Origin of the sequence: Daejeonella sp. (assembly GCF_030695525.1) — a bacterium.
Taxonomy (GTDB): Bacteria; Bacteroidota; Bacteroidia; order Sphingobacteriales; family Sphingobacteriaceae; genus Daejeonella.
In genome coordinates, this window is record NZ_JAUYSS010000049.1 from 1 (window position 1) to 57,671 (window position 57,671).

Here is a 57,671-nt window from a genome sequence, read left to right on the forward strand (position 1 = left end):
ACATTCACTGTCTAACTTGTTTTACGCTCGTAATTAGCCAAACTTTAGGCCCCGCTTTTAAGCGGGGTATACAAGGGGGATAATCCGGGCTTCAGCCCAAAATAATCCGTTTATACCGGAACACCCCCATCTGGCTTCAGCCCGATTAAATGTTGTCGGCGCTGAAGCACCGGTTTACGTTATTTTCTAACCTGCAATATGTAGGGCTGAAGCCCGAATTGAATCACGCCGATTACAACCCGCCTAAAGGCGGGCCCTATTGAGTGATAATTCTAAACCTGAGATTAAAATAAACAATCATTAATAAAATACCCTCTTTCCTAAATATGGCAAGAGTTTCAATTCTACTGCCCTGCTAAACCTTAATAAAAAATTTCCCCGGACACTACTGATTTGCTAATTATCTAATTTCCTAATTCATAACAACTCTCAACCCGAAAGCAATCGGGTGTCAACTATTTATTAACTCTCATTTTAAACACCATTTCCGTATTCCCCTTAATAACATCCTCCTCAGTAAACCTGCAATACAAAATATCCTTAGCGCTGGTCCGTTCACGATCGAATACCACATGGATCCTTCCATCAGGTGTTTGATCTGCATCAGGATAGGAAACATTATCTCTGGCATCAAGCAAAAGTTTATGTGGCCAGGTTTTACCACCATCAGTAGAAATGAATGCTGTCATATTATTCCGGGTAGTGCTGCTGTTTGAAATCAGCAATAAATTTCCGGAGGCAAGTTTGCCGAGATAAAAACGACTTGAAGTTGTTGGTCCGGAAGCAGTAAATGGCTCAACCGGGTTCCAGTTTAATCCATAATCAGAACTTGTTGTAAAATAAATCCCTTTGGTAGTTCTTACCATAGCCATAAGATTACCTTTATCCGAAATTTCAACAATTTGTGGTTCATCATGGATACGGAGATCCTCTTCAATATTGATTCTTGAATAATTGCTCAATGATGCCAGATCACTTGATTTGGAATAATCCAAACCACGGATAAATGCACCATTTTCAGGAAAAACCTTTCCTATACTATCGCCGGGCAAAGGTTTGTCAACATACACAGGAAACAGGGCAAGGTCTTGGGAAGCAAGATAAAGCGGCTTGTTGCTCATAACCCCATCACTGATCCTTTTTGGCTGGCTGTGGGTAATTTTTGAACCATCCCAGGCAATCTCAAGGGCATTTACACCACCGAATCCATCCCATAAAAGGCTATCCTTTACACTGCCATAAAATAAATGAACCTGTCCATTTTTATCCCTCCAGAAAGCAGGATCAAAAAACCGAAACTCCGGCGAATTTGGATAAATAGCCAGTTGGTCATTCATCCAGGTCACTCCTTCATCCTGACTTACAGATAAGGTCACAAAATTTCCCGGGCCCGGAGCAGCTCCACCTGAATACCAGGCTACAAAAATCTGCTTTCCATCAGCAGAAGTGCCTATAGCAGGAACCTGCTCAAAATTTCGCTCATTTAACCTTGGGTCTGTATCAGTGATAAACAAGGTTGCTGAATCAGAGGTAAGGGCAGCTGAATCATTAGTAGTTTTACTTGAATTACAGCCCTGAAATAGTGTTCCAAGACTTGCTGCCATCAGTAAAGATGAAAATAGTATTGTTTTTGTTCTCAATTTATTTGGAATTAGCGTGTAAATTATCTTTTATCTTTTTTACAATTTTCTTGAAACAGGTATGATTCCATCCGGGCTAAATATAATTAATATTGATAATTACCAATTATGTATTGCTCCATCCGGGCTTTTCAAAACCGGATGAGGGAATTTAGTCTTTTCGATTATTTCCATTACAAAATCTGCTTTCTTTGGATCGAATTTCACCCCAAGCCCCGGTGCAGGATTTAAATATAATTTGCCATTTGAAAAATTAAGGTAATCCTCATTAAAATAGGCCGGTTTTTCAGGTTCCCCACCTGCTAATTCCATCATCGCCCTGGCAGGACTGCTTGATCCTAAAACATGAACCAAAGCTGCGGTAGATAAAGGCCCTGTAAAATGAGGGATCATTCCCACATAATGCGTTTCACATAGAGATGCTATCTTTTTAAACTCAACAATACCCCCGGTATTTGGCAGAGTAACCCTTGAATAATTAATTAATTGCTGCTCGATCATTTCATTGATATCCCAACGATCCCCAAACTGCTCGCCAACTGCCAATGGAACCTTGGTTAGTTGCCTGAAGTTCCGGTATGCTCCGGCATTCTCAGATCTGATCGCATCTTCAACAAAATATGGACTTAGTTCTTCCAATGCATCACAAATCTTAATTGCTTCAGGAGTATCAAATCGGGTATGCAGGTCAATTGCCCAATTCCCCTGACCACCTACTGCCTGATCTATTCTTTTACAAAAATCGATAGTTTTGGCAGCATTCTGAAAGAAGTCAAAAGGCTGATCTCCATTTCCACCGGTTGGACCTATTCTGTAAGATCTTAAACCAGCTTTCAGACAATCTGTTGCACGTTCTTCCTCTGTTTTGGCTTTTGAGGCCCTGAATCCGGTAGCATAACATTCCACATAATCACGTGTTGCACCTCCCAGTAATTCATACACCGGAACATTCAATGCTTTTCCTTTGATGTCCCATAAAGCCATTTCAAGTGCGCCGACTGCATGCAGTTTTTCCCTCCCCGGAGGGTAAAACATACCACGGTACAGGTTTTGCCAGATATGCTCAATCCGGAAAGGATCTTCGCCAATCATCATCTGTGCACATTGTTCAATCATATCCTTTGAACCGCCTTCACCGATCCCAATTATTCCGCTGTCTGTCTCAATTTCTACAATTCCCCGGGCCTGATTAAATAATGGCTTATTATATCCAGGGGCACTGTAGTATCTGATTTTTTTTATTTTCATTCCTGATGATGCCAGCACATCCATAACAGGAAATCCCAGCATCATCGTTGCTGAACCAATCATAGCAGATTTAAGAAATAGTCTTCTTTCCATAAAACTTAATTAATACGTTCTACATCAACAAACTGAACCCCAGTTGTAATGGGATCAAATTTGAGAAATGCTTCAAATCTACCCGGGCCTGCCGGCAATTCAATATTATCGAAAATTACTGAGGTATTTCCTTCTAAAACTGGCACATTCTTTTCAACACCTTTATATTTTATGTAAGCCATACCAGATTTTGGGGCTTTCTGAAAACGAAGCATTATTCGATATTGCGAAGCAGTACTATAAACCTCCCAGTAACCAAATTTATTCAGTTGATTGCCAAATGCTCCCGGGCCTCCCCAATCGAATCGGGATAATTGTACATTTTTCTGAAAAGATGTTCCTAAATAAATACGTTGCGGCCAATCTTGACCCCTGTCTTTAATGGCCTTATCAAACCAGTTTTCATATTTTATGAGCAGGCTTTTAACTATATCAGGATGTTGTTTGGCAATATTATTAATCTCACTTGAATCTTTTTCTAGGTCATATAATTCCAGATTAGCAATCAATTTCTTTGAGTCAGCATCTGTAGGACGCCTAATAGTACCATATGGATCATCTGTAGGTGAGATTAGTTTATATCGTTGTCCACGAACAGTAAAATGAAAGTATTTGAATGGTTCAGATCCAGCATGGCCCTGTATAAAAATTTCACGTTCAGGGAGATTTTTTACTTCCCCGTTTAATAATGGCATCAGCGATATTCCATCAAGTTTCAGGTTGTTTGGAACAGGCACATTACAAGCTTCCAGTAGTGTTGGCATCACATCAATATGAGCGGCCAGATTGGTGTATTTTACTCCCTGAGCTATCTTTTCCGACCATTTAATAAAGAATGGGGATCGGATACCATTCTCATACACGCTGGTTTTAGTCCCCCGAAGATTCATACTATAACGGTCGGGATAGAGGTCATTCTTAGTTCTTTTTGTCCTCGGTCCATTGTCTGACATGAAAATAACGATCGTATTATCTTCAATTCCAAGCTCTTTTAGTTTAGCCAGTAAGCGGCCGATGTTAGCATCGACATTGGCAATCATACCATAAGTACGTGCATTCAATTCATGAAGGCCCATTTTGCGAAATGGATCGGCCCATTTATCACTAACGGTTAGTGGAAAATGAGGGAGATTGGTAGCATAGAAAGCAAAGAAAGGTTTGTCCTTGTTCTTATCTATAAAACTGAGGGTCGCATCGGCAAAAATATCATCGCAATAGCCATCAAATACCTTCCTGACATTATTGTGCTCCAGAATTGGGTTAAAATAGGAGTTTCCGGGAGGATCAGATGCCTGCCCTATTCCTCCTCCTTTGTGAATCAGGGTTTCCTGAAACCCCTTATCAGATGGTCTCATAGGATAGCTATCCCCCAGATGCCATTTTCCAAAAATTCCGGTACTATATCCTGCCTCAGATAACAGTTTGGCTATGGTAATTTCAGATGCCTTCATCAGGTGAGATGTCTCGGTTACGCCCACTACTCCGGTTCTATAATTATCTCGTCCGGTGAGCATGCTGGCACGGGTTGGAGAACAATTGAAATTGACAATGAATTGTTTGAATTCAGCGCCTTGTTTAGCAATGGCATCCATGTTCGGGGTTTTGAGAACATCATTATTGTGGATACCAAGGTCCCCAACACCCTGATCATCGGTCATAATCAATAAAATATTGGGTCTTTTCTGTGCATAATTATTCTGAACTGCAAAGCTTAAGGTCAGAACTATAAAAAGGAAGTTGAGCTTTAGAAAAGACATAAAATAATTATTGTATATGTTGTTTTGAAGAAATCGCATTCAGATCATAAACAACCCTCCCCCCTTTTATGGTCAGCTGGCACTCGAATCTACGCTTTCCTTCCTGCCTGTTACCAACAATATCCTTAAAGCCAAAATCTCCCTCACGCATACTGATTACAGTAATGTCGGCAATAGCACCCTGAGATAAGTTTCCCAAATCAGGCCTCTTTATTGTAAGAGCCGGAGTCCAGGTTGCTGCCTTAATAATTGAAGGAATATCCATTCCCATCGTTAAAAAAACAGAAAATACATTCATTTGATCTTTCATAGCTCCATTGATACTGGAGGCATGCAGGTCCGTGCCAAGAGTATTGGGGAAAAACCCTTGTTTCATTGCCGGAATAGCTGTTCTGTAGTCAAAACTACCGCTGCCAAAGCCAATATCAAAAATCAATCCGTTCTTCTGAGCTTTACGCACAAACGGTTTGATTAATTTCGTCTCTGTATCAATAATGGGCTCTCTTACTCCGGGAACATAACAAAAAGAGTGAGTATAGATATCACCGGGACGGAGATAATTGAAAAAGAGTTCTTCCAGGGACTGATTACCACTGCCGAAATCTACCATAACTGGCATGTTGGCAATTCTTCCTGCCTTTGTCAGCCTCTCTACCGGAGTCCAGTCGGCTTTACCAAAATGGGCAAGCTTAAAACCAACCACATGTTCCTTGTTTTCAAGGGCAGCGGCGGCTGTCTTTTCAGGATCCATATCATCAATGTTCTGTTCATATTCGCCTCCACGCATTCCTTCACCAACAATATTAAGCATTGAAAGTACCCGGGTATTTGAAAGGTCGATTATATTCCGTTTAAAAGTCTGAAAGGATTTCCATCCTGCACCACCGGCATCAACTACCGTAGTAACCCCGGTTCTGAATGTATAACTGTCTGGAATGACTGCAATTGAACCATTACTTAGATAATCACTTTTTGAATGACCATAAAAAACATGCGTATGGATATCAATAATACCCGGACTAACATACATTCCCTTTGCATTTACAACCTGAAGGGCTAAGGCGGTATCAATATTTTTTGCTATAAGTGCAATTCTGGTTTCTGCAGCAGGCTGACCATTGATTGAAGGAGAAGTAATTTCTATTGCAATATCCATCACTTCGTTGATATTATTTTTAGGATCAATGACATGACCACCCTTTATCACAATCCCATAAATTCTTTTTTTAGGTGCTAAACTTTGAGAAAAAACCTCAAATCCGGAAACAGCTAATACCAAAAAACAAACAAAAACCAATCTTGACATAATGAACATAGAGAGTAAAATAAATAATTTTTGCCTTATTTCTTTGCAACAGGAGATGCAATTGCATTCAGATCATACACGATCCTTCCTCCCTTAATAGTCATTTCACATTCGAACTTCCGGCTTCCGGTCTGCTTATTCCCGGCTACATCCCTGAATCCAAAATCACCTTTACGCATGCTGAGAACAGCAATATCAGCAATCCCTCCTTCTGAAAGATTTCCAAGTTCCTCACGCTGTATTGCCTGAGCCGGAGCCCAGCTTGCAGCCTTTATAATTGAAGGAATATCCATACCCAGGAACAAGAAGATAGACATTACATTCAACTGATCCTTCATCGCGCGTATAATACTTTCAGAATGAAGATCTGTACCCATAGTATTCGGGTAAAAGCCTGATTTTATTGCCGGAAAAGCCTGTTTAAAATTAAAACTGCCACTACCAAAACCAACATCAAAAATAATTCCCTTGTTCTGTGCAGTCTTCACAAATGGTCTGAGTTGTCGTGTTTCAAAATCCACAATAGGATCCTTGCTTCTTGGAGCTTCGATGAAAGTATGGGTATAAATATCACCTGGACGGAGATACTTAAGTAAAAGATCTTCGAGAGAGAGGTTTCCACTTCCAAAATCGATCATAACCGGCATATTGGCAATTTTTCCTGCCTGCACGATTCGTTCAACTGGTGCCCAGTCAGGCTTTCCGAAATGTGCCAGTTTAAAACCGACTACATACTCCTTATTTTTAAGTGCGGAAGCAGCTGTCTTTTCTGCATCCATGTCTTCAAGATTCTGCTCATAAGCCCCACCTCTCATACCTTCACCCACAATGTTTAGCAAAGACAATACCCTGGTATCAGACTGGTCGATGATGTTTTTCTTAAACATATCAAATGATTTCCATCCTGCCCCTCCGGCATCTACTACAGTTGTTACACCCGCTTTAAAAGTATGTCCGTCGGGGATAACAGAAATAGAGCCATTACTCAGATAATTTGTTCTGGAAGGGCCATAAAACACGTGGGTATGAATATCAATTAGCCCGGGACTTACGTACATTCCCTTTGCATCCACAATTTGAAAAGCCAGTGTGGTATCAATATTCCTTGCTACCCTCGCAATTCTGGCCTCCTGTGCCGGCTGACCATCCCTTGCAGGACGGGCAGGGTGGATAGCAATATCCATCAGGCCATCAATATTATTCTTTGGGTCGATTACATGACCTCCTTTAATCAGAATACTGTATATCCTATTTGAGGAGGGCTGATTTTGTGCATTAATTCCTCCAACATAAAAAATTAAGGCAAAAGTCAATGCGAGAAGATTTTTTTTCATAGTGGAACGATGTATAACCTGATGTCGATTTTTTTTGTTTTCGAAGACAAGGATTGGAATAGTTTCTGATCTGGCATTATTGATTTTTTGATTAGTAAACAATCCGTTGTGCCCTCTTTAATGCAAGCCCCGCTTTTCGCTCATACTTCACAGGCCTTAATCACAGGCCGGTATCCGCTTCAATCGGGTTTATTCACATCAGACAGTGTAATTAATATTGGTCTGTTCGCAATAAGAAAATGCATTAATGTGAAAAAACACTATTTTTTGACATTCGAAGCAATAGCGTTAAGATCATACATAATCCGGCCACCTTTTATTGTCATTTCACACTCCAGTTTTTGTGTGCCTTCCTGCCTGTTCATCGCGATGTCTCTGAACCCAAACTTACCCTGACGCATGCTCAGGATCGCAATATCAGCAACAGCTCCTTCAGAAAGATGACCTAATTCAGTACGTTTAATTGCCTGCGCAGGTTTCCAGGTGCTGCGTTCGATAACAGAGGGAAGATCCATCCCCATAGCAAGATGTATTGACAGAACATTTAACTGATCTTTCATTGAACCATTCATACTACCTGTATGAAGGTCGGTACCCATCAAATCAGGCAAAAATCCAGCCTTAATTGCAGGAATAGCCTGATTGAAATTAAAACTTCCTCCGCCAAAACCAACGTCAAAAATAATTCCTCTTTTCTGAGCCGGGATCACAAATGGCCTTAGTTGTCGGGTCTGAAGATCCACAATCGGATCTCTTCTTTCCAATTCAGTGAATACATGTGTATATATATCACCTGGTCTCAGGTACTTAAAGAACAGATCTTCAATCGGAAGTTTTCCACCACCAAAATCAATAATAACCGGCATATTAGCTATATTACCTGCAGCAACAATCCGTTCTACCGGAGTCCAGTCTGGATTGGTGAAATGGGCAAGTTTAAATCCGACAACATGTTCTTTGTTATCCATTGCAGCTTTTGCAGCGCGCTGAACATCCATATCACTAACATCCTGCTCGTAATCACCACCCCTCATTCCTTCTCCTACGATATTCATGAAAGCTAAAATTCTGGTTTGAGATTTATCAATGATATTCTTTTTGAAAATATCAAATGATTTATAACCGGGTCCTCCGCAATCAACCATTGTGGTAACTCCGGATCGAAAGCTAAAACCATCGGCAGTAACACCTACATCACCATTCATTAAATAACTATTTGGCTGGGTCCCCCAGAAAACGTGGGCGTGAACATCAATCAGGCCCGGAGTAACGTACATCCCTTTGGCATTTACTACCTGTTCTGCCTGAGCGGCATCGATGTTCTGTGCCACTTTAGCAATCTTGCCATCTTTAATGGCAACATCCAAAAGGGCATTAATATTATTCTTTGCATCGATCACCCTACCGCCCTTTATCAGGGTATTATAAATTTTTCCCTGAGCATTTGTAACTGTTGCCAGGAATAACAGAACTACAACTAATATTGAGAACTTCTTCATTGCTCTATTTCTAAAATCTTTAAATGAAAATCAATAAACTGATTACTTATCTGATGTTTATTTGATTTGTGCGGATGTGCTCGCTATTGCATTCAGATCATAAACAATCCTTCCGTTGCGAATAGTCATTTCACATTCAAATCTTTGCTTACCTTCATTTCTGTTACCTGCGATGTCTTTGAAAGCGAAATTTCCGGTCCGCACAGTCAGGATAGCAACATCCGCTTCGGTTCCAACTGAAAGATTGCCTAATTCAGGCCGCTTAATAGCCTGTGCAGGTGCCCAGGTACTACGTGAAATCACACCCTGAATGTCCATTCCCATAGAAAGGAAAATAGAGAGAACATTTAGTTGATCTTTCATTGCACCGTTCATACTCCCGATATGAAGGTCTGTACCCATTGTATTGGGTAAAAATCCGGCCTTAATTGATGGAATCGCCTGATTGAAGTTAAAACTTCCACCTCCAAAACCAACGTCAAAAATAATTCCCCTTTTTTGTGCAGGAATTAAAAATGGCCTCAATTGCCTGGTTTTGAGATCAACAACCGGATCCCTTCTGCTCAGTTCAGTATAAACATGGGTATAGATATCACCCGGGCGAAGATACTGGGTAAACAATTTTTCGATGGATAAGGGGGCATGGGTATCATCTCCACCAAAATCGATAATTACAGGCATATTGGCCAGTTTGCCGGCTTCTACAACACGCTCTACCGGAACCCAACTGGCAGCCGCAAAGTGTGCAAGTTTAAACCCAACTATAATATCCTTATTAGCTAATGCCTTATCTGCAGCTCTCTTAGCATCCATATCACTTATATCCTGCTCATAAGGATCGCCTCTCATACCATCCCCAACGATATTTAAAAACGCTAATACTCGGGTTTTTGATCTGTCTATGATGTTTTTCTTAAATCTGTCAAATGATTGCCAGCCTGCGCCGCCACAATCAACGACAGTGGTTACACCTGAACGAAATGAATAAGGATCCGGTGCAAGGGCAGCAAATCCTCCACTATATCCCCGATCATCTGTACCTGCAAAAACATGGGCATGCAGGTCAATCAAGCCTGGTGTAACATACATCCCTTTTGCATCCACAATCTGGGTGGCAAGTGCGGGATCAATATTTTTGGCAACAGCGGCTATTTTACCGCTCTGGATAGCCACATCCATCAATTCGTTTATATTATTTTTGGCATCAATCACATGGCCTCCTTTGATCAGGATGCTGTATGTTTTTGTCTGAGCCTGAGTAAATAAACCAAGCAATATAAGGCTGGTCAGGAGCAGAAAGGGTGTTTTTTTCATAATCAGTATTGTGTTTATAATAAAAATCGGTAGTATGTTTGGGCCAAAGATAAGATATGAGATATGAGCAAGGGAAACCGGGATGTCAGCAATAAAGTTTGAGTATCGCTGACCATCTCACATCTCATATCTCACATCTCACATCTCACATCCCATTAACTTATAGCTGCCTTCGCCAGCTCTTGCTGAATCCGTTTGGCAACTATTTTATCCTCTCCATTCTTCAGCATAAATACTGTGATGTTGATGGAATCCTGACTGGTCATTACTTCAACTGAAGGGCTACCATCCTGAAGATTTTTCAGTAATTGCCTTGGAGTAATTTTTACTTTGTTCTGATCCCAGGAAATTTTAATAGCTGGTGTGTGGTTAGCTACCGGAGGAACGAAAACATTCGCGCTCACTCCATCTACCTTGGTTGCAGCGTTTACAATTACCGCAACCCGATTTTCCCACATTTTCCATTCAGCTGCATGGTCAGTATTGATATACTTATCCAAAGCAACATACATTCCAAGAATTTCTTCCTTGTTCACTTTCATACCACGCCCGATATTACCACCACTTGGTGGTGCATTAAGACGTGCTGCAGCTATCAGATCCTTTTTACCCATCAAAATTCCGGCACTCTGGGGACCGCAGATTGCTTTACCTCCAGAAACACAAACCAGATCAAAGCCAAGGTCATTGTACTTCCAAAGATTTTCAACAGGCGGTACATCGGCCGCCATATCAATCATGGTTGGAATGTTATGCTTTTTACCGATGGCAACGAATTCTTCATGTTGAATTTTACCCATAGGTCCGCTGGAATTCAGGAACCACATCATAGCTGTCTTTCCAGTAATGGCTCTTTCCATTTCATCGGCAGTTTCAACCTCAACTACCCTGATGCCTGTATTGGTCAATGCATGAACATAACCCACGTTATGTGTTTTTTGAACGATTACTTCCGAACGATCGAATGTTGAAAGATCAGGTAGTAAGGATACTTTCTTTCTATCCATTCTGGTTAAAATACCGGCAGTACCCAAAACTAGGGCCGACCAGCATCCTGCAGTAACCATTGCCGATTCGGCATGACACATTGCAGCAATTTTCTCCCCTACTTTATCCTGCACCTCGTTTATCATTACGAAGTGTTTGGAAGCTGATTCAATGGTATCCACAACTTCACGATGCATCAATGATGCAGTCATGGTAGTGTAAGTACCGGCAGCATTAATAAAGGTTCGTAAACCCAATTCCTTAATCACATCACGCTTTGCAGCAGCTGCAGCAGGAGCAGCTAATGACTCCAATGGAACACCTGTACCTACTGCTGCTCCTGCTATTGGGGCTACAGAAAGATACTTAATAAGATCTCTACGTTTCATAGTATTATTGTTATTATTTATTTTGATTTATTCTTAAACAATAAAAGGAGATCTACCGATCTCCTTTTATTGATCTTATAGCTAATATACAAAATGAGTTAGTGTTTTCATATTGCAATCAGCATTATAACGTATTAATTACTTTGGCCGGTAGCGGGACCAACATCCCACCACATTCTGCCCTGTAAAAGGTCAATCTGCTCCTCAGAGAAGTTTTGTCTTTTGATTGCTTCAAAGTAATTATCCGGGTTTACATTACGCTCTTCAAGTGGTAAAGAAAATCTTCTCCACATTTTACCGGCTGTTACGTTTCCAGGATAAGGAACTTTATTACCACCCACAGTCCAGTTTGCATAATTGAAAACGGGATATTTGGTGCGGCGCCAGTTTGAGTATACTTCATAATCATTGCCCAATAAGGAAACCCATTTTTGTGTTGAGATTGCTTCAATTTGTTGCGCCAATGTTCCTGCAGCAGGATATGGATTTGCGGCTAAATAAGCATCTACCTGTGCAGTAGTGATAACTCCTGAATGCGGGGCAACTGTTGGCCATAATGCCCATTGTGCCATCGCAGCTCGAACAGCATTGTTATATGCTGCCTGAGCAGTTGATCCAACACTCCACCCTCGGGCAGCAGCTTCAGCAATAATTAAATAGGCCTCCGCAGGTCCCATAGTAATAATAGGAGAACCTCTGTCGATATATAGCAGGGATGGTTCAGAATAGGTATCAAAATCAGTTGGTCTGGTATTGATACTTCCATTAACCATTCCACGTTGAGTAGCTGGGGTATTATTGGGAGTATAAGATCCTCCTGAAGGCACCCAAACTACAGAGATAACTGGTAAACGTGGATCTGAGGTATTTTTCAGATGATCGATAAATTTACCTGACCATTTACTTCCTTCTACGTTATCACCACCCGGACTTGTAAAATCACCTACAATGTAAGTGTTTACACGTGGGTTCATCTGACCAGTTACGTTTGCATATTTAATGTAAGCAATATCGGCAAATGCAGTCATCATTCCACCTGCCACTGCTTTCTCAACCCATAATTTTGCAGTTGCGGGTTCAATATCAGACATACGCATACCCAAACGAGCCATTAATGTATAACCAAACTTTTTCCATTTGGCTACATCCCCTTTAAAGTAGGGATCAGCATTTCCAAATACATTTGGTTTTGATGCGTCCATTGAAGTTAAAGCTGTTTCAAGCTCTGTCAACATTGCAGTATAGATACTTTTTTGGGTATCATATTTAGGCTTGAGGTTATCAAGACCCTTCATTGCTTCTGAATATGGCATATCACCCATCAAATCAGTTTGCTGGTGGAAAGCCAAAATTCTGAGTATCTCAACAGCAGCACGCTTATTTACATTTTCAGCACCGGGAATCTCCTTGGTTAATTGCAACAGACGGTTCCAGCTAACAGGGATCGTATTGTTAACACTATTATTAGTAGGGCCTACACCTCTGTAAATATTAAAATTACCTGCAGTACCATTAAAATTATAAAATTTATCACCAGTTGCGGGTACTTCTTTATAGGAAGAAAAGTATTGTAGACCCTGCCCTAATGCACGGTAATTCTCACCAGGTACACTGCCCAGAACCGCAGCAGTAAAAGAATATTCTGGAATTACATATTCAATGGCATCCGGGTTCCTGTTCAGGTCAGTCAGCTTCTCGGTATTACACGATTGCATCGTTGAAACCACAAGAACAGCTCCGGCCGCATATATCAATTTTAAAAATGTCTTTTTCATGTTCTTAGATTTTAGTATTAGAATCTTAAATTCAGGTTAAAGCCAATATTTCTGGTTCTTGGCATAGCCACACCCTGACTTCCCTGAGCGTTACCTACAGTTTCCTGAACCTCAGGATCGATACCGGCTTCCTTGGTTCTCTTATCCTGATACAGGATCGCCAGATTCAAACCGGTAATACCGATAGAAGCAGACTGAACCCGCATGAACTTAAGTGCACTTACAGGAAGATTGTATTTGAATACTGCACGACGTAATTTGACAAAGTCAGTTTTGTAAACCCACATACCTGCATAAGCATTACCATAGTTATTGTAATAAGTATCCAAATCCACAACAGACCATACTCTGGTGAAAGGAGCTCCAGCCTGATCAACACCAGTGACTGTTAAACCTCCTTCACGACCCGGAAGTGTCTGTGGAGTATGTCCGAAACGGGTTGCATACTGAATCAGGTTACTATAACCTACTGCACCAAATTTAGAATCAATATCCACAGTTAAGCTGAAGCGTTTGTATCGGAAGTTATTTCCAAGTCCCATCAGATATGGCGGGTTACCAACACCTATATCAGCAAGCACTCTGTCCTCATAACCGGTTGCCCTGTTATAAACTAAAGTTCCATTGGCATCCCTTCTCATAACCCAGGCACGAACTGTTGAATACGGTAAACCAACAGCATTGATCATGGTTGGACCACCGATACCTGAACCTAAGGTTAATACATCGATCCCTTCTGCTAATTCAACGATTTTACTCATGTTATAACCAAAGTTATAATTCACATCCCATGAGAAGTTATCCTTCTTAACAGGAGTGCCTGTTAAACTAATTTCCCAACCTTTGTTAGTCACCAGGCCAAGATTTCTTCTACCTGCTGCAAATCCTGTAGCTCCTGAAATAGGTGGAGAAAGAATATCATTTCGGGTTCTTCTTGAATAATAATTCACGTCTAATCCAATACGGCTGTTTAACATTTGAACTTCAAAACCACCTTCAATAGTTGCAACAGTTACCGGACGAATATTTGGATTATTTAATGTATTAGGATTACTTAATGTCGGAATTCCGTAAGCATTCACAGTACTTACAGCATAAGTCTGATTGATACTACCTGCATTAACAGTAGCACTACCCACTTCAGCCCATGAAGAACGTAATTTCGCATAATCCATGAATTTTGGCATTTTCACAACCTCTGAAAGGATAAAACTGGCACCTACAGAAGGATAGAAGATTGAGTTAAATCCGGGATTTAATACCGAGAACCAATCCTGACGACCTGTTACAGTTAAGTAGAAGAGGTTATTGTAATCAATATTTGCTTCTCCAAATACTGAATTTGTACCAACAGAACCTTGGTTGGCATTTACGAGATCTCTGTTAACCAAATTGGTGATACTGTAAAAATCAGGAATAACCCATTGGTTACCATTAGCTAAATTACCTTTATTGAAATCCCTTTCACTCTGAACACCACCCAAAATGTTTAATCCTATTTTATCTTTCAGGAATCTTTCATTGTAGTTTACGATGCCCTGGAAGTTAGTTTTATCATCCTGAGATGTTGAAGATTGAAAATAGCCAAGCGGAGTAAATGCATTTGTTTTAGGCACGTAGAACTGATCTGTATAATAATTGAAATCACGTGCAACAGTACCTTTTACAAATAAGTTAGGTAAAATATTAGCCTGAACACTTGCACGTCCAATTAAACGCTGACGTGTATCCTCATTACCCAATTGGTAAGCAGCATAATAAGGATTAACTGCAGCAGGTACCGGGTTCCACTCTAATTCCCTTCCGGTTGCAGCATTGATACCCGGTCTGTTTGGATCGCCACGCATGTTGCGCACATCCACTGTATTTGCAGCAAGGTATACTGGCCAGGCAGCGTTAATCTCTGCATATCCTACACCCGGTCTATTGAAACCTTCAACCAAATTGTATTGAACACTTGATTCGATGGTCAAGAAATCATTCTTACCCATTTTACCTGTAACATTCAGGTTAGCAGTCTTTCTTTTATAATCAGAATTAGGCTGCTGATCCTTTGCACGCAGATCACTCACAGACAACCTCATTCTCAATTTTTCACTACCTGCATTGAACGCTACTGTATTAGTAATATTCTGGCTTGTCTCATAAAAATTTTTGATATTATCCTTTACATAAAATGGTGAGTATGGACGCATAACTCCATCAAACTGCATTACCATCGAACCATCCATTTTTGCACCATAGGATAAACGACCTGAACTTAATGCTGCAGCAGCAGTTGCAGGCTTTACACCATCATTTCCTTGTCCATATTCATATTGGAAGTTTGGAAAAACCGATGGAGAACCAAAGTTTGCATCAGAAGTAACTTCAATACCAACACCTTTTTGAGCTGAACCTTTCTTGGTTGTAATCAAAATTACCCCATTCGCAGCCTGACTTCCGTAAAGAGCAGCAGCGGCACCACCTTTCAACACTGAGATTGTTGCGATATCATCAGGGTTCATACTTGATATACCATCGCCACGGTCAACGTTAAGTCCGCTTGTGCTTGTGCCAGGTCCACGATTTGAATTATTGATTGGCATCCCATCCACAACATAGAGAGGCTGTTGGTTACCATTCAAAGAAGTATTACCACGAATTACTACACGACTGGAACCACCTGCTCCTGAATTAGCCTGAGTTGCATCCACACCGGCAATTTTACCGGTAAGTGAATTTGCGATGTTATTCTGACGTGATTCAGTAAAGTCATCACCACGCACTTCCTGTACCGCATAGCCCAAACCTCTTTTAGCTTTGGTAACACCAAATGCAGTAACAACTACCTCACTTAATGCCTGACGGTCTTCAACCATGGTAACATTCACATTGGTTCTACCGTTTACTGCAACTTCCTGAGTAACATAACCAATATAGGTAAATACCAAAGTAGCATTATCAGGAGCGTTTAAAACAAAATTACCGTTAACATCAGTTGACACACCAGTGTCAGAGCCTTTCACACGAACACTTACACCAATTAAAGCTTCGCCGGTAGCATCAATTACCTTACCGCGAATATCTGCACGCTTCTGTTCGATTTTAAAAGCAGAAACCGTTGCGGATGAAGAGGCATTAAACGATTTAGAATCACGATTATCCGGAAATAAAGAAAATTTAGAGGTCTGCTCCAAAAAGCGTTCATCCCTTCTTTTCAGGATAATTGTATTTTCTGTAATGGTATAGGTTAAGGGTTGGTTTTTGAAAACCTGATCCAGCACTTCTTCTAAAGAAGAATTTTTTGCATTCACAGTAACAGGTACTGTATTTCTCAGCAATCTGGTATTATAAAGAAAATCATAACCGGTTTGCTTTCTGATTTCAGTAAAGACTTTATCCAGGTTAGAATTTTTTTCATTTAACGTAACATTTTGCGAGAAGCCTTTCGCATTTACCTGCAAAAAAGCAACTAAAACTAAAATGGTGGTTAGCTTCATAATTCGTAACGTTTGATTCGAGACTATCTTTATTAGTCTCCTGCCGGAAGAATTACCGGCATTGTAAATACAGGAAATATTGCATTCACTTAGTAAAACATTTTTCATATTTTTACTTTTTAAGTTTTAGGGTTAATAATTAATTTTCGTCCTCACGGAATTTAATACAAGAAATTAATCTGAAACTAATTCCGTCCCGGGGCGCAATCCGGGGCGGTTTTTCATTTTAATCCCTTTTGTAAAATTAGCTTGTATCTGTTTTCATCATACTATTTGGATTTAGGTTTATGGCATTGATTTAACTTTTAATTTCTTTCCTTTTACAGTGAATTTCACACCCCCGCTTTCTTCCATTATTTTAAGAACCGCAGAAATTTTCACGTCATTTGAAATGAAGCCGGTAAATTCATCATTCGGCATTTTACCTTCATAGACCAGTTCAACATCATACCAGCGTTCAATTTCACGCATAATCTCCATGATTGGAGTATTTTTGAATTTGAAATAGCCATTTTTCCATGCCACAGCCTTTTCTGTATCGGCACTCTTTATCCGAATAGCTGATTGGGTGGATTTAGTCAGGGACTGCTCCCCGGGTTTAAGCAGCCTGGTATTCGCGACAACATTTGGATTAGAATTTAGAATAACCTTAACACTTCCTTCCAATAGAGTTGTCTTAACATAATCCTCATCATCGTAAGAATTTATGTTAAAATGTGTACCCAAAACTTCAACCATTTGATTTCCGCTTTGTACACGAAAAGGAATATTTTTATTGGGTGAAATCTCAAAATAAGCTTCACCTTTGAGCTGAACCTTACGTTCATTTCCAGCAAAGGTGGTAGGATAGCTTAGTGTTGATGCCGAATTTAACCAAACCCTGCTCCCATCAGGCAAACGAACCTGAAACTTTCCACCTTTTGGGGTTTGAATGGTATTGATGACAGAACGCGTTGACATGAATTTAGTCCGGTCAATAGTGTTATTTTCATAAACAATCTGTCCGTTTTCTGTTTTAGTAATGGCAATATTCCCCTGACTTGCAAGCAAACCATTGGCCGCATCATCCAAACTGATTTTTGAACCGTCTGCAAGAGTTAAAATTGCTTTATTATAACCAGGAGCAATATCATTCCTGACATCTATCTCGGCAAAAGATTCAGGTTCTGCTATCTCTCTGTTTGAGTAAAAATAGAGTCCGGTGGTGATAGCCAGCAAAATCATCGCTGCTATTGAAATGGATTTCAGATAATAAAATCTGTAAGAATACTGATCCTCTTCAACAGGATGTATTGATTCCTGTATTTTCTCAAAGATATTATCTCCAACATGATCAATTTCCTGATCAATTTCAGATTGATTCTGAAAACTCCCATAAAAATTAAGAAGGCGCTGTTCTTCCTCCAAAGAGGCCTCTCCGGCGATATACTTATCCAATAATTTTTGAAAATCTTTCTTATTCAAAACAGGGAGCTTTCTATTGTGAGTAAAAAACAGGCTCTATCCCCTAGATGGATAGAAAAAAAAATAGAGTGGAGAATGGAGAGTTGAAAGTTGATAATCAAGGGAATAATGATTCCAGAGAATAAAAATTTCAGTTAATGTTTAAAAAAAGCAGTAAATAGAATTGCTAAAGAGGGATAAATTAAAATAAGCCCAGAGATATTCTCAGTTGACGGAGTGCTTTATTCAGGTGATTTTCAACAGTTTTAGTCGAAATATCAAGTTGGGAAGCGATTTCTTTATGGGATAATTGTTCTTCCCGGCTTAATTTATAAACCACCTTACATTTTGCAGAAAGCTTATCAACAATTGAATTTATTTGGGAGAGAAGTTCACGATGCTCGATATTACCATATTCTGAAGGAGATTCCATACGCTCAAATATATTCTCGAATAAATCTTCACGCACTGAGCTGAAACGAATCTGTCGGTAAACCTCATAACGGGTTGAAGCGAAAAGATAAGATTTCAGGGATACTTTAATTTCAATTATTTCCCGTTTATTCCAAAGATTAATAAATATGTCCTGAATGATGTCCTCACATACTTGCTGTTCACGCAAGACTTTGAATGCTGAAGAAAATAATTGATTCCAGTATTTTTTGTAAATAAGCTGAAGTGCTATATCATCTCCTGACCGTAGCCGATCCATCAATTCTACATCCTCAGTTTTTAAATGTTCACTCATACGGATGATAAAACTATTAATTAAAAAGTTAAAATCAAAATTTGCAGGAGAGCCTAAGCCAAATTCTGCGAAGAAATATTTTTTTAAAATAGAAATTGTTAAAAAACACATCCTTCTGTAACAAAAAAAATATTAATTAACAGACTAGGGGATATATTCATAAATTGACACTTAATATTATTAGTAAAACCTGGGCCAGAAATATTAAAATCTTGCTAATGGTTTAATATTAAAAAACAATCAATCATAAAAATCAATCTAAAACGAGCAAAATGAATAAAAAACATCTTTTTATTTTCGCCCTGATCTTCTCTGTATTCTTCAGCGTTCAGGCACAATCACCAAAGCCATATAGCATTGTTATCAAAGGTGGACATGTTATTGATCCAAAAAATAACATCAATACTGCGATGGATGTAGCCATTAAGGATGGGAAAGTTGCCCTTGTTGCGAAAAACATCAACGCTTCGGATGGAGTGCAGGTTGTAAATGCTAAAGGAATGTATGTAACGCCGGGATTAATCGACATTCATGTTCATTTTTTCTGGGGACATGATGGGGAGGCCTATATGAATGCTCCTGCAAGTTTACCTGCTGATGGGTTTACATTCCCAGCGGGCGTCACTACTGTGGTAGATGCCGGTAGTCCGGGATGGAAAACTTTTGAATTATATAAAAAGCAAACAATCGAAAAGTCTCAAACCCGTGTACTCGCGTTTTTAAACATTGTTGGCCAGGGTATGGCAGGTGGTAAATATGAAAATGACATCAATGAGATGGATCCTCAAAAAGCAGCTGAAATGGCAAAAAAATATCCTCAGGATATTGTTGGATTTAAACTTGCCCACTTCAATGGTCGTACCTGGGTTCCAACAGACCGTTTAATGGAAGCTGGTCGTCTTGCAAACCTTCCGGTAATTGTTGACTTTGGCGGTGCAACTCCATTCCTGCCATTAGATTCATTATTTAATGTAAAATTCCGCCCCGGCGATATATATACTCATGCTTTTGGCGGAAACGGCAGTACAAGTCCGAATGGTCGCGAATCAATTGTTGATGTCACAACCAATAAAGTAAAACCATATGTAATCAAGGCACAGAACAGAGGTGTTATATTTGACGTTGGTTTTGGCGGTTCAAGCTTTCTTTTCAATCAGGGAACTCCGGCCATTAAAAGTGGCTTTTATCCTAACTCAATAAGCACTGACCTTCACACCGGAAGTATGAACAATGCGATGAAGAATATGCCAAACATTATGTCATTATTTATGGCAATGGGTATGGATCTTCAAAGCGTAATCAAAGCAAGTACCTGGAATCCTGCCCAACAAATAAAAAGACCTGAACTAGGAAATCTTTCTGTTGGAGCTGATGCTGATGTAGCCATCTTCACATTAAGGGAAGGCAACTTCGGTTATTATGCCCGGGATGGTAAAATTGCAGGAAAAAACAGGCTAGAAACTGAAATGACCATCAGAGAAGGTAGAATTGTGTATAATTTAAATGCAATTGCAGAGCCAAATATACTTCCTAATGTTCCAAGGAACAGACCTGCAAGACCAGCAGCAAATTGATAGATTCATTAACACTTAACCAATATTTATGGGCACCATTCGATGCACATTAAGAAAAACAGGGCTGCTAACCCTGTTTTTTTCTTGTTCACTTTTCAGTATTGCACAACAAACCAACCCAAGAACTGTAGCGCCGGTAAAGACTCCAATATCCTTACGGGCCGATATAACTGTAGAAAAGGTAATGGATATTGGGCGACTGGGAGTTAGGTTAATCCTGAACCAAAAAACCGGTGAATTCTGGTACTCCACATTTGATGGCAATGTATTCAGAATATCGGATTTTGATACACCCAGGGCAAAAGAACATCAGGAATTCAGTGCTGAAGATCATGGAATCACAAGATTACAGGGTGCTGCATTTTTGGGGAATACCTTATTCTTATGTGGTAATATCAGTGTAAATGAAGGCAAAGGAACCAAAGGGAGAATGGTAAAATATGAACTCTCAGGAGCAAAACCTCAATTAAAAGAAGTATTCAATACTGTTGAATATGGGACTAATGCGACCACATTTGATCACGGCTGGAACGCATTGGTTATCAGTCCGGATAAAAAATTCATTTATGTAAACTCCGGAGCCAGAACTGATCATGGCGAAGTTCAGGACAATAAAGGTGCCTACCCAAATGCGCGTGACAATGCCCTTACAGCCAATGTATTCCGCTTTCCTGTAAATGCTGAAAATTTGCTTCTAAGTACTGATGCAGCAAAGTTAAAAGCTGACGGTTATCTATATGCAGAAGGTATCAGAAATGCCTATGATATGACCTTCGATCGGAAGGGAAATCTTTTTGGGGTTGTAAATTCGGGCGATTATGATCAATCGGAAGAAATGTTCTGGATCAGGCAGGGCCACCACTATGGGTTCCCCTGGCAAATGGCCGGAGTTGAGAATCCGCAGCAATTTTCTCCATGGGAGCCGGATCCAGCAAAGGATCCTTTCATTGGACCCGGCTCACATGCCTGGATTGTAAAATATTTCAGAGATGACCCTGATTTTCCAAAAATCCCGGAAGGCGTTAAATTTTCGCCCGGAGTTCAGAATCTGGGACCTGATGCTAATGAATACAGGGATATAGCTTCCGGTAAAATTGTTGATGGTGATATAACCGGAAGAACTGTTAGCACATTTAATGCCCATAGTGTGCCTCTGGGCTTGGTTTTCGACGTAAAAAATGCACTTTCACCAGAATTTAAAGGGGATGGGTTTGTTTTCAGGTATGGCGGAGGCTCTGACCGTCCGGGAACTAATTTGTTAAGAAAATCCGGGAAGGACCTGATGCATCTGGATATGTCTTATAATTCCGCTGCCGATAATTTTTACATGAAGACAACTACTTTGGTTAACAATTTCAATGCACCGGTAGATGCAGTAATGCTTGACAATAAAATTTATGTCATGGAGCATGGAACGGCAAATTCTGATGGCGGTAGAATATGGAAAATCACTCTTCCAAAAAAATAATTTAAAGTAATTTATTCATATCCCCGGTATCGATTTCAAATCATCAATTCCGGGGATTTTCTATTCAATTTTTTTCTAAATTGTAAGCCGATAATCATAAAACTAAAAACTAAAAAATGGAACAAATCTGGTCTCAAAATTATGATCCGCTAAATAATGCCCTTTTATCCACAGTTCTGGCTGCACTTCCGATAATTGTACTTCTGGGATCCATTGCTGTATTCCATATCCGGATTCATCTGGCTGCTGTTTTTGGTTTAGTTGTAGCTATTGGAGTTGCACTATTTGTATATCAGATGCCTGTTCAAACCGTTGCTGCAACTACCCTTTATGGAAGTGCCTATGGTTTGTTTCCCATCGGCTGGATCGTTCTTAATCTTATATTTCTATATCAGTTAACTGTCAACAAAGGTTTGTTCACCTTAATAAGGATGCATTTGTCAACAATTGCACCAGATCCGAGAATACAGGTTATTCTGATAGCCTTTGCATTCGGTGCTTTTTTTGAAGGTGCAGCAGGTTTCGGAACTCCGGTAGCCATTACAGCAGCCATTCTGATACAGCTTGGTTTCAGGCCCCTTGCGGCCTGCGGACTGTCTTTGATAGCCAACACAGCCCCTGTGGCATTTGGCGCACTGGGAACTCCAATTATAGCTTTGGCCGCAGTAACAGATATTGATATTCTGAAGCTATCTGCAATGGTTGGGAGACAACTGCCATTATTCTCATTCATAGTTCCTTTCTGGGTTATTTGGGCAATGGCAGGTTTCAGAGGCATGATGGGTGTATGGCCTGCTGCATTTACTGCCGGCTTATCTTTTGCTGTGACACAATTTCTGGTATCAAATTACCATGGACCATGGTTAGTCGATATATTTGCATCTATTGCTTCCATCGTTTCAATTATTGTTCTGCTAAAGTTCTGGCAGCCAAAAACAATATGGGAGTTACCAAAGGCTGATGATGTGATTCCAATAGCTGCAGACCCGGTTTCAGTTTCCACAAAAGACATGGTACGTGCCTGGACACCATGGGTAATTCTTACGATATTCATCTTTGCCTGGGGTGTTCCGACAGTTAAAAATTCATTAAACTCGATATCAGCGCCGGAGTATCAGGTTTCATATTTGCATAAACTGGTGAAACGGTCCCCTCCTATTGCACCGGTTCCAAGCATTGATAAACCGGCAAAAACTGAAGAGGCTGTTTTCAAACTTAACTGGATATCGGCAACAGGATCAGGCATCTTGGTTGCAAGCATAATTGCAGGCTTTGCAATAGGCTATTCTATTCGTGAAATGCTGAAGATATATTTTCAGACCTTGTGGAGGGTCAGGTTCTCGTTGATAACTATTGCAGCGATGCTCGGATTGGGCTATGTAACCAAATATTCGGGGGCAGATGCCACGCTCGGGCTTGCCCTTGCAAAAACAGGGGTACTTTATCCATTTTTCGGAACCATGCTGGGATGGCTTGGAGTGGCGCTAACGGGCTCTGATACTGCCTCCAATGTATTATTCGGGAGTCTTCAAACCATAACGGCAAAACAAACCGATGTCAGTCCGATTTTGATGGCAGCCGCAAACAGTTCAGGGGGTGTTATGGGAAAAATGGTTGATGCACAAAGTATTGTTGTAGCCAGTACCGCAACAAACTGGTACGGACATGAGGGACAGATTCTTCGATATGTTTTCTTCCATAGTATTGCTTTGGCTGCACTGGTGGGGTTATTTGTCTTCCTTCAGGCATATGTGATACCGTTCTCGGATATGGTGGTGAAGTAAAAAAGTCAGACAGGGTTTTGAACCCTGTCTGACTTGGATCAGGCTTTAGATAATTCTTGTTTTATTCGTGCAGCTACTATTTTTTCTTCACCCGGTACCATGATGAAGGTAACCAGCGAGATGTTATTTTTCCCGGAATTTAATTCAATACCCGGTTCTCCCTGACTAAGTCTTTCCTGCACCTGCTTACCGGTAAGTGGAAGGACAGCCGGATCCCATGAGATCTCAAGATTGGGAGTTGAGTTAGCAATTTCGGGTATAAAAACACGGGTTTTAACACTCTTAATGTTTTTAACGGCATTTTCGATATGGGCAATCTGTTTCAACCAATACTTCCATTCTTCATCACCAGTTCGGATAAACTTTTCGATCGCAACGTACAATCCAAGGATTTCTTCCTTATTTACTTTATGACCTCTACCAATGGTACTTCCTCTGGGTGAAGCGCTCAAACGGGCTGCGGCAATCAGATCTTTTTTGCCCATCAGTACTCCTGAGCTCTGTGGACCACGAATTGCCTTACCACCTGAAAGACATACCAAATCAAAGCCCATATCGTTGAATTTCCAAAAATTTTCAATTGGAGGGACATCGGCTGCTATATCAATAAGCGTTGGAATATTGCGCCTTTTTGCAACTTCCAGCCATTCCTGATGTTTGATCTGCCCGGAATTTGTATTGCAATTCATAAAGGCCATCATAGCTGTTTTATCGTTTATTGCACGCTCAAGTTCCTCGCGGGTCTCAACCCAAACCATAGTTACTCCACAATTTTTCATCGCCTGGTAATAACCAATATTATGGCCTTTCTGTAAAATAACCTCTGTTTTCATACCACTGCCTTCCAAATGAGGAATCATTGCAGCTTTCTTGGCATCCATCCCGGATAGTACACCGGCAGTCCCAAGCATAATAGCAGAAAATGCCCCGGAAGTTACTGTTGCAGCTTCAGCATGGCACAATTCAGCTATTTTGGCCCCTACTTTATCCTGCAGTTCATCCAGCATGCAATATCTTCTTGATGAATTTTTTATTGCATCAAGCACCTCATCCTGCATCAACGATCCGGTCATAAACGTTAAGGTAGCTCTGGCATTAATGAATGTCCGCACACCTAATTCCTTGAATAAATCCCTTTTTGCAGCTGTAGCAACTGCTGTGCTGGCTCCAGAAGGCAAAATTGAACCACTTGCACTTTGTCCTGATAAAATCCCTCCGGCTAATGGAAGAACTGTTAAACCTTTTAGAAGGTCTCTGCGTTTCATATTATAAGTATTTATATTAAAAAAAATGTCTGATCGGCCCCGGGGCGGATCAGACATCGATTATTTTTCAGAACCGTGACCGAGATAGGTTCTAAGTTTTTCACTCTCGAACAAATCGGCTGCTTCTTTTTCTGGTTGTAGCAATGAGACAACAATACCCACCACAAAGGCCAGGGTCATTGATACGATGGTAGGATTTTTCAAAGGGAAAATAGCCTCTGAATTGCCCATGATATCTACCATTACTGTAGGGCTGAGAACAATCAGAATCAATGCGAGGGATGCGCCGGTTATCATGCACCATACAGCACCTTTAGTGGTAAATCCTTTCCATATGATTGACATCAGCAATGCAGGAAAATTAGCACTTGCTGCTATTGAAAATGCAAGTCCAACCATGAATGCAACATTCTGACCTTTAAACATCAGGCCTAAAGCTACTGCAAGTACACCTAAAAATATGGTTGCTCTCTTTGCTACTTTCATTTCACCTTTTTCATCAGAAACACCACGCTTAACCACGTGTACATAAAGGTCGTGTGAAATGGTTGAAGCACCAGAAAGAGTAAGGCCTGCTACCACAGCAAGTATCGTTGCAAATGCCACCGAAGCAATGAAACCAAGGAATGCACTTCCGCCTGTATTCTCAGCAAGCAGGAGTGCTGCCATATTTCCTCCCTTATCCAGACTTAAGATTGCATCTTTACCAACCAATGCAAGGGCAGCAAATCCGATAAAAAAGGTTAAAACATAAAAGTATCCGATGAAGCCGGTCGCAACGAAAACTGATTTTCTGGCTGCCTTATCATCAGGAACGGTATAGAAGCGCATTAATATATGCGGAAGACCAGCAGTTCCAAGCATCAGTGCAAGACCGAGTGAAAGCGCATCAAATGGGTTAGTAATAAAGCCTCCCGGGGCAAGCATATTTTCACCATACTGGGATTTTACAGATTGGAATAATTCACCCGGACTAAAATTAAATTTAGCCATTGCGAGCAAAACGAGTATTGTAGCGCCTGAAAGTAGTAGAACAGCTTTGATAATTTGCACCCAGGTAGTTGCAAGCATTCCACCAAAAAGTACATAGGAAGTCATCACTATACCAACTACTATAACTGCTATTTCATAATCAAGGCCGAACAGGGTTTTGATCAAACTTCCGGCTCCAACCATCTGAGCAATAAGATAAAACGAAATGGTCATTAATGATCCTGCTGCCGCAGCGATACGGATAGGCCTTTGTTTTAATCGAAAAGCCACCACATCAGCAAAAGTGTACTTCCCTAGATTCCGGAGTGGTTCAGCAACTAAAAACATGATTAGCGGCCAGCCAACAAGAAAGCCGATAGAATAGATTAATCCATCATAACCCATAGTAGCTACCATCCCTGCAATACCTAGAAAGGAGGCAGCACTCATGTAATCCCCTGCTAATGCAAGGCCATTTTGAAAACCGGAAATATTCCTTCCGGCGGCATAAAATTCAGACCCTGTTTTTGTTTTTTTAGCAGCCCAGTAAGTAATGTAAAGTGTGACAGCAACAAAAACGAAAAAGATTGCGATCGATACCGGATTTGCAGTTCCCAATGTAGACGGGGTGACTTCCGGGCTGATTTGTAGTAATAAGTTCAAAGACATATATTTTATAGATGTATATAGATTTAAATAAGTTCTTTTTTGATTTCCTTTACGGCCTCATCGTAATAATTGTTCGCCCAATAAACATATACCCCTGTAATTAACCAGGAAAACAGAATAATTCCTAAACCAACAACAATTGCTAAATTCAGAGAGTCACCAATTGGCATTTTAAGGGTTTCTTTATCATAAGCTACGAAAAGTAAAAAACCTATGTAAACAAAAAGCATGATGAAAGTGAAGGATAAAGAAACATTCCATCTGTTTTTAACAAGTTTCTTGAATGCCGCACTTTGAAGAATCTCGTGTGTGTTTGTTTTACTCATAATTTTACCTGTATTAGTAAGTCGTTAAAAATTAATTAAAAAAGGATTTGTATTCAGAAAATGCTTGCCATTGAGACCCCGGAAAATCGGTTTAATATCATGGAAAAAATGCTGCCATAAACGAATCTATAATTCTATGAAAAAAAATTGAATAAGCTGCCTTATTGCTATTAATCTTTTTAAAGTCATAAAAACGTTACGCTTTTGTTACACTACGGTTTCGCTGCTTTTGATTTCTCCAGAATTCCAAAACATCCCCTTAAAAAGCTAAATTTTAAGTTTTAAACCAATCCGATTAAGGGAACGGGTAATCAATACACATAATAACGCAAAACAAAAGGACTTCAATAAACCAAGGCCTCCAGTCAAAAAAAGATCCGGAAGTTTATACCCGACAATTCTGACAAGTGCATAAACAAAATATGGTATTAGATAACAAAGCAGGGTATCGGTACCCGCAGGCTTTATAAAATAGAACCAATTATTCTTTTTCCAGACATCCGCTACCCAATAAATCAGGGTAAAGGCGAGTAATGTAAAGGCAGAGCAAAGAAATAACCATGCCGGAGTAGCACCAAGTTTAGCAAGTCCCCAGTATGGGCGGGTAATTATGGATAAAGCAATTAAGACCAATGAAGCAATAAGAAATATGATCGTTAGTCGCCATCGATCATTGGTTTTAATATAATACCTGAATACATAAGATGTCAAAACCCCTCCCATTGTGAGTGCGGGCAATGTACCTCCCAAAATAGCATTTGGAAGATATTCGGCAATACTTCCGGGAATCAGGCCTGCTTTATTTACCATACTCAATACACAAAAAAAGAACCAGGCAAAAAAGAGTGCATAGAAATTATTCTTTGAGAATACCATAACCAAAGCGCCGGCAAGGTAAGCCCAGCCTATCTGACCAAGAATACCCCACCACTGGCTTGCGAAACGAACTTCTCCATTCTCCCCTCCGCGATAGCTATAAGCTAGAAATATCAGGGTAATGACCCCCGAAACCTTCAGGATATTTACCAATACCTTATTAATTTTGTTAGTATAAGTATTCCAAATCAAAATAAAGCACAAGCAGCTAAGCGGATACCAGAGCCAGACAGGTATACCCATTGCTGCAGCATTGACAGTCTCCCCATTAACCAGAAACACTCCCATAACTAGCAAGGCAAGTGTCCTGAATAATATATGCTGAACAATTCCGGCTGTACTATCCCCTTTTCTAATCCTGTTTTCAATTGCATAAGGCAATGAAAGTCCTACAATAAAGAGAAAAGCCGGAAAAATCACATCTGAAAAGCCTATACCATCCACCCCTCTTTTTACATGTCTTAATCCTTCAGGAATATCCGTCAGCGACCAAAAATCATTAACAAAAATCATGAGTACCATTGTAATGGCTCTTAAAATATCGATGGAAGATATACGCTGAATGATATTATCTGACTTTAGTTCTCTTGCCTCATTTCCGGAATTGGTTGATATCATATAACAAAATCATTTGGGGTTCAATATAAAACAAACCGGCTGGAATTTCCTCAAACCTTACACTAAAGTAAAGAAATAGCCTGTTTAAATAAGATCGATAGTGTTACATTTACAAATAAATTAATGTTCATAAAGCATGAAATTAAATCACAATAAATCAATTCTCCTAATATTGATGCTCTTTTCGTTCAGCATGCCAATTCATAAGGCTTTTGCACAAACCTTCAGAACATTTAATAAGCCAGTTGTATTTGATGAGCTTAGAAAAAAACTCTCGGTAGAATACCTTAGAGAACGACATGGAATAATACAGGATTCTGCTACGATTGTTCCCAAAATGATTGTACTTCATTGGACCGCTATCCCGACTCTTGAACAATCCTTCGATGTAATGAATCCCGCCCTTCTGCCAGGTGCAAGAAGTGGAATTGCAGGGGCCAGCAGTTTAAATGTGGCCGCACAATTTCTAGTGGATCGTGATGGTGTCATTTTCAGACAATTACCTGAAACCGCCTTTGCCCGTCATACCATTGGACTTAACTATTGCGCCATTGGTGTAGAAAATGTGGGGGGCAGTAATGCTCCGCTGACGGATCAACAGCTTGAAGCGAATGTGGCACTAATCAGGTACCTCAAAAAAAAGTATGCTATTGAATATGTGATTGGTCACCATGAATACAAATCCTTTATTGGTCATCCGCTATGGAAAGAAAAAGACCCGAACTATCTCACTAATAAAACTGATCCGGGCGATGTGTTTATGAGTAAGGTAAGGGCACGGATAAAGGATTTGGATATTAAGGGAGCAATAAAAAAGAAATGATGTAAAACTTTCAGATTAGAGTAAGTTTCTGTTGATGATTTCCAATCCCTGCACTTAAACCAAATAGGAGACTGTAAAAGTATTGATAGCTTGTTAAATTTAAAGACGATTTACTTAGCGTACTAGCATACAAAAATGAAAATGAGATATTTTTTTTGTAACTTTATATATTGAAAAAGCTATTATCCATCATACTTATTTCAGCCTATCTGATATCAACAACTGAACTTTATCAGGTGTTGAAGATACCTTTGCTCGCAGAACACTTCATGGAGCATAAAAACTTAAATCAGGGAACTACCATTTGGGACTTCCTGATCATGCATTATACCAATAATGATATCATTTATGCCGACCATGACAAGGACATGCAGTTGCCATTTAAATCTCATGATGGCTCTATCCATAATATTATTTTGACATTCATACACAATCCTGTTATTCAAACACTTACCCGGCCTGTAGTGATTGATTTAAATGAATATAATCTTCTGGAAAATATTAGTTTCAATTCCACCTATCTTTCCAATATCTGGCAGCCGCCAAAACAAGTTTAGCAATTTAATTAAGTTCTCTTACCGGTCCAATTTTCAGGATCAGGTAGATTTATATTATTCTAAAAATTGTTAAACAATACAAGATATGTTAAACGCAATTATAGGGTTTTCCGTAAGGAATAAACTCATTGTTGGACTGTTTGTCATCGGACTGATTATCTATGGTGGTTTTCAAACTACCAAACTGCCTATTGATGCCGTACCGGATATCACAAATAATCAGGTTCAGGTAATCACAGTTGCTCCTTCTTTTGGTGCAACTGATATTGAGCGATTAGTAACCTTTCCAATCGAGCAGGCAAATAGTAATATTAAAGGAATAAAAGAGATCAGAAGCTTTTCCAGATTTGGTCTTTCATTGGTAACCATCGTCTTTAATGATGAAATAGATGTTTACTGGGCCAGGCAACAGGTAGCTGAGCGTCTTCAACAGGTACAAACCATAATTCCTCCGGGTATAGGAACCCCAGAACTAGGTCCAATCTCTACCGGTCTGGGTGAAATCTACCAATATGTGGTGAGGCCGAAAAAAGGCTATGAATCAAAATATGATGAAACAGAACTCAGGACTATTCAGGACTGGATTGTAAGACGTCAACTACTTGGTGTAGAAGGAGTTGCCGAGGTTAGCAGTTTCGGAGGAAAGTTAAAACAATTTGAAGTAACTGTTGACCCGTATAAATTACAATCATTTAATATTACCATTCATGATGTATTCAATGCTCTTGAACAAAATAACCAAAATACGGGAGGAGCTTACATTGAAAAAGGACCCACTGTTCTTTTTATTCGATCTGAAGGTCTTATTGGCTCGATAGAAGATATTGAAAGCATCAGCATAAAAAGCACGGAAAGTGGCTCGCCCGTATTTATCAGGGATGTGGCTGAAATTAATATAGGGTATGCCACAAGATATGGTGCTATGACTTATAACGATGAAGGTGAAGTCTCGGGGGCCGTTGTCATGATGCTTAAAGATGCCAATAGCAGTGAGGTTATCAAAAATGTAAAGGAAAGAATAGCCTTAATTCAGAAAACCCTACCAGAAGGGGTAGTAATTGAACCTTTTCTTGACAGGACAAAAATGGTAAACAATGCCATTTCTACTGTAGAGACAAATTTGCTCGAGGGAGCTTTGATTGTTGTATTTATTCTGGTGCTTTTTCTTGGAAACTTCCGGGCTGGCTTACTGGTTGCCTCCGTAATTCCATTATCCATGCTTTTTGCAATTATTCTGATGAATACTTTTAAAGTCAGTGGTAACCTGATGAGTTTAGGAGCATTGGATTTTGGTTTGATTGTGGATGGGGCTGTTATTATTGTGGAAGCAGTTATGCATCAGATATCACATGGCAACAGGTTTGGACTTCTAAATCGCCTAACCCAGAAGAATATGGATGATGAAGTAAAGAAATCAGCAAGTAAAATGATGAATAGTGCTGTTTTCGGACAAATAATTATCCTGATTGTTTATCTGCCTATTCTAACCTTAGAGGGTATTGAAGGTAAGATGTTTAAACCCATGGCACAAACCGTTGCATTCGCACTATTGGGAGCATTTATTCTCTCTGTGACTTATATTCCGATGATGAGTGCCTGGTTTTTAAGTAAAAAAATTAAACATAAACCCAATATGTCTGATAGGGTTATGACCCAAATAGAAGAATTTTACCAGAATTTACTTACCAAAGTCTTACGCTTCCCAAAGATGGTACTTGGAGCTGTTATTGCACTTTTTATCCTGGCGATAGTAATACTTACAAGTCTTGGCGGAGAATTCATTCCGGCACTGGAGGAGGGAGATTTTGCAGTTGATACCCGGGTATTAACTGGAAGTAATCTTAACACCACTATTGAGAGCACTACAAAAGCAGCGCATATACTCAAAACCCGCTTCCCAGAGGTTTTAAAAGTTGTAACAAAAATTGGAAGCGGAGAAGTGCCTACTGATCCGATGCCTATGGAAGCAAGTGATATGATGGTCATTCTTAAGGACAAAAAGGAATGGACGTCTGCAAAAACTTTTAATGAACTGGCAGAAAAAATGGGTAAAGCTCTTGAGGATGTGCCGGGAATTACCACTGGATTTCAATTTCCTGTTCAAATGCGTTTTAATGAATTAATGACTGGTGCGAGACAGGATATAGTATTGAAGATCTTCGGTGAAGATCTGGATACACTGGCAAGCTATGCAGACAATTTGGGTAAAATTGTAAATACTGTTGAAGGTAGCCAGGATTTATTTATTGAACCCGTGACAGGAATGCCGCAAATTGTTATTGCATATAACAGAGCTGCAATTGCCCAGTATGGTTTGAAAATATCTGATATCAATAAAGTTATCAATACTGCTTTTGCCGGACAAAGCACCGGACTTGTTTTTGAAGGTGAAAAGCGTTTTAATCTTGTTGTGAGGCTAAATACCGAACAGAGGAAAAATCTGGAAGATGTGAGGAGTTTATTAATTCCTACTCCACAAGGAAGCAATATTCCACTCTATCAACTTGCTCAGGTAGAAATAAAGGATGGTCCGAATCAGATACAGCGCGAAGATGCAAAACGCAGAATTGTTGTAGGTTTTAATGCAAGAGGGCGCGATGTTCAGAGTATTGTGAATGAGCTGCAGTTGAAAGTTGATGAACAGATAAAACTCCCTACAGGATACTATATCACTTATGGTGGCGCATTTGAAAACCTCAATGCGGCTAAGCAAAGGCTGATGATTGCAGTCCCGATATCTTTACTCCTGATATTTGTACTACTCTATTTTGCATTCCATTCAGTGAAACAAGGCTTACTAATCTACACGGCCATACCCTTATCAGCAATCGGAGGGATTTTCTTTTTGGCACTTCGCGGGATGCCCTTTAGTATTAGTGCCGGAATTGGTTTCATTGCATTATTTGGAGTTGCAGTTTTAAATGGAATTGTCCTTATTGCGGAATTCAACAGGCTTAAAGCATCCGGACTAAGAAATCTTAACAGAATCGTACTTATGGGAACAAAAACACGCTTGCGTCCGGTAATGATGACTGCCTTTGTAGCATCATTAGGATTTTTACCAATGGCCCTGAGCAGCGGAGCCGGGGCTGAAGTTCAAAAACCATTGGCCACGGTGGTTATTGGGGGCTTGATGCTCGCTACCCTGCTAACCTTATTCGTTTTACCTATACTGTATATCATCTTTGAGAAAACAGGAAAAACAAAACTTTCAAAGATACCTGCCGCTTTACTTTTGGTGATAGCATGTTCAGGTATTTTGGAAGCTAATGGGCAGGAGCAGATAAGTCTTCAGGCTGCTATCGACACCGCATTAAAGAATAACTTAGCTGTTAAAAATGAAAAGCTAAAAGCAGAATACCAGCAAAAGCTGATTAGCTCATCTGCTAATATTCCGCAGGCGAATTTAAGTACAGAATTTGGACAGATTAACAGTATCTATAATGATAACCGACTCGGTTTAAGCCAGTCTATTAGTTTCCCAACTGTCTATTCCAATCAAAAAAAGGTTCTGAATGAAGAATGGAAATCGTCAGTATTAGGTATTTCATTAAAACAAGCTGAAATCAAAAAGACAGTTTCGCAAATCTATCAAAGCATTGTTATTCTGAATGAGAAGCAAAAACTACTATTACAGGCAGACAGTATCTATTCAGAATTTGTGAAAAAGGCCAATTTAAGATTTAAAACAGGTGAAAGCAATGTTTTGGAAAAAGCCACTGCACAAAGCCAGCGTGGTGGAATTTTTCTGCAGTTAAAATCCTTACAGGAAGAGATTCATCTGGCAAAACTACAACTGGCTTTAGTTCTAAACTCTGCGAATAAATTTGAACCAATGGAAAACTCATTAAGAATGGATCTTCCGGCAATGATATCTTTTCAGGCATTAGGAGAGCATCCCCTACTGAAAATTTCTGATCAACAAAAGATAATCACAGCCGCAAATACCCGGCTGGAACGATCCAAAATGCTTCCTGATCTCAGTCTTGGTTATTTCAATACAAGTATTCAGGGTACCGGTGCAGATAATCTATTTTATTCTCCATCAAAACGCTTTAATACGGGTCATTTCGGAATAGGTATACCCATATTTGCCGGTGCACAGAAAGCAAGGGTAAATGCTTCCAAAGTACGTGAAATGATGGCTGATAATGATTACCAGCATCAACTTCAAATAATTGAAAACGAATATCATAGTGCCCTATCACAATATGAAAGCTATTTAGAGGCAGCCAATTATTTTGAACAGAATACCCTGCCTGAGGCAAGAACCATCAGTCAGACGGCAGATTTACAATTTATTAATGGTGAGATCAACTATTTGGATTGGGTGATGTTGAATAACCAGGCCATAATTATCCGGAATAATTACCTGGATCTCGTAAAAGCTTTGAATGAAAGCATTATTAATTTAAATTATTTAGGCTCAAAACTATAAGATCATATGAACCCATCATGATTTTGCCTAAACCCGAAGGGGAATAATTATCAAATCATGATAGCTTCATCACCTTTAAAAAACAAAAAATATAAAGATGAAAAAGTATTTAATAATAACTGCCATTTTAATCATAGCAGCCTGCGGAACCAAGAATCCAACGGAAGAGCCTAAAGAAGATGCAAATGTAAATTCAAATATAGTGAGTCTGAATGAGGCTCAATTAAAATCGGCTGGAATTGTACTCGGGAAACCGGAGTATAAAAGTATTGCATCGATATTAAGGGCAAGTGGTACAATAGATGTACCACCCCAAAACATGATATCAATTTCAATGCCTCTAGGCGGATATTTAAAGTCATCAAAACTTATCCCGGGTATGCAGGTAAGGAAAGGTGAAACTATTGCAATAATGGAAGATCAGCAATACATACAGCTTCAACAGGAATATCTTACTACCAAATCGAAGCTGGTGTTTAGTAAAGCAGAGCTGGACCGTCAAAGGGAGCTAAATCAAAGTAAAGCGAGTAGTGATAAGATCTTCCAGCAGGCACAGATGGACTATAGTAATTTAAGCATAAGCTTAAACTCACTTGCCCAAAAACTGCGCATGATCAATCTTAATCCAAACAATATTTCGGAGAATAATATCTCAAGAACTGTTCCTATCTATTCGCCTATTGCTGGAACCGTTTCGAAGGTTAATGTTAATATCGGACGATTTATAAATCCATCAGATATACTTTTTGAAATTATCGACCCCTCAAATATTCATTTAAACCTGAAGATATTTGAAAAGGATCTGGCTAAACTTTCTAAGGGACAAAAATTAATAGCTTATACCAATAATCAGCCCGATAAGAAGTATCCATGTGAAATCAGCCTGATTACCGGAGATCTTAGTGCAGAAAGAACTGCAGAAGTGCATTGTCATTTTGAAAGTTTTGACAAAACCTTAGTACCCGGAATGTATATGAATGCGGAGATTGAAATAAAAAGCCATGAAACCCTTGCTATTCCTGAAGATGCCATTGTTCGCTTCGAAGGTTTGGATTATGTATTTGTTAAAAAGGGGGAAAGGGAATTTGAGATGAAGACTGTTGAAACCGGTGTTAAAGAGAATAAATATGTAGAACTGATCAATAGTGCTGCCTTTTCTGACAAAGAAATAGTGATAAAAGGAGCCTATACCCTGCTGATGTCGCTTAAAAATAAATCTGAAGAATAATGTCCGGAAAAATAAAATAGGACCTTTGTAAGATACAAAGGTCCTATACCTTATAATATGAGTTCAAAATAAAACCTGGCATAAGTACTTTAAAAATTGAAGGTATTCTATTGTTTTAGAAATCAGGGTCTATGCTTCTTCGGTACAGCCAGTCCCGTGTTCTGCCCTAGTTTTTTGCAATAGATTTAATAGCTATAATGAAAATCAGTAGTGCAAAAAAGCTAGAGCTGCCACCCGGGTTTATTTCAAAAGGCAAATGGTCCTTCTGCCGAGCTGCCCGTCAAGATGAAAAATAGCTCCGTGTAAATTAAACCTTGCCGTAGGAAGTAGTTTCCGGCTATCCGCCTGTGGTTGGTGTTATCAACGACCAATGATATGATCGTGCTTGGTACGGTGAGAACACCGACCAGAGGGGAAAGCGGTTTCTTGCCGGAAATACTCCGGAGGAAAGGGCTGAACTAACGTATAACACACAGGTATTGCTTTCCAAAATCAAATTATTCTGGCTCCAGAGCCTTCTTTGAATAATTATAACCCTATCTTTTATCCTGTCCTATATCAAACTCAGTTTTATAAAAATTCAATAAATAAATCAGAACCTTAGCAATCAGGATTTAAGGTATTTTCTTTCCTTCAGTTTATAGACATCCATTACCAGTTGTTTTAAAGCGCTTGTAACACATTCACCTATACGAATACCCTTTTCTGCAGAAGCTTTGGTCGGATTTCCGTAAACACCATTGGGTGTCAGCTCCTTCATTGTACGATAAAAAGAAATTTTGGGACCGGATAACAAATCTCCTTCAACCGAAGAAAAAGCCGATACATTGGCTCCCTGCTTAATCAGCGATTCCTGAACTAAGTGCGGGGCAATAACTTTCATCAAAGAAGTCTCAAATTCGCAAGCATGGCCGGTACCCCCCGGACCTGTTTCTGTGATTTTTAATAGTTCTTCTTTTGCAACGTTCCACCAGGAAGCACCAAGAATATGGGCATTCGGGTTGGCAAAGCCTAGCTGTTCAATAATGACCTGCATAATGCCCTGATTTCCGCCATGGCTGTTCAGTAGAATAATATTATAAAAACCATGGTTTAAAACAGATTGAATGACTTCCTTAACAACTGCCGAAAAAGTGGTGTGACTGAGGGTAAGTGTTCCACAGAAACCCATATGATGATCCGAGCAGCCTACTGCAACGATAGGCAGAATCAATATTTTATCCCCAAGCTCCTTATTCAGCAAGCCTGAAAAATATTCACCGATCATCCTGTCGGTGGCAACAGGCAAATGAGCTCCATGCTGCTCAATTGCAGCAATGTTCAACAGAACCGGAGTTTGTTTATCCGCTTCAGCAAGCTGAACGGATGTTAGTTGATCCCAAAACATAATTATTAATTAATTGTGTTGTTTATTTAATTTAATAAGTCGCCCGGCCTCCTGAAAGATCAAACGTGAATGCAGTAGAAAAACTTGCTTCAGGTGATACGATGAAGGCAGCGGTTGACGCAGCTTCTTCCAGAGTACCACAACGCTTCATTGGAATTTTATCAGTCATATATTTCACCTGCTCATCGGGAAGGGCCTCAACCATAGCGGTACGAATAACAGCAGGTGCCAGTGCATTGACAGTAACACCTGTTTCAGCATATTCCTTACCCTGAACTTTTGTCATCCCGATAACAGCGGCCTTGGAGGTAGAATAGGCGAGCATACCTGCATTTCCTTCCTTACCAGAGATGGATGCAATATGAAGCACCCTTCCGTATTTATTTTTTAGCATTACAGGTATGGCGTATTTGGAAGTATAAAATGAACCCATCAGATTTACATTGAGAACCAACTGCATATTTTCAGCCTCTACTTCATGACTAAGGATATTGGTTTTTCCTACAATACCGGCGCAGTTGACCAGAATATCAATGCGGCCAAAACGATCATTGACCTTTTTGATTGATTCTGCAACTTCTGCTTCATTCGTAATATCCAAAACATAAATTTCAGACTCCCCTGCTAAAAGGTTTCTTGTCTTTTGTAAGCCATTGGTATCCCTGTCGAATAATGCAAGTTTCACTCCTTTTTCGGATAATTTCAAGGCAATTGCCTGACCTAAACCAGAGGCTGCTCCGGTAATAATTCCCACCTGATCTTTGAATTCAATTTTCATTAGTATTTAGTTTATTTTTTAATGTCCCCGCACCTGCGGGATTGTATTTTATTCTTTTGTCTTATTACCTGCCGCTGCAAACAGATTATACAGGTCTTATATAATTAATTTTTACTAAAATCATGTTCAACCAATTCATGTAAACTTACAACATCCGATTTCCGGGTCAATAAATGAATGATTGTCCAGGCAAACAGATAGGTCAATCCGCAAATAATGAATAACAGATTGTAGCCGCCGATTAAATTTCCGGCAGATTTATAACTATCCAGAATATAACCAACAAATAATGGGAACAACATCCCTCCTACTGCTCCTGACATTGCTCCTATACCTGTTACTGAGCTAACTGCCTGTTTAGGAAAAAGATCAACAACCAAAGTGAATATATTTGTACTCCAGGCCTGATGTATTGCCAGGGTAAAACTGAGGATTCCAACCACCATCCATGCATTGGTTGCATACTGAGCTGAAAGTACGGTTAATTCCATAATTGCAAAAATTAAAAGCGCAGTTTTTCTAGCTTTTAAAGTTGGCCAGCCTCTTTTGATAAGCCAGGATGAAAAATACCCCCCTCCAACACTTCCCAAAACAGTCATCGTATAAATAATCATCAATTCAGGACTCAAATTCGCCATATTCAGCTTAAAGGTTGAAGCAAAATAAGAAGGCAGCCAGAACATAAAAAACCAATAAATCGGGTCTAGCAAGATCTTTCCGGTGATAAAGGCCCAGGTTTGGCGATAAGTAAAAAGTTTGAACCATTTTATCTTTACAACTTCTTCCTCAGCAGCAGCATCCAGCTTCTGCCCATCATGAATATAATTATACTCTTCTTCTGTTAAGCGCTTATGTTTAGAAGGAACATTATACACCCATATCCAGACTATCAGCCACAGGAAACCAATGGAGCCTGTTATGAGAAACACTTCATGCCAGCCAAAATTGCTCAAAATCAAGGGAACAATAATCAAGGCGATGATAATACCAAAACTGGTACCCGCATTAAATAAACCAGTAGCTAAGGCTCGCTCCTTGCGTGGAAACCATTCGGCAATCGTTTTCATTCCCGCAGGTACATTCCCCGCTTCTGTTAAGCCTAAACCAATCCTTGCCAGACCAAAGCCTGTCACACTCCGGGCAGCCGCATGCAGCATGCCCATAATACTCCAGGCTGCTACAGAAATGATGTATCCCGGTTTGGTACCAATCCTATCAATAAACCAACCCCAGGAAATCAAACCTACAGCATAAGCACCTGTAAATGCCATCACCAAAAAGGCGAAATCTGTTTCAGTCCATGTGAATTCTATTTCAAGGGTTGGTTTTAATAAACCGAGTATTTGCCGGTCAAGGTAATTGATAGTAGTGGCAGAAACCAATAAGGTTAATATGAGCCAGCGGTAATTTTTTATTTTTCGGCCAGACATGGAACAGGGATTTTAATTGTTGTGAAACTAAATGGACAGGATCATTTTTTAGGATAGCCAGCTCAATGATGAGCCGGCTAAACATAAAGGTATTTTTATAAAAAGCTTAAAGATTCAGTTTCTTTCTTCCTGCATCTGTAAGCAGGTTAACACTCCATAAAGGATACCATGTTTGCTCCATAATTACTTTTTTGACACCCGGCACCGCATACAGTGCTTCCATCATTGTTTTTGATACAGAAGAATGAACCACATTGGAACTGTGTGTAAAATAGGCTCCGAGTGGGCGCCCCCTGTGTGGCATGGCCATGGTAACTTTTACTACACTACCCCGTACTGCTATATCATAAACCAATCCCAAATCAACAATACTAATATCTGATTTATACAATTGTGGATCTTTTACCAATAATAAAGCTTCCCATAGTAATGCTTTATTAATCGGACTGTCCTGAGCTTCTGAAGCCCGGGCAAGACGACGCGGACTTTCTTTTGCAACTATTCCCTTTGGTAGTTCAGCACCTGATCTGCTTAATGGATTCAATAGTTCCTGTCTTAGATTTTCAATCTTAGCAGTATCATCCTTCAGGGTAAATGGTATGGTTACATAGGCATTCTTTTGATGTAAAACAGCTCCTTTTGGGATAGTCTTAATAGTTTTTGGAACCGGATACCGGCTCCAGATCTGTCCATGCCATTGATAATGTAAATTAGGTGAACCGTTATGGGCTAATTCGGCCCCTAAACCTTCAGCATGGTGCTCAAGGAAAAATCCGAAAAAGGAGTCTTTGGTATCTTTATTGAAAAAACCGATTCCCCATAATTGATCACTTAACTCTGCAGGAACATTACCTGTTTTTAATTTTTCATCCGGGCCCATCCATAACATGTCAGTAAATGATTGACCAGTTATTACCCATTCATCATCCCTTAAAGCTGCAGGAGAGAATTGCTTGACAGCAGTCATATGACCAAACTTATGAAAATAAGGCAAGCCGGCATAAAAACGATACTCTATATCCATGATCATACGGGCCGGTGAGAATAATGGATGCACAGGTGAATAAGGGAATCCCCAGCGGCGGATAATCGTACAGATTGGCCCTTTAACTACTTCAAAATCGGGGCACTCATCCCATAAAGAAATACGCATTTTTTGAAATCCCTCATCAGATACATAATCATGAGCCCAATCTATTCCGGCTGGTTCGCCATGACCCTGACCTCCAGAATAGATCTCCAGGCCATGCTCACGTTTTAAGATCATGCGCGCAAGTTGTCCGGTTTGTTTGGATAGAATTGCTGTAAAGAATTCATTTTCTATATCTAAACCGTAGCCTTCTCCGGTCACTTTTAAATCAGACTGATAATCAGGCAATTCAGCATCCGGATTACCGTAAAAAACGACATAATGTCTCTTCTCTTTTCCCTGATTATCGGCAAGGAATAACAATTTACATATCTTTTCAGAACCTCTGCGTACCTCAGAGAAAACCTGAGAAATCACTTCAGTTAATACACCATCCCTAATCTCGGCTACCCGTATTTCGCGTGTAAGGGAAGCTGTCTGAGAAGCCTGGAAACTCAACAAAACTTCTACAGGTTCAGCTTTACGAGGAGTTCCTATTTTTTCTTCCAGACTGACCACCTTGTAGTAATTCCATCCTTTTGCCCAGTTTTTCCAGGCTGTGGGAAGTGAAGCCACTGTTCCAAACTGGCTTGCAGCTACATGGGGTGTTCCAAAGTTCTCTTCTTCCGCCTGCAACTGGATCTCCGATATTCTGATTGAATTGGTCAGGGATCTGGCTGTTCTGTAATCCTTCTTTGCCAATGCCTCCTGAAGTAATTGAATTTTTTCCTGTATACTATCTGTCTGGCTGGTTGTTTGATCTGCATAAGGTGCAATAGCTTCCTTTATAAAACTCTCAACGGAATTCTGATTTTCTGCTTTGGAACTTAGGGGCAGAGTCAAACCTGCAAAACCTAAAAGGCCCATACCCAGAAATTTACGACGCTTCATCGAATCTGAAAATTGAGGTTCTAAACCTGCATTCATTACCTCAGCTTCATCTCCTGTTCTTAATCTGGAGGTATCATCATGCATTTTTAATGCCGATTTTGATGGATTAAATTTCTTCATATTCATTCTGTTTTTGTCAATAATCATCAGGAAAACGCGTCTCCATTAGATAAATTAATTATTCAATTTTAATTCTAAATACCCAATTTTTTTCTACCCTCATCCGTAAGCATATTAGAACTCCAACCCGGATACCAGGTCTGTTCCATAATCACTTTCTTAACCCCCGGAACCTCATAAACCGCCGTCAGAATATTTTTGGAAGTGGTGGGATGCACGACATTGGATCCGTAAGCAAAATAGGTCCCCAGGGGCCGGCCCCGATGAGGCATCGCTATTAATACTATTACGACACTACCTTTTACAGTAACATCATATACTAAACCAAGATCCACAATACTGATATCAGACTTATAGAACTGAGGATCCTTAACATCTCTTAATGCCTTCCATATCAATTCTTTAGGTATCGGGCTATCCTGAGCCTCTCCCATACGTTCTAAACGCCTTGGACTCTCAATCGCCTGAACAGTATTATTCAGTACAGATGAAGAGCTTGTTAAAGGATTCATTAGCTCTTTTCTAAGCGATTCAATCTTCGCCTGACCATGTTCTTTGGTAAATGGGATAGTGACATAGGCATTTTTTTGGTGCAGGATTGTTCCTTCCTTAACGATCTTATCTCGTTCTAGTGGATACCGGGACCAGGTCGTTCCGTGCCATTGATAATACATATTCGGTCCGCCATCATGAATCAGTTCCGTTTCTCTCCCATCTGCACGATGATCGAGAAACAAGCCCATAAATGAATCTTTGGTATCCTTATTAAAAAAACCAATACCCCAAAGATTCTTGGCTGATTCGGTTGGAACAGCTCCAAAGTGCAACTTGCCATCAGCACTCATCCACATCTGATCAGTAAATGATTGCCCGGTAATTACCCATTCATCATCCCGTAGTGCCGCTGATACGAAATCTTTAACAGTGGTCATGTGACCGAATTTAAAAAAATACGGCAGACCTGCATAAAAACGATATTCAATATCCATGTTCATTCTGGCCGGCGCAAACACCGGATGTATTGCTGAATAAGGGAAACCCCAGCGACGAATGATCGTACAGATTGGCCCCCTGACGACTTCAAAATCTGGACATTCATCCCATAAGGATATTCTAAGTTTTGAAAAGAAACCCTCTGTTATATAATCATGTGCCCAATCGATACCAGCCGGCTCACCATGCCCCTGTCCACCTGAATAGATCTCCAACCCATGTTCACGTTTTAGCACCATTCTGGCCAGCTGACCGGTTTGTTTTGAAAGATAGGCGGTAAAATACTCGTTCTCTATATCTAGTCCGTAACCTTCACCAGTAACCTTCAGATCAGACTGATAATTAGGAAGTTCTGCATCCGGATTACCATAAAATATGAGGTAAGTCCGCTTTTCTTTACCCTGATTATCTGCAAGAAACAGGAGTTTACAGATCTTTTCAGCTCCTCGTCTAATTTCTGAAAAGACCTGTGATATTACCTCTGTCAACACACCATCCTTTATTTCTGCAACCCGGATCTCACGTGCAAGTGAAGCAATTTGTGTCGTCTGGAAGCTCAACAAAACTTCTACAGGTTCTGCTTTACGCTGAATACCCACTTTCTCTTCCAGGTTCACTACTTTATAATACTTCCAGCCCTTCGCCCAGTTCTTCCAGGCAGCAGGAAGTGAAGAGACAGCCCCAAATTGATTTGCTCCAATCAATGGGGTCCCCAAATCTTCATGATCAGCCTGAGCCTGAAGTTCTGATATACGAAGAGAGTTGGTTAATGCCCGCGCCAGACGATAATCTTTTTTATCCCAGGCTTTCTGAAGCATTTTCATCTTATCCTCGAAACTATCTGATTGACTGGATACAGACTCTGCAATTGAAACAGATTCATTTACAAAATTCTCTAGGGAAGTCTTTCCTTCAGCTTTAGTGCCAAGAGGTAAACTAAGTCCCGCAACACCGATTAAGCCCAATCCGAGGAATTTACGGCGTTTTATTGTTTCAGACATTGCAGATTCCAAATGTTCAATTTTACTATTGTCTATCGGATTAAGCTGCGCATCGGAAGTGTCTCTATTTAATTTTTTCATTTTAATTAAAACAATTAAATATTAAATCATGCTTTATTTTATTATTCAATAATTAAATACCAAGTTTCTTTCTTCCATCATCTGTCAGCATATTAGAACTCCAGCCTGGATACCAGGTTTGTTCCATAATAACTTTTTTAACTCCCGGAATTTCATAAACAGCTGTCAGAATATTTTTAGAAGTGGTTGGGTGCACGACATTCGATCCGTATGCAAAATAGGATCCAAGAGGTCGGCCTCTGTGAGGCATAGCTATTAATACTTTTACTACACTTCCCCTTACTGTCACATCATAGACTAAACCAAGATCAACTATGCTGATATCTGATTTATAGAATTGGGGATCTTTCACGTCACGGAGTGCCTTCCATATCAGATCTTTGGGTATTGGGCTGTCCTGCGCCTCGGCCAGTCTGGCCAGTCGCCTAGGGCTATCTCTGGAGAGTATATTTTGCTGAATTGAACTGGCTGAAACCGCCATTGGATTCATCAGCTCCTTTCTCAAACGTTCGATTTTTCCAGATCCATCCTTTGTATCAAAAGGGAGCGTGACATAGGCATTTTTTTGATGGAAAACAGCCCCTTCCGGAATAGTTTTTACCCCTTGTGGAACCGGCCAGCGTTGCCAAAACTGACCATGCCATTTGTAATAGAAACTAGGCGAACCGTTATGACGTAATTCCTGAAATCCATCCGCATGATGTTCGAGAAAGAGCCCGATAAAGGAGTCTTTGGTGTCTTTGTTAAAAAAGCCTACCCCCCATAGATTATCAGCTGATGCTTCAGGCACCTCCCCAATCTGAACCTTACCTTCAGCATTTACCCACACAATATCTGTAAATGACTGACCGGTAATGACCCATTCATCATCGCGTACATAGACCATATCAAATGTCTTAAGTGCCGACATATGGCCAAACTTGTGGAAATAAGGTAAGCCGGCATAAAAACGATACTCAATATCCATGTTCAATCTTGCAGGAGAGAAAACCGGATGTACCGGAGAATATGGCAAGCCCCAGCGACGAATGATAGTACAGATTGGGCCTCTGACAACTTCAAAATCCGGGCATTCATCCCATAGGGAGATCCGCACTTTTTGAAAATTATCCTCAGTCACATAATCATGTGCCCAATCTATACCGGCAGGTTCTCCGTGCCCCTGCCCACCGGAATAGATTTCCAGGCCATGTTCCCTTTTCAGGATCAGCCTTGCCAACTGGCCGGTTTGTTTTGAAAGATAAGCGGTAAAATACTCGTTTTCAATATCAAGCCCGTATCCTTCGCCCGTCACTTTAAGATCAGATTGATAATTAGGTAGTTCTGCATCCGGATTACCATAAAATATCAGATAATCCCGCTTCTCCTTACCTTCATTATCTGCAAGAAACAGAAGTTTACAGATCTTTTCAGCTCCTCGTCTAACTTCTGAAAAGACCTGTGATATCACTTCTGTCAAAACACCGGATTTTATTTCTGCCACCCGGATTTCACGTGCAAGGGAAGCAGTTTGTGAAGCCTGAAAGCTGAGTAAAACCTCAACAGGTTCCGCCTTACGTTGTATTCCTGCCTTCTCTTCTAAACTCACAACTTTATAATACATCCAGCCTTTTGCCCAGTTCTTCCAGGCAGTTGGTAGTGAAGAAACAGTACCAAATTGATTGGCAGCAATCAATGGGGTTCCAAAATCTTCATGATCAGCCTGAGCCTGAATTTCCGAAATACGAAGGGAATTAGTTAATGCCCGCGCCAGACGATAATCTTTTTTATCCCAGGCTTTTTGAAGCATATCCATCTTATCCTCAAAACTATCCGACTGACTCGAAACTGATTCTGCGACCGAAACTGATTCCTTTACAAAATTCTCAATAGCGGTCTTTTTTTCAGCTTTAGTACTTAGCGGCAAACCAAGTCCGGCAACACCCAATAAGCCCATACCTAAAAACTTACGACGCTTCATTCCGTCACAATTCGGGGTTTCGGACTCTTTTACCGGAACTTCTTCCGCGAATAATCTTTCTGAAGCCGGAATTCCTGAGTCTGCTTCCCGAAATTCTGAATCTGGTTTAGATGAAAATTTTTTATTCACAGCAAAATTTTAAAAGGTGTTTTATTGTTAAGCCGAAAGCCGGCTTGTTAATTTTTTCAATCTATATCCCTAATTTTTTACGGCCTTCATCTGAGATGAGATTGGAATTCCATTCTGGATACCAGGTTTGATTCACTACAACTTTGCGCACTCCGGGTATTTCTGTGAGAGCTCCCACAATTGTTTTTGACACGGTACGATGAACTACACTCGATCCCCAGATAAAGAAGCTTGACAATGGTCTTCCCCTGTGTGGCATAGTCATTAATACTTTTACCACCCCATCATCATCCATTGAAAGATTATAGATATATCCCAGTTCAACAATATTTACATCGGCGATATACAGCTGCTGATCTTTACAATTTCTCAAAGCATCCCATAATACTTGTTTCGGAATCTGACCATTTAGTGCTTCACCCTCACGGGCAAGAACCCGCTTATTTTCTTTTGCAGCAAGTCCGGAAGGCAAAGCAGCCTGGAAGGAAGATAGCGGACTTAATAACTCTTTTCTTAATGCTTCAATTTTTGCCGGACCGTCAGCCTCAGTAAAGCCTACAGTTACATAAGCATTCTTTTGATGCAGGACAGCTCCTTCCGGAACGATTTGATTTCTTTCAAGCGGATAACGGGACCAGGTTGTTCCATGCCAGTTATAATACAACATCGAATGGCCGGCATGAAGAAATTTTGGTATTTCTTCGGCAGAATGTTCTAAATAAAGCCCAATAAATGAATCCTTAGAGTCTTTATTATAATACCCAAATGCTTTAACACTGTGCTTATTGGCTTCATCAATTTCCCCAAACTTTAATTTTTCATCGGCACCCATCCAAAGACTTCCGGTAAAGGGCTGACCTGTAAATACCCATTCATCATCCCTAAGTGCGGTGGAAACAAACTGTTTGATTGCTTTCATCTTGCCAAACTTATGGAAGAAAGGAAGTCCCGCATAAAAGCGGTATTCAATATCAATATTCAAACGGGAAGGATTGTAAACAGGATGAAGTGCAGAATGCGGAAAACCCCAGCGGCGAACAATGGTACAGATTGGACCCCGTACAATCTCATAATCCGGGCACTCTCCCCAGTATTGGATTCTGACCTTCATGAAATTATCTTCAGAAACGTAATCATGAGCCCAGTCGATACAAGGAGTTTCTCCGTGTCCGGGACCTCCGGCATATAATTCAACCCCATGCTCCCTTTTAATTAACATCCGTTCCAACTGGCCGGTTTGTTTAGAAAGTGAAGCAATGAAGTATTGATTTTCTATTTTCAAATGGTAACCTTCTCCGCTTACTTCAAGATCTGAGGTATATTCAGGTAATTCAGCATCCGGATTACCGAAAAAGACCAGATAGTTTCGTTTTTCCCCTCCCTGATTATCAGCCAGGAACATCACTTTACACAATCTTTCTGGCCCCCTCCTTACTACCCCATAAACCTGGGAAGTAACTTCCTTTATCTGACCATTACTAATTTCTGCCACACGAATTTCCCTGGCAAGGGATGTTACCTGTTCTGAACGGAAAGCTAACAAGACCTCTACAGGTTCCGCATTTCTTTTAATTCCAGCTTTCTCCTCCAAGCCAATAACTTTATAATACTTCCATCCATTTGCCCAGATTCTCCATGCCACTGGAAGCGATGCAACAGTACCAAACTGACCAGATCCTACTAATGGCTTTCCCGGATCCTCATCTTCGATCTGAGCCTGAATACCTGTATTCCGCAGCGAATCACTTAGGGAACGTACCATTCGGTAATCCTTTTCTGCCCAGGCTTTCTCAATTAATTTAATCTTAGTTTCGAAACTATCAGACTGTTTTTTGTAAAGTTCAGTTTCAGTAGCTATAATTTCTTTTACAAATTCCTCAACAGAATTGTTTTCGGCGGCTCTTACCCCAAATGGCAAACTCAAACCGGCCATACCCAACAAACTCATTCCGAGAAATTTTCTACGTTTAATAGGATCAGAAACCTGAGCCGAGAGCTCATTATCATTGGTTTTGGACTTATGGATACCATTCAAAGAAGTTTCCTGAAAGGAATCAACCGGACTCAATAATTCAGATTGGATTTGCTTATTTTTTTTCATTTTTCAATTGATATATTATTGTCGGCAATAAGGTGTTAAATAATTGTGCTTAGCTTTAATACTTTTCTGAAGTCTGACATCTGAAGTCTGACATCTGACCTCCGGCATCCTGCTTCTCATATCTCATATCCCCAGTTTTTTACGACATTCATCACTCATCAGATTGGAATTCCATTCAGGATACCAGGTCTGATCAACCACAACTTTCCGGACTCCCGGTATTTCCGTCAGTGCCCCCACAATCGTTTTTGAAACCGTACGATGCACCACACTTGAACCCCATATAAAGAAACTCGATAATGGCCGGCCTCTATGTGGCATAGTCATAAGAACTTTAACCACCCCATCACCCTCTACAGAAAGATTATAAATGTATCCGAGTTCAACAAGGTTGACATTGGAGATGTACATTTGCTGATCTATACAACTTTTCAAAGCCTCCCATAAAACTGCCTTTGAAATCAGGCTATCCCCGGCTTCTCCGGGTCTTGCCAGGGAGCGTTTACTTTCTTTGGCAGACGTAATTGTAGCTAAGTCCGAGGAAAAACTGTCCATTGGATTTAAGAGTTCTTTCCGCAGTGCCTCAATTTTACCCGGCCCATCCTTTTCGGTAAAAGCAATCGTTACATAAGCATTCTTCTGCCGGAGTATGGCACCCTCTGGTATTGTATGGTTTTTTATTCCATCTATGGTTGGATGACGGACCCATACCGTTCCGTGCCAGTTATAATAAAACAAGGATGAACCTCCATCCAGAAGGTCCGGTATTACTTCCGAAGAATGATCCAAATAAAGACCCACAAAAGAGTCTTTTGAATCTTTATTATAGTATCCAAAACCCTTCACACTGTGCTTATTGGCTACATCAACCTCGCCGAACTTTACCTTTTCATCAGCGCCTATCCATATACTTCCGGTAAAAGGCTGTCCTGTGAAAACCCATTCGTCATCCCGCATAGTCTGGATAACGAAGGCTTTTACAGCTTTCATTTTACTGGATTTAAAGAAGTATGGCAATCCTGAATAAAAGCGATACTCTACATTAATATTTAATCGGGAGGGATTGTAGATGGGATGCAGTGCTGAGTGTGGAAATCCCCAGCGTCTGACGATCGTACAGATTGGCCCGCGGGTAATCTCGTAATCAGGGCATTCACCCCAATACTGAATCCTGACTTTCATGAAAAAATCTTCTGCAACATAATCATGTGACCAGTCAATACAAGGAGTTTCGGCATGAGCCGGACCTCCTGCATACAATTCAACACCATGCTCCCTCTTAATCAGCATCCGCTCCAATTGACCAGTTTGCTTGGAGAGCTTGGCAATAAAATACTGATTTTCAATTTCAAGATCATAGCCTTCACCCCTCACTTCAAGATCTGTTGTATATTCAGGTAACTCTGCATCCGGGTTTCCATAGAAAACTAAATACTGACGTTTTTCAGAGCCTTTATTATCAGCCAAAAACATGACTTTACACAACCTCTCAGATCCTCTTCTTACTACGCCATACACCTGTGAAGTAACTTCCTTAAGTAATCCATTATCAATTTCTACAACACGAATTTCGCGTGCCAAAGAGTTAACCTGATCTGAACGGAAGCCTAATAAAACTTCAACAGGTTCTGCTTGTCTTGGAATTCCGGCTTTTTCCTCCAGAGCAAGAACTTTGTAATATTTCCAGCCTTTTGCCCAGATTCTCCAGGCTTCCGGAAGGGTAGCAACAATGCCAAATTGATTACCATTAAGCAAGGGTTTACCAGGATCTTCATACTCATTCTGTGCTTGTATACCCGTATTCCTGATGGAGTCACTTAAAGAGCGAACCATCCTGAAATCTTTTTCATCCCAGGCCTTCTGCATCAATTTCATTTTATCCTCAAAACTATCCGAGTGCTTTTTAAACAAATCAGTTTCAGAGGCAACAATATCATTTACAAATTCTTCAACATAATTGTTGTCAAATCCTTTAACCCTATTTGGCAATCCCATACTCGCAATTCCAAATAAACCCAGTCCAAGGAACTTCCTTCGCTTCAATTGAAGGTTTGCAGAAGCCATATTTTCTTCAAAATGATGATGAGGATGGGTGGTGATATTTTTTTCAATACTACCATCCGAATTTTCCATAGCAGCTAAGTCAGAAAAGTTCTTATCAGATTCTATCATGCATTTGAGTTTATCAGAATTATAAGCAATCAAATTTTAAAATGAACAGCCAACAAATTCTAAGGATAGGTCAAAAACCACTATTTAAAATTTGAAAATTAAGGCAAAAAATTTCAAATCATCATCAATACCAATTGATGGGTAAATTAGGGTATACCTGCTTTCGCAGGTATACCCGGGGTATTATGATGATGCATTTTTAAAAAAGTACCTTTCTTGGAAGGGTACTTAGTTTGATTTTGATTTATCCCACCACAAACGGGTAGCCACGTTATCAGGACCACCACCAAGCAATGGAACCGCTGCCTTTACTGCAGCACCATTAGCAATGATTTCCCTGTCGAGGAAGGATATTCTCCGGATCATCTTATCCGGTGTTATATCAGGATTTTGAGAATTTAACAGAGGATAAAATTTTGGATACCCAGATCTTCTGATACTTGCCCATGCCTCATGACCTTCCGGGAAAAGAGCAATCCATTTCTGGGTTCCGATTTGTTCACGTTGTCTTTCAGTATTAGTTTCCCATTTTACCGGAATATCTGTTAAAGGGGGAGTAGGGAACAGATTATCAGGTGCGATAGGTAGACTTGTACCATTAACATAAGCAGAAATAACTGCCGCACTGGTAATGCCATGTTCACGCAATGAAGTTTCTATCCCCATCTCATAAAGTTCTTTGGCGGTACCACCCATATTCCAGCCATTCAATGCTCCTTCGGACCTAAGAAAATAAGCCTCAGAGGCATAAAAAACAACCTGAGGAGTTGTAGTCATCGTGGCAGAAGCATACTTTGGACCAACTGCTGAATTATTGTTAATACTATTTGCAGGCAAATTTTGTTGAGCAACGGTCATTCCGTTTCTAACACCACGGAACTTACCATCGGTTAGTGCAGGGCTCCAAAATACAGGTAGCCTTGGGTCATTATAACCAACTAATAAACTTTCCATGGTAGTACTCATCCGAGAGCCATTTCTACTCATAAAATTGTTCAGTCCATTGTTAAAATCTGCATTAGTTGCAAAATGGGCTCCATCTGAAGCCTGTGTCATCACCCCGGCAGCAAATGCCTTCTCTGCTTCCAATTTAGCTTTAGCAGGCTCTACATCCGAAATTCTTAATGCCAAACGCAGGCGCAAGGTATTTCCAAACTTTAACCATTTAGCATTATCTCCATTATAGATACGATCTGCTGTTGCAAATGAAGGTTTAGTTAAATTATTTTTGAGATCTGTAGTTGCTTCATCCAGTTCTTTGAAGAAATCAAAATAAATACTCTTTTGATCATCGTAACTCACAACTGTAGTATCCTTACCAATTTTGGAATATGGAATCGGACCCCATTGGTCAGTCACACGCATAAAACAGAAAACTTTCCACATTCTGGCAATTGCATTCATGCTAGGTTCTTTTCCACCTTTAGTTGCCTCGATAATGTTTACTAATTTAGGCATTGCATTTACATAGGTTCCAGGCCAAATGTCCTGCCATCTTTGAACAATAACATATCTGTGAGACTCCTGATTGATGTTTGTGCCGGCAAAATGTTGAGAGTATACTCCAGGAAACAAGAGCATACTCGTTTCGTTATAACCTATTCCACCTCCGGCTACTAATGCACCGGGGAATAAACTACGTAAATCCGGAGCAGTCAGTTCCAATAAACCATCCGGTCTTCTGTTTATTTCATCGAAATTTTTTGTACAGGCAGTCAGTATTACGATTGGTGCCAAAAATAGCACCATTCTGATGGCCCACTTTCTATATAATGATTTTTGAGTTTTCATTTTATTCAATTTAATATTGATAATAATATTTAATTCAAATAGTTGTTAGCTATCAGAATGTTGCGTTCAGGCTAAGACCAATATTACGGGTTGTAGGTAAAGAAGAATATTCCATACCACCCCTATTAGTTACTGCTGTAGCAATCTCAGGATCGTAAGGCGCATATTTCTTTAAGAATAGCAGATTCCTTCCAACCAGAGATAATCTGGCATTTTTAATAAATCCTGATTTTTGAACAAACTGATTTGGAATTTTGTACCCAAACACCACTTCTCTCAGCCTAAGGTTAGTCGCAGAAAAAGCATAAAAGTCTTTTGCAGGAGTTCTGTTACCTAATGATTGCCAGTATCTTTCTGCAGTAATTGATGTTGTGTTTTTTACACCGGCTGTAGTATAACCATCCACAACAATCCCGGTTTCTCTATATTGAAGAGAATTTTTCGAGTTACCACTCACATCCATTGCAGCCAAAGTACCGGCTACAACTGTACCGCCATTTCTGTAATCTAATAAGAAACTGAGGTTAAGATTTTTAAAAGTGAATGAATTGTTGACACCAAGCATATAATTAGGATTATAATTTCCTGCATAAGCTGTTTTCCCGGTAAGAATTGGAACACCTGCAGGACTAACTAACCTTCTGCCTTGTGCATCTTTACTCCATTCGGCCATATACATTTCTCCAAAGGACTTGCCTTCTTCAACTGTTTCGAGCACCTGTCTGTCATCACCTAAAACAGCTGTTTTAAGTCTCTCAGACAATCTAACAACTTTATTAACATTTTTAGAGAAGTTAAGCATCATGTCCCATGAAAAACTCTGATTTCTAATTGGCGCACCACTTAACATAATTTCTACACCACTATTCCGGATCAATCCGGCATTGATATACTGAGAACTAAAGAGTGTAGCATTTGGAACAGCCAAAGCAATTAACTGGTTTTCAGTATTAGATCTATAATAAGTAACATCAAGCCCTATCCGGTTGGTAAAGAATCGCCAGTCTAACCCGGCTTCAAATGAAGTAGTAATTTCCGGTTGATAATTCCCGAGTGATCTAACACTAGGAGTATTTATGGCACCACCAGCCCCTACCGAAAAATAATTATCAGTCAAATATTGTCGACCTCCGTAACCTGCTTTTGCGTAGGTTGTTCTAAGCTTACCATAAGAAACCCAAGATGGTAAATCAATCATATCTGTGATTATTGCCGTTAAACCTACTGAAGGGTAGAAATAAGATTGATTCTCTTTCGGTAGTGCCGAAGACCAATCGTTTCTTGCAGTAACATCAAGATAGAGGTAATCTTTAAAGGATAAGGTAGAAGTAGCATATAAAGATTGAACTTGAGGCTCTCTACCAATTACGTTTGTAGTTCTTGGATTCTTCGCATTAGACATGAAGAAGAAATCAAGCTTATTCAAACCATTTGCATTGGTATTGATAGATTCATATTTAGTTTCCTGAATTGAACCTCCAAGATATCCGTTTAAATTAAAATCCTTAGTAATGTTTCTTTTGAACGACAATAATGCATCCACATTAGTGAATCTTCTATTTCCGGCATAAAGTTCAAAATAGTTTCCATTTCCTGAAAGTTCATACGAATCATTGTGCATTCTATTTTCCGTACTCATATCAGTTCTATCCATACTCCCTCTTACCTGAAAATCCAGCCAGTCATTAAACTTATACTTTGCTTGTATCAGGCCAATCATACGACGCTTTTGCTCAAAGAAAACCTGCCTGTTCATCTTCCAATATGGATTCGATAAGTAAATAGAGCCTGGAAGCCAATAGCTTTGTCTAAGGTTACCCAAAACATCAGTATATTCGAAATTCTGCATTTCACTTAGTGGAATTGAAGCCGGAGCATGATATATACTACCTGTTGCATCATTTCTTTCGCCAGTAAAGGGCTTATTATCAACATCTTCAACGATATAACTTAGCTTGGTGAAAAATGAAAGTTTGTCAGTAATACTGTTATCTATCTTGAAATCAAAATTATGTCTGTCTAAAACATGGTTTCTAAGAATACCATTCGCCTTATTATTACCATATGAAAAATAGGTTTGCATTTTCTCACTACCACCACTAATTCCTAAGGTATTTGTCAAACTTGATCCATCACGATAAAAATCTTTTATACGATCAGGCTGACCTTGCATAGGCACTTGCTTACCATTCCATAATGTGATTGTTTGTCCTGTAATTTTTGGACCCCAGCTGGTTTCAGAGTTTGCATTATAAACACCTCCAGCACCTTGCCCGTACTCTGACTGTACTTCAGGAAGGATAAATGGGCGATCAATAGTTGTATTTCCGGTATAATCAACGGTAATTTTACCTGATTTTCCTCTTTTGGTTGTGATAATGATTGCACCATTTTGTCCCAAACTTCCATATAATGCAGCTGCTGAAGCACCTTTGAGGATAGTCATAGATTCGATATCATCACTATTCAACATACCTATACCATCACCACCATCCCGACTTCCATGTGTACCACCAGTTCCTACCTCACGACTAGTATTGTCCATTGGAACACCATCAATAACATATAATGGTTGGTTATTACCGAATACAGAGCGTTGACCACGTAAAACAACATTTGATGAACTACCCGGGCCGGTTGCATTCTTGGTAATAGTTACACCGGCAACCTTTCCAGCCAGGGAATTAATCAGATTTGTTTCTTTAGCCTGATTAAGATCAGCTGTTTTAACAGTCTGAGCAGCATAGTTTAAGGATTTAGAGGATCTTTCGATACCCAGAGCGGTTACCACAACCTCTCCAAGCATTTGAGAATCTTCAATGAGGGTAACATTAATAATTGTTCTTCCATTCACAGCAACTTCCTGACTTAAATAACCTATATAACTAAAAACCAAAGTCCCGTTATCAGGTGCATTCAGGACAAAATTTCCCTGAGCATCTGTTGTTGTTCCAACTGCGGTACCTTTTACCCGGACACTAACACCGGGAAGGGTTTCTCCTTTTGAGTCAACAACCTTACCACGGATATCCATTAAAAGGTAACTAGTATTTTTCAATGCTTTCTTTGCTTTTCCAGATAATTTCTCGCTGATTACTATGGTTTTATTTTCAATACTGTAATCCAATGGCTGATCATTAAAAAGAATAGCTAAAGCCTCCGATAATTCGGTGTCAACAATCTTTAAGGTTACCGGCTTGGCTGTTTTTAACAGATTCAAATCATAAAAAAACACATAGCCTGTTTGCTGTTTAATAGTAGAGAAAAACTCTTCAAGAGGGGCATGTTTACCTGTTAAGGTTACTTTTTGTGAATATCCTTTGGAATAGACATTCATGAGAGCAACCATGATTAAGATGAACGTCAGTTTCATAATCCGTCCGATTTGTTTGTAAAGCGACTTTTTTACCAAATTATCAGCAATCTGGTGTTGCTCTGTATGGTCCAAGCAGCCTGATTCAAGGCAAACTTTTGACCGAGTATTGATATTACAATACTCTTTATTAGTTAGAGAATTCATACATTTGTTTGTTTTGTTAATAAATAATCTTTGTGCAATCAATTTTTATTTTAGCTAAACAATGACCAGAGGCGCTCCAACGCTTCTGGTTTGTTTTTTTTCTTTAGTAAACCTTTATCGCATTACTATTACCTCCCTTCCCTCTAAACGAAAATGAACTTTTGTCTTTTCCAATATTTTAAGTACCTGTAAGAGACTTAAATTCCGTTCAATTTCACCTCCAAACCGATAATTAGGAAGATCGCCTTCATAAACTACCGATACATCATACCAGCGTTCAATCTGTCTCATGACTGTTTTTATATCTGCTTCATCAAACTGAAAATAACCTTCTTTCCATGCTACCGCTTCATTTGTATTTTTCAAATTTATTACCTCCATCTGCTCACTTAACTTAGATTGTTCTCCCGGTTTTAGTAATTGTGAGATATTTGTCCGCAGATCAGAGACTCTTACACTGCCTTCGAGTAAGGTTGTATTTACAGTTGGTTCATCCAGATAGGCATTGATATTAAAATGAGTACCAAGTACCTGTACAACCTGATTTCTTGTATTTACCTCAAAGACTTTTGATTGATCAGGCGATACTTCAAAATAAGCTTCACCTTTGAGCTCAACCTGCCTCTTGGATCCGTTGAACACTGTTGGGAAACGAAGTGAGGATGCAGCATTTAACCACACCTTGCTCCCATCAGGCAATTTAATCTGAAATTTACCTCCTTTTGGTGTTTCTATGGTGTTATAGATTACAGGAGTGTTTTGTTCTTCTATTAGCGGATCCTTAACTTCGTTTAGGAATGAATAAATTACTTCTCCTTCAGCTGCCTTTAACACACTATTTCCACCTTGATTTGCCAGAATTCCATTTTTAGCATCATCTAAAATAATTTTCGTGCCATCACCAAGGGTAAGTATTGCCTTATTTTCACCTGCCTCGATATCATTAACAACTACAGTCTGTGTATTTTCACTTTCGGGAACAGAAGAAATTCTTCTTTCAGTTGGAGTCAATTTGGGTTCTTCAATTATATTCTCAGCAACAGGCAGCAGGATTTGCTTTGTTTCTGAACGAAAAAAAAGTCCGGCAGTTATAACAGCAATTATGAGAGCAGCAACGGCAAACCATTTATGAGTATAATAAGACTGAGAAGAAACAGGATCAGAAATATTCTGGTTAATCTCTGCAAAGATTCTCTTTTTTAGCTCCTGATCACTTTCAGCATAATCATTGGGGATATAAATATCATTATCCTGATCACTATTATACCATTGGAAAAATTCCTCACTTTCCTGTGGACTTATAGTATGATTGAGCCATTTCTCGGCTAATTCCTGATATCGCTCGTTTGAACTTAAAGGTTTCATCAAAGGGGTCTTTATATACAAGTCCCTCAACCTGTACATATCCCTTAGTGCATTTAAAATTATTTTTTGTTTAAATAAAATTACAGGAAAATCTGACCCAGGCCTGTTCTCAAAGACTTGAGAGCTTTACTGATATGGGCTTCAACAGTTTTTTCAGAAATACCGAATTCTTCAGCAATTTGCTTTTGAGAATAACCATCTTCGCGGCTTGCTTTATATACCAGACGACATTTTTCAGGAAGATTAGCAACGAGAATTTCTAATCTTGACCTTAATTCAACAAATTCATACCAATCATCTGTTGAATTAGCCATAAGAGGAATAACATTTTGGCTATGAACAGCATATTTATTATATTGATTTCGCTTTGCCAGGATCTTGATGACTCGGTATTTTGCTGATACAGACAAATAAGCATTCAGGCTTGAAGTAATAACAATCTCTTCCCTTCTATTCCAAAGGGATATGAAAATATCCTGTACAATTTCCTCGGCCTCTTCGAGTTGTCCAATTTTATTGGAAGCTACAGTAAAAATATTTTTCCAATACCGGTTATATATTTCAGCAAAGGCAGATCTGTCCCCTGATCTTAATAGATCAAGCAATTCATTATCAGAATAGGTTGAATAGGTAGACATTTCCATTATTAATATTCTAATTTAACAAATAAAAATCCAATGTGAAAAATAAAAAAAATCTGAAAAAAAAATTGACTGGATAATATTTTAGATATTTATACTTAGTGTCATTATGACACGATTTATAAAATATCAGCAAATAAAATATCTATCTGAGTGCTTGCTTCAACCCTGGTTTTGCAGGAAATCTGGATGGTTTATTTGAACAACAGGCAGGAAGTGTTGTCCTCACTTTCAACACTTTTTCAGGTGTTTTTCCCGTCTGATTTTCAAGACTATAATCTGTACATGAAAAGCTTAGGAAAATAAGCGGTATCAGCATGATTACTCGTTTCCTGAACAAAATATTACTCATCATGATTATAGAAGATTACCTGACACATCTGAAACCCAAATTACTCATTCCTGAATCCGGAGAGCTTTTCATTCGGCGGGCAACCCGATACCCTGAACAATAACTTTCATTACACATAAATGAGCCTCCTCTTGACACCTTTTTAGGGGTATAGGGCTCATCGGGATCAAAACTATCTGCAGGGCCCTGTGGGTTTTTTATACCATCAGGCTTGTTA

37 protein-coding genes (1 of these 37 running past the window's edge) are annotated in these 57,671 nt (G+C 39.7%); 7 read left to right on the forward strand and 30 right to left on the reverse strand.

The window, feature by feature from the left end; translation table 11 throughout:
• Positions 1 to 455 precede the first annotated feature (455 nt).
• From Q8S11_RS11705 to Q8S11_RS11760, 12 genes are all read right to left on the reverse strand, one after another.
• On the reverse strand, positions 456 to 1,640 hold the full coding sequence (locus Q8S11_RS11705; RefSeq protein ID WP_305662289.1) for a sialidase family protein: 1,185 nt from the start codon (positions 1,638 to 1,640) through the stop codon (positions 456 to 458).
• 99 nt (positions 1,641 to 1,739) lie between these two features.
• On the reverse strand, positions 1,740 to 2,981 hold the full coding sequence (locus Q8S11_RS11710; RefSeq protein ID WP_305662290.1) for a mandelate racemase/muconate lactonizing enzyme family protein: 1,242 nt from the start codon (positions 2,979 to 2,981) through the stop codon (positions 1,740 to 1,742).
• A 5-nt stretch (positions 2,982 to 2,986) separates the two neighbouring features.
• Positions 2,987 to 4,738 (reverse strand): arylsulfatase, encoded by a 1,752-nt coding sequence (locus tag Q8S11_RS11715; RefSeq protein WP_305662291.1) that lies wholly within the window; start codon positions 4,736 to 4,738, stop codon positions 2,987 to 2,989.
• A 7-nt stretch (positions 4,739 to 4,745) separates the two neighbouring features.
• The gene (locus Q8S11_RS11720; protein ID WP_305662292.1) at positions 4,746 to 6,044 is read right to left on the reverse strand and encodes an amidohydrolase/deacetylase family metallohydrolase; all 1,299 of its coding nucleotides are present in this window, start codon (positions 6,042 to 6,044) and stop codon (positions 4,746 to 4,748) included.
• A 35-nt stretch (positions 6,045 to 6,079) separates the two neighbouring features.
• On the reverse strand, positions 6,080 to 7,378 hold the full coding sequence (locus Q8S11_RS11725; RefSeq protein WP_305662293.1) for an amidohydrolase/deacetylase family metallohydrolase: 1,299 nt from the start codon (positions 7,376 to 7,378) through the stop codon (positions 6,080 to 6,082).
• A 260-nt stretch (positions 7,379 to 7,638) separates the two neighbouring features.
• Positions 7,639 to 8,877 (reverse strand): amidohydrolase/deacetylase family metallohydrolase, encoded by a 1,239-nt coding sequence (locus Q8S11_RS11730; RefSeq protein WP_305662294.1) that lies wholly within the window; start codon positions 8,875 to 8,877, stop codon positions 7,639 to 7,641.
• A 57-nt stretch (positions 8,878 to 8,934) separates the two neighbouring features.
• Positions 8,935 to 10,191, reverse strand: coding sequence for an amidohydrolase/deacetylase family metallohydrolase (locus Q8S11_RS11735; RefSeq protein WP_305662295.1), 1,257 nt, complete (start codon positions 10,189 to 10,191; stop codon positions 8,935 to 8,937).
• A 155-nt stretch (positions 10,192 to 10,346) separates the two neighbouring features.
• A complete protein-coding gene (locus Q8S11_RS11740; RefSeq protein WP_305662296.1) occupies positions 10,347 to 11,567 on the reverse strand; it encodes an aminotransferase class V-fold PLP-dependent enzyme in 1,221 nt (406 codons plus the stop codon).
• A gap of 134 nt (positions 11,568 to 11,701) precedes the next feature.
• Entirely contained in the window at positions 11,702 to 13,342 is a 1,641-nt protein-coding gene (locus Q8S11_RS11745) for a SusD/RagB family nutrient-binding outer membrane lipoprotein (protein WP_305662297.1), read from the reverse strand.
• A gap of 17 nt (positions 13,343 to 13,359) precedes the next feature.
• On the reverse strand, positions 13,360 to 16,824 hold the full coding sequence (locus Q8S11_RS11750; RefSeq protein ID WP_305662298.1) for a SusC/RagA family TonB-linked outer membrane protein: 3,465 nt from the start codon (positions 16,822 to 16,824) through the stop codon (positions 13,360 to 13,362).
• A gap of 285 nt (positions 16,825 to 17,109) precedes the next feature.
• On the reverse strand, positions 17,110 to 18,288 hold the full coding sequence (locus Q8S11_RS11755) for a FecR family protein (protein ID WP_305662299.1): 1,179 nt from the start codon (positions 18,286 to 18,288) through the stop codon (positions 17,110 to 17,112).
• A gap of 181 nt (positions 18,289 to 18,469) precedes the next feature.
• Positions 18,470 to 19,015, reverse strand: coding sequence for an RNA polymerase sigma-70 factor (locus Q8S11_RS11760; protein ID WP_305662300.1), 546 nt, complete (start codon positions 19,013 to 19,015; stop codon positions 18,470 to 18,472).
• Between the two features lie 272 nt (positions 19,016 to 19,287).
• On the opposite strand from Q8S11_RS11760, the gene Q8S11_RS11765 reads away from it, so the two are divergent.
• The 3 genes from Q8S11_RS11765 to Q8S11_RS11775 all read left to right on the forward strand — a co-directional run bounded on the left by Q8S11_RS11765 (position 19,288) and on the right by Q8S11_RS11775 (position 23,841).
• The gene (locus Q8S11_RS11765) at positions 19,288 to 20,589 is read left to right on the forward strand and encodes an amidohydrolase/deacetylase family metallohydrolase (RefSeq protein ID WP_305662301.1); all 1,302 of its coding nucleotides are present in this window, start codon (positions 19,288 to 19,290) and stop codon (positions 20,587 to 20,589) included.
• A gap of 28 nt (positions 20,590 to 20,617) precedes the next feature.
• Positions 20,618 to 22,057, forward strand: a complete 1,440-nt coding sequence (locus Q8S11_RS11770) for a sorbosone dehydrogenase family protein (RefSeq protein ID WP_305662302.1) — start codon at positions 20,618 to 20,620, stop codon at positions 22,055 to 22,057.
• A 116-nt stretch (positions 22,058 to 22,173) separates the two neighbouring features.
• The gene (locus tag Q8S11_RS11775) at positions 22,174 to 23,841 is read left to right on the forward strand and encodes an L-lactate permease (RefSeq protein WP_305662303.1); all 1,668 of its coding nucleotides are present in this window, start codon (positions 22,174 to 22,176) and stop codon (positions 23,839 to 23,841) included.
• Positions 23,842 to 23,879: 38 nt separating this feature from the next.
• Here Q8S11_RS11775 and Q8S11_RS11780 read toward each other — a convergent pair whose 3' ends face one another.
• The 4 genes from Q8S11_RS11780 to Q8S11_RS11795 all read right to left on the reverse strand — a co-directional run bounded on the left by Q8S11_RS11780 (position 23,880) and on the right by Q8S11_RS11795 (position 28,567).
• Positions 23,880 to 25,106 carry an aminotransferase class V-fold PLP-dependent enzyme gene (locus Q8S11_RS11780; protein WP_305662304.1) on the reverse strand — a complete coding sequence of 409 codons (1,227 nt, stop codon included), beginning with the start codon at positions 25,104 to 25,106 and terminating at the stop codon, positions 23,880 to 23,882.
• A gap of 60 nt (positions 25,107 to 25,166) precedes the next feature.
• A complete protein-coding gene (locus Q8S11_RS11785; RefSeq protein WP_305662305.1) occupies positions 25,167 to 26,741 on the reverse strand; it encodes a sodium/solute symporter in 1,575 nt (524 codons plus the stop codon).
• A gap of 29 nt (positions 26,742 to 26,770) precedes the next feature.
• Positions 26,771 to 27,073 (reverse strand): DUF485 domain-containing protein, encoded by a 303-nt coding sequence (locus Q8S11_RS11790; RefSeq protein WP_305662306.1) that lies wholly within the window; start codon positions 27,071 to 27,073, stop codon positions 26,771 to 26,773.
• Between the two features lie 267 nt (positions 27,074 to 27,340).
• Entirely contained in the window at positions 27,341 to 28,567 is a 1,227-nt protein-coding gene (locus Q8S11_RS11795; RefSeq protein WP_305662307.1) for a DUF5009 domain-containing protein, read from the reverse strand.
• A gap of 136 nt (positions 28,568 to 28,703) precedes the next feature.
• On the opposite strand from Q8S11_RS11795, the gene Q8S11_RS11800 reads away from it, so the two are divergent.
• The 4 genes from Q8S11_RS11800 (at position 28,704) to Q8S11_RS11815 (ending at position 35,613) form a co-directional block, all read left to right on the forward strand.
• Positions 28,704 to 29,390, forward strand: a complete 687-nt coding sequence (locus tag Q8S11_RS11800; RefSeq protein WP_305662308.1) for a peptidoglycan recognition family protein — start codon at positions 28,704 to 28,706, stop codon at positions 29,388 to 29,390.
• Between the two features lie 170 nt (positions 29,391 to 29,560).
• The gene (locus Q8S11_RS11805) at positions 29,561 to 29,947 is read left to right on the forward strand and encodes a hypothetical protein (protein ID WP_305662309.1); all 387 of its coding nucleotides are present in this window, start codon (positions 29,561 to 29,563) and stop codon (positions 29,945 to 29,947) included.
• Positions 29,948 to 30,032: 85 nt separating this feature from the next.
• A complete protein-coding gene (locus tag Q8S11_RS11810) occupies positions 30,033 to 34,385 on the forward strand; it encodes a CusA/CzcA family heavy metal efflux RND transporter (protein WP_305662310.1) in 4,353 nt (1,450 codons plus the stop codon).
• A gap of 97 nt (positions 34,386 to 34,482) precedes the next feature.
• The gene (locus Q8S11_RS11815) at positions 34,483 to 35,613 is read left to right on the forward strand and encodes an efflux RND transporter periplasmic adaptor subunit (protein WP_305662311.1); all 1,131 of its coding nucleotides are present in this window, start codon (positions 34,483 to 34,485) and stop codon (positions 35,611 to 35,613) included.
• A gap of 607 nt (positions 35,614 to 36,220) precedes the next feature.
• Here the strand turns inward: Q8S11_RS11815 and Q8S11_RS11820 are convergent.
• The 14 genes from Q8S11_RS11820 to Q8S11_RS11885 form a co-directional block, all read right to left on the reverse strand.
• Positions 36,221 to 37,000: a creatininase family protein gene (locus Q8S11_RS11820; RefSeq protein WP_305662312.1), complete on the reverse strand. Its 780-nt coding sequence runs from the start codon at positions 36,998 to 37,000 to the stop codon at positions 36,221 to 36,223.
• Between the two features lie 31 nt (positions 37,001 to 37,031).
• Positions 37,032 to 37,778, reverse strand: a complete 747-nt coding sequence (locus tag Q8S11_RS11825; protein ID WP_305662313.1) for an SDR family NAD(P)-dependent oxidoreductase — start codon at positions 37,776 to 37,778, stop codon at positions 37,032 to 37,034.
• Between the two features lie 104 nt (positions 37,779 to 37,882).
• The gene (locus tag Q8S11_RS11830) at positions 37,883 to 39,208 is read right to left on the reverse strand and encodes an MFS transporter (protein WP_305662314.1); all 1,326 of its coding nucleotides are present in this window, start codon (positions 39,206 to 39,208) and stop codon (positions 37,883 to 37,885) included.
• 106 nt (positions 39,209 to 39,314) lie between these two features.
• A complete protein-coding gene (locus Q8S11_RS11835) occupies positions 39,315 to 41,348 on the reverse strand; it encodes a metal-sulfur cluster assembly factor (RefSeq protein WP_305662315.1) in 2,034 nt (677 codons plus the stop codon).
• Positions 41,349 to 41,422: 74 nt separating this feature from the next.
• Positions 41,423 to 43,423: a metal-sulfur cluster assembly factor gene (locus Q8S11_RS11840; protein WP_305662316.1), complete on the reverse strand. Its 2,001-nt coding sequence runs from the start codon at positions 43,421 to 43,423 to the stop codon at positions 41,423 to 41,425.
• A gap of 52 nt (positions 43,424 to 43,475) precedes the next feature.
• Positions 43,476 to 45,512 (reverse strand): metal-sulfur cluster assembly factor, encoded by a 2,037-nt coding sequence (locus Q8S11_RS11845; protein WP_305662317.1) that lies wholly within the window; start codon positions 45,510 to 45,512, stop codon positions 43,476 to 43,478.
• Between the two features lie 61 nt (positions 45,513 to 45,573).
• Positions 45,574 to 47,613 carry a metal-sulfur cluster assembly factor gene (locus Q8S11_RS11850; RefSeq protein ID WP_305662318.1) on the reverse strand — a complete coding sequence of 680 codons (2,040 nt, stop codon included), beginning with the start codon at positions 47,611 to 47,613 and terminating at the stop codon, positions 45,574 to 45,576.
• A 123-nt stretch (positions 47,614 to 47,736) separates the two neighbouring features.
• Positions 47,737 to 49,785, reverse strand: a complete 2,049-nt coding sequence (locus tag Q8S11_RS11855) for a metal-sulfur cluster assembly factor (RefSeq protein ID WP_305662319.1) — start codon at positions 49,783 to 49,785, stop codon at positions 47,737 to 47,739.
• Positions 49,786 to 50,013: 228 nt separating this feature from the next.
• Positions 50,014 to 51,576 (reverse strand): SusD/RagB family nutrient-binding outer membrane lipoprotein, encoded by a 1,563-nt coding sequence (locus Q8S11_RS11860; protein ID WP_305662320.1) that lies wholly within the window; start codon positions 51,574 to 51,576, stop codon positions 50,014 to 50,016.
• Positions 51,577 to 51,628: 52 nt separating this feature from the next.
• On the reverse strand, positions 51,629 to 54,949 hold the full coding sequence (locus tag Q8S11_RS11865) for a SusC/RagA family TonB-linked outer membrane protein (RefSeq protein ID WP_305662321.1): 3,321 nt from the start codon (positions 54,947 to 54,949) through the stop codon (positions 51,629 to 51,631).
• Positions 54,950 to 55,210: 261 nt separating this feature from the next.
• On the reverse strand, positions 55,211 to 56,461 hold the full coding sequence (locus tag Q8S11_RS11870; RefSeq protein ID WP_305662322.1) for a FecR family protein: 1,251 nt from the start codon (positions 56,459 to 56,461) through the stop codon (positions 55,211 to 55,213).
• 80 nt (positions 56,462 to 56,541) lie between these two features.
• Entirely contained in the window at positions 56,542 to 57,099 is a 558-nt protein-coding gene (locus Q8S11_RS11875) for an RNA polymerase sigma factor (protein WP_305662323.1), read from the reverse strand.
• A 148-nt stretch (positions 57,100 to 57,247) separates the two neighbouring features.
• Complete coding sequence (locus tag Q8S11_RS11880) at positions 57,248 to 57,457, reverse strand: hypothetical protein (protein ID WP_305662324.1); 210 nt, start codon at positions 57,455 to 57,457, stop codon at positions 57,248 to 57,250.
• Between the two features lie 12 nt (positions 57,458 to 57,469).
• Positions 57,470 to 57,671, reverse strand: the end of a protein-coding gene (locus Q8S11_RS11885) for a formylglycine-generating enzyme family protein (RefSeq protein WP_305662325.1). It continues 947 nt past the right edge of the window; 202 of the gene's 1,149 nt are visible here — the last part of the coding sequence; the start codon falls outside the window, past its right edge; it ends in the stop codon at positions 57,470 to 57,472.

Coding starts and splice junctions, on each gene's coding strand:
- Q8S11_RS11830 (WP_305662314.1), bottom strand. CDS start 39,208: ATGTCTGGCCGAAAAATAAAAAATTACCGCTGGCTCATATTAACCTTA.
- Q8S11_RS11770 (WP_305662302.1), top strand. CDS start 20,618: ATGGGCACCATTCGATGCACATTAAGAAAAACAGGGCTGCTAACCCTG.
- Q8S11_RS11720 (WP_305662292.1), bottom strand. CDS start 6,044: ATGTCAAGATTGGTTTTTGTTTGTTTTTTGGTATTAGCTGTTTCCGGA.
- Q8S11_RS11795 (WP_305662307.1), bottom strand. CDS start 28,567: ATGATATCAACCAATTCCGGAAATGAGGCAAGAGAACTAAAGTCAGAT.
- Q8S11_RS11745 (WP_305662297.1), bottom strand. CDS start 13,342: ATGAAAAAGACATTTTTAAAATTGATATATGCGGCCGGAGCTGTTCTT.
- Q8S11_RS11715 (WP_305662291.1), bottom strand. CDS start 4,738: ATGTCTTTTCTAAAGCTCAACTTCCTTTTTATAGTTCTGACCTTAAGC.
- Q8S11_RS11870 (WP_305662322.1), bottom strand. CDS start 56,461: ATGAAACCTTTAAGTTCAAACGAGCGATATCAGGAATTAGCCGAGAAA.
- Q8S11_RS11750 (WP_305662298.1), bottom strand. CDS start 16,824: ATGAAGCTAACCACCATTTTAGTTTTAGTTGCTTTTTTGCAGGTAAAT.
- Q8S11_RS11775 (WP_305662303.1), top strand. CDS start 22,174: ATGGAACAAATCTGGTCTCAAAATTATGATCCGCTAAATAATGCCCTT.
- Q8S11_RS11880 (WP_305662324.1), bottom strand. CDS start 57,457: ATGATGAGTAATATTTTGTTCAGGAAACGAGTAATCATGCTGATACCG.
- Q8S11_RS11710 (WP_305662290.1), bottom strand. CDS start 2,981: ATGGAAAGAAGACTATTTCTTAAATCTGCTATGATTGGTTCAGCAACG.
- Q8S11_RS11725 (WP_305662293.1), bottom strand. CDS start 7,378: ATGAAAAAAAATCTTCTCGCATTGACTTTTGCCTTAATTTTTTATGTT.
- Q8S11_RS11815 (WP_305662311.1), top strand. CDS start 34,483: ATGAAAAAGTATTTAATAATAACTGCCATTTTAATCATAGCAGCCTGC.
- Q8S11_RS11855 (WP_305662319.1), bottom strand. CDS start 49,785: ATGATAGAATCTGATAAGAACTTTTCTGACTTAGCTGCTATGGAAAAT.
- Q8S11_RS11780 (WP_305662304.1), bottom strand. CDS start 25,106: ATGAAACGCAGAGACCTTCTAAAAGGTTTAACAGTTCTTCCATTAGCC.
- Q8S11_RS11730 (WP_305662294.1), bottom strand. CDS start 8,877: ATGAAGAAGTTCTCAATATTAGTTGTAGTTCTGTTATTCCTGGCAACA.
- Q8S11_RS11875 (WP_305662323.1), bottom strand. CDS start 57,099: ATGTCTACCTATTCAACCTATTCTGATAATGAATTGCTTGATCTATTA.
- Q8S11_RS11735 (WP_305662295.1), bottom strand. CDS start 10,191: ATGAAAAAAACACCCTTTCTGCTCCTGACCAGCCTTATATTGCTTGGT.
- Q8S11_RS11740 (WP_305662296.1), bottom strand. CDS start 11,567: ATGAAACGTAGAGATCTTATTAAGTATCTTTCTGTAGCCCCAATAGCA.
- Q8S11_RS11810 (WP_305662310.1), top strand. CDS start 30,033: ATGTTAAACGCAATTATAGGGTTTTCCGTAAGGAATAAACTCATTGTT.
- Q8S11_RS11800 (WP_305662308.1), top strand. CDS start 28,704: ATGAAATTAAATCACAATAAATCAATTCTCCTAATATTGATGCTCTTT.
- Q8S11_RS11840 (WP_305662316.1), bottom strand. CDS start 43,423: ATGAAAAAATTAAATAGAGACACTTCCGATGCGCAGCTTAATCCGATA.
- Q8S11_RS11860 (WP_305662320.1), bottom strand. CDS start 51,576: ATGAAAACTCAAAAATCATTATATAGAAAGTGGGCCATCAGAATGGTG.
- Q8S11_RS11865 (WP_305662321.1), bottom strand. CDS start 54,949: ATGAAACTGACGTTCATCTTAATCATGGTTGCTCTCATGAATGTCTAT.
- Q8S11_RS11765 (WP_305662301.1), top strand. CDS start 19,288: ATGAATAAAAAACATCTTTTTATTTTCGCCCTGATCTTCTCTGTATTC.
- Q8S11_RS11790 (WP_305662306.1), bottom strand. CDS start 27,073: ATGAGTAAAACAAACACACACGAGATTCTTCAAAGTGCGGCATTCAAG.
- Q8S11_RS11825 (WP_305662313.1), bottom strand. CDS start 37,778: ATGAAAATTGAATTCAAAGATCAGGTGGGAATTATTACCGGAGCAGCC.
- Q8S11_RS11820 (WP_305662312.1), bottom strand. CDS start 37,000: ATGTTTTGGGATCAACTAACATCCGTTCAGCTTGCTGAAGCGGATAAA.
- Q8S11_RS11835 (WP_305662315.1), bottom strand. CDS start 41,348: ATGAAGAAATTTAATCCATCAAAATCGGCATTAAAAATGCATGATGAT.
- Q8S11_RS11760 (WP_305662300.1), bottom strand. CDS start 19,015: ATGAGTGAACATTTAAAAACTGAGGATGTAGAATTGATGGATCGGCTA.
- Q8S11_RS11850 (WP_305662318.1), bottom strand. CDS start 47,613: ATGAAAAAAAATAAGCAAATCCAATCTGAATTATTGAGTCCGGTTGAT.